This is a genomic window from Vibrio phycocola (assembly GCF_054404255.1).
This window is the reverse complement of record NZ_JBTAMQ010000001.1, coordinates 402,967-460,637: the sequence shown is the minus strand read 5'-3', so window position 1 is coordinate 460,637 and position 57,671 is coordinate 402,967. Positions and strand designations below refer to the sequence as shown.

Here is a 57,671-nt window from a genome sequence, read left to right as displayed (position 1 = left end):
GGATATATTCATTTGGTTTATGTCCCTGTTCCATATTTCCAGGTCCACATACAACCGTTGGCACGCCAAGCCTTTCACTAAACAAGCCCCCTTCGGTTCCAAAATTTATCTGTCCCTCTTCAGCGTCATCGACCAAGCTTTTTAAGTAACTCAAGATGTCTTGGTCTTCGGTTTTCGCCAATCCGGGGTATTCTGTGAGCATCTCTATTTCAATATTGGCTTCGGGAGAGACACCTTGAATATCTTCAATTAACTCTTGGACGTATTGGGTAAAGGCCTGAAAAAACACTTTCGGGTCATCAGCGGCAATATTTCGTATTTCAAAGTCAAATTGACAATGTTTCGGTACAATATTAAGCGCGGTACCACCATGCACAGTGCCAGTATGAATAGTGCTATAGGGAATTTCATAATCGTCGTTGAATGGACCATTGTGTTTCTTGTCGTTCGCGGCATCTTCTAACCAGTTAATCATTCGAGCAGCAATATTAACTGCATTAACCCCATAAGGTGCCATACCAGAATGACACTCTTTGCCCGTGACAATCACTCGTGCAGCTAACTTACCTTTATGAGACGTGACCAATTTCATATCGGTCGGTTCACCTACAATACACGCTGCAGGTTTAACGTCCATATGGCGAAATTGCTCAATAAGGCTACGCACCCCTAAACAACCGATTTCTTCGTCATAAGAAAAGGCTAAGTGGATTGGTTTTTTTAATGAAGCGTTGACCATAGAGGGAACGCTCGACAAAACGACAGCGACGAATGACTTCATATCTGTCGTTCCCCTGCCGTACGCTTTGTCATCTTTGAAGGTTAGCGTATAAGGATCTGTATCCCATTGTTGCCCAGTAACTGGAACCGTATCAGTATGACCAGACAGCATAACACCTGGTTTATCTATTGGGCCGATAACGGCATGTAAATTAGCCTTGGTTCGTTCATCATTGTAATCAAGACCTGACTCTACGCCATACTCTAGAAGAAACGCTTGAACAAACTCCATTAACGCTAAGTTAGATAATTTACTTGTCGTATCAAACCCTATCAGAGTTTCCAGTGTTTTCAATGTCAACTGACTAGCCATTTGTTTACCTGTTTACCTATTTGTTTTTTGGTTAACGCTTATACTGATAATTAAAGTTACTAATGATTCAAGTTACTAACGCTCTCAGTGGCTACAGAGTTTACGCTGCCACGGTCTGTGAAGGCGTTTTTATAAAATCCGCAGCTCGTTCGCCGATCATAATACAAACAGCATTGGTGTTACCGCTTACCAGTGTTGGCATTATCGCAGCATCAGCCACTCGTAATCCCGCTATACCATGAACTTTTAATTCAGGACAAACGACAGATTGAGCATCCGTTCCCATCTTACACGTTCCCACTGGGTGGAAGACTGTAGCGCCGTACTCTTTAACATACTCAAGTAACTGCTCATCAGTCGTGCAATCTTTACCAGGAAGCATTTCTGTCCCACGAGCGCCATCAAATTCCGAATCAGCGAGTATCTTACGAGCACAACGAATGCCTTCAATAAGCACTTTTGCATCGTCTTCATTTGATAGGAAATTATAATCTAACAACAGATCTTGTTCAGGCGTAATAGATACAAAGCCAATACTTTTAGGTCTCAACACACAAGTATGCACCGCATATCCATGTCCCCATTCAAATAAGCGGCCTCTGTGACTACGGTAGCCCGGCACGAAATGGAACTGAACATCTGGACGATCTTCACTTACCGTAGATGCAAATCCGCCAGCTTCAACGTAGTTTGTCGTCATCCATCCTTTTCGATTAAAGACATAACGAAAAGGAGAAGTTAAGATCTGCGGCAAAGCACCTAATGAGAAACCAAGTGTCTTACTTGAGTTCGATCGAACCGTCACCAAACCATCAAGATGATCTTGCAAGTTCTGACCGACACCAGGCAACTCGTGCTTTACATGAATTCCCGCTTTTTCTAATTCTTCTCGTGGACCAATCCCCGATTTCATCAGAATAAATGGGCTACCTAGAGCACCCGCACTTAATATTACTTCTTGAGAACAAAATAGTGTCGACTTTGCTTCTCCTTGAGTAATGACGATACCCTTAGCTTGATTTTCTTCGATCAGAACTTTTTCAACATCGACGTTAACCATCACATGTAAGTTTGGTCGTGCTTCAAGAACTGGGCTAACAAACGCTTTGTAGCTCGACTGACGCTTACCTTTAACTTGAGTCACGTTATAGATCCCAGCACCAAGCTGTGCTTCCCCATTAAAATCCGAGTTGTGCTCAAGGCCAAGAGACTTTTTCGCCGCACGCACAAATTGGTGTGAGAATGGGTTTGGATCTTTCGGTTTATCGACGAGTAACTCACCTTCAAAACCATGAAGATTTGATGACTGACCCAGCATGTTTTTTTCTGATTTCTTAAAGAATGGAAGTACGTCATCCCATCCCCAACCTTGCGCACCCGAGTCTTTCCATTGATTGTAATCCGTTTCGTCACCACGAATATAAATCATACTGTTCATAGAAGACGAACCACCTAGCGCTCTTCCTCTTGGACAATGCAACACTCGGTCGTTCATATTTTTCTGTGGTGCGGAATAATAGTTCCAACTGTACTTTTTGCTTTTATAGAGCGTAATGGTACCGGCTGGAATCTGAATTCTCGGAGAATTATCGCGGTCACCCGCTTCAATCAAGCAAACCGTAACATTCGGGTCTTCAGACAATCGACTTGCAATCACGCTTCCTGCGGAACCGGCCCCGACGACAATGTAATCAAATGTGTTCTTTTCCATAGAGCTTCCCTACTACTAAGACTCTGCTTTGTCCGCTATTTCAGTCATATCATTGTGAAGGAGTGATAGAATCTCTCTTTTCAACGAAATGAATTCAGGATCCATGACCATATCGAGAGTCCTAGGATGTGGAATATTGACATCTAGAATCTTCTGTATACGTCCTGGCTTCCCATCCATAACAAACACTCGATCACCCAACATAATTGCTTCATCGATATCATGAGTCACAAATACAACGGTTTTCTTACTGTGTTCCCACACTTGCAGCAGCAGTTGTTGCATTTGCATGCGAGTTTGGCTGTCCAATGCGCCAAATGGTTCATCCATCAACAGTATTTCTGGGTCATTGGCCAACGAGCGTGCAATGGCGACTCGCTGTTTCATGCCTCCAGAAAGTTGATTCGGATAGTTGTCAGCGAAGCTATCTAAACCTACTTCCGTTAAATATTTCTCAACGATTACTTTACGTTGCGCTGCAGGCATCTTCTTTTGCTTAAGACCAAATTCGATATTTTCAGCGACGGTTAACCAAGGAAACAAGGTGTAGCCTTGGAAGACCATGCCTCGATCGGCTCCTGGTCCGTCGACAATCTTATCAGCCACTCTGATCTTACCTTCAGTCGGATCATTCAACCCGGCTGTAAGATAAAGCAGGCTCGATTTACCACAGCCAGAAGGGCCAACGATTACTGCAAATTCATTCTTTTTCACTTCCATTGATACGTCTTTCAGAGCCGTAAAACTTCCGCCATTTGGCGTAGGAAATTTTAACGTGATGTTATCAATGTGCAGTTGAACTGTTTTCTTATCAGCTACTTCCTGAATATCAACAACGGAATTCTCAGAAGGTTGCGTTAAAGGCGTTGTCGACATTGGTTCGCTTAGTTGGCCCATGAGCTTATTCTCTCTCTTAGAATTTTGAAAAACTGATCCGTACCTAGGCCTAACAACCCGATCACAACAATCGCTAGGAAAATCACATCAACTTGGAAACCACGCATGGCTTTAAGACTGATGTATCCTAATCCGCTGGTCGCGGCGACAAGCTCAGCGACAACAAGGTAGGTCCAAGCCCAACCAATCGTGACACGTAACGTATCTAAAATACCCGGCAGTGACGCTGGTGCGATAACCTGAGAAACCACTTTAAATCGGCTGGTTCCTAGCGTATATGCCGCGTGTAAAAGGTCTTTTGAAACATTTCGAGACACATCGGATATCATCACAAGCTGCTGGAAAAAGACGCCAAAGAAAATAACCGTGACACGCTGCTCAATACCAATACCTATCCACAATATAAATAGCGGAACAAATGATGTTACTGGCAAATAGCGAATAAAGTTAACGAGTGGTTCTAGCAGTGACTGAACAATTTTAAAGCTTCCCATCAACATTCCCAGTGGAATAGCAATGATCGCAGAAACCCAAAAACCAATTAATACCACTTGCACACTTGCCCAAATATGTCCGATTAGACTGCCGTCCTCCACAAGACGTATTCCAGTTTGGAGTACGTCTAATGGAGAAGGTAGGAACATACTTGGCACTATATCGCTCATCGAAAGGATGAACCAACTGGACAACATTACGATCCAGCTGATTGCACCAGCACCTAACACTATCTTCCTAGGTAACGGTTCCTTAGGTGAAGTGAGCTGCTTAAAACTTATAGAGGCCATTGATGAATTCCTTTTTATTTGGCTGCGAATGAGCTATCAACTAACTCTTTGAATGTGACGCTGTACTCAATACCCAACAACTCGCTCCACGTTTCGTTTGCAAGCTTGATGATTGGAGATAAGTCACCTTCGGCGCCATCTTTGCCCAACAATTTGATGTTCATCTCTTTGTCATAAAAACGGACAGTCGCTGCAGCGGCAGCCAATTCTTTAGGATCAGATAAGTATCCACCAATGCCTTTTGCCATGATTGCGTAAGCATCTTCTGGGTTAGTTTTGGTGTATTCAACCGCACGATATAAACCATCAACAAGTGCTTGGACATCTTCAGGTTGTTTTTCGATCACATCACAATTAAGTGCAACAACATCAACGATTACGCCTGGAGTGCTACTACTATCAATGAGAACTTTGCCTGCATTGTTATTACGAACGTGAGTAAGGTTTGGTTCCCATGTAACAGCTGCTGGAACTCGACCCGCGATAAATGCGCTTGCGGCATCATCTGCTGTCATGTTTTGAACCGTGATATCAGACATAGACATGCCTTCATCTTTCAGTAAGTTCGACAACCAGAACTGAGATACTGACCCTTCATTTACCGCGACAGTTTTACCTTTCAAGTCCTGCATTGAGTCAATACCGTCTTGAACAACGATTCCATCACCACCAAAACTGTCATCAAGTACCGCAACAGCTTTGAAGCAAAATTTAGGGCGATATTTTAAAATTTCATCGATGGTTGATGCTGAGCCCGATAATTGACCAGATGCAGCAGCGGCCATGTACATTGAAGACTCTTCAATTGTAGTCAGTTCGAGATTTAATCCTTTCTCTTCAAAGTAACCCAATTCCTTAGCTAAATAGAGTGTTCCATACCCAACCCAAGTCGTATGACCTAACGAAATTGTTCCAGCATTTGCAGCACCTGCAGAGAGTGCCATTGCAGTCGCGGCTGCGATACTTACCTTAGCGGCTTTTTTCGTTACGTTTTTTATTAATGCCATTGTTATTCCTTCCTTTGGTTTCTGACTTTATTGATATTTAAATCGTTATGAACTTGATCCATATCATTTGTTTACAGTAGAAAACTTTCTGGAAGTTGATTCAATTATGTTTTTTTGTAACATTAAATTAATTTTATTAAAGCAAGTATTTTGCACCAAATTAGCATCTAACTAACATTAGAACGCACAAAAATAGGGCAGGAAATTAAATAAAGGAAGTTGGAGAGAATTAAAGCTGAGAGAATTAATTAAATAACTAACATATACATTTCAATGTTTTAAATTAAAAAACATTAATAATTAGATAATATTTAGAAGTGTAAAATTAGTAATTGGCACACTTGTTGGCAAAATAGACATGATATTAAAAAAATAAATTTAATTTCATGTCTACATTAGTTTTTCATTAAAACCGCCTAACTAGCACTTATAAACCTTGCTATATATTCACTTCTAGTCTATCACCTGAGTTTATTTCGTTTAACGTGTTGCTTCGAGCACGTTGAATACATGCGGCCCCGAATAGCACGACCACAGCCGCCATATATAACCCGGTTTGATAGTCTCCATTTCTCGCAATAATGACACTAACTACAAATGGGGAGAGTATCTGACCAATGCTATAACTGATTGTCATTCTACCCATCATTTGACAAGTATTACCTGGAGACAATCGACCTGCCACCGTCAATGTCATGCTCACAATACTAATAAAGGTACACCCATAGAGAACAGAGCCTAACAGCACTCCTTCTAAATTATTTAACAATACCGGTGCAGCAATACCCAGAGCATGTACTAAAAATGCAATCAACAGCGCGTTCAACATGCCTATTTTTCGAGCAATAAAATCCCAAATGATGCATGCTGGAATCGCGCAAATACCTATCAGCAAAAAGGCTAAGTTTCCTTTGCCCTCTGTTCCAGGCATCTGGTCAACAATTGCAACAATGAAAGTCGCACTTATTACAAAACCAACGCCTGCACAAAAATAGGCAGCCATTATTAAATTAATAAATCGTTGTCTTAATAGCGATACAGGGGAAAAGCTTGCCGTTTTTACGACTGTCTCATTGGCCGCACTCGGCATCCATAACCAAGCTGGAATAGAAAACAAGACAGCGAAGAAACACAGTAGCTCCCATTGCTCACTCCAATTGAGTTGAGGAAGTGATGCTTCGACCAGTAACGAACAAAAAACAATACCAATGCCTATCCCAGCGAAATGTATACCAAGCTCGCTTCTATATCCGTTGCGGGTTAACCAGTCCATGATCAATCCCGATCCCACTAAAAACCCAATCGCGCTTCCAAACCCAGCAATAAAGCGAAAAACGCCCCACAACAGACTGGATTCGGTTATTCCCATTCCGAATGTTGTCATAATCGCCATAAGTAAACTGACACGGTAAATAAGCTCTTTGATGTGAGCATCACCAATATAAGCGATAATAATGACACCAAATAAATAACCAATGTAATTAAAACTTGCCAGCCATCCACCAGCAGCGACTTCTAAACCCGCCTCGTTAATCATAATGGGTAACATTGGTGAATACGAAAAACGAGCGATGCCTAACAGTACTATTTGGCTTAAAATACCCGCGACCAATATTCGTATTCTTTGTTGATTCAGATTCATTATTTAATTTATTCGCCAATAGAGAGTTTAATTTTATGGTTCCTATTTTAACTAATTTTATTATTGGTAAATATCGCATAATATAGAATGAACCTATCTCTAAAATCGAATTGTCTGAAATTATGGAATTGCTAACTCTGAAAACGTTCATTGCGGTTATTGAAGAAGGGGGAGTGTTAGCTGCATCGAAACGTTTAAATACGGTTCAATCGAACGTCACGACTCGAATACATCGTCTAGAAGATGAATTAGGATCCCCACTTTTTCACCGCAGAGGTCGAGGGCTTGAGCTTTCCCCAGCGGGTCGAGTCTTGCATAACTATGCCAAGCAACTTTTACTGCTAGAAACCCAAACTCAAAACGCAATTCGTATGGTTGGTCAAAGCGAAGGTACGTTACGTATTGGAAGTATCGAAACATTTGCCGCCGTCCACCTGCCCCATGTTCTTAGAAAAGTCCGAAAACAACATCCTGATGTAGAGCTCAATGTTCAAGGTAGTACTAGCCAAGATTTGCTCCAGCAAGTGCTCGACTTTAAACTTGATTGCGCGTTTGTTGTTGGACCAATCGACAGTGATGAGTTGCGCTATCAAGAGGTAATGAAAGATGAACTGGCATTTGTTCGCTCAAAGAATGACTGCTCATCAGAAACGATACTGATTCAATTTAAGGATGGGTGCACCTATCGAGCAAATGCGATTTCCTGGATGAATGAACTCGGGCGTCCGGTGGATGAAATAATGGAAATTGGTACCTTAGAAGGGATTCTTGGTTGTGTCGCGGTGGGATTGGGTTCAACGCTAATGCCAAGAACAGCCGCGGAGTTATCACGCTATTCTGACGATCTCATCATAGAACAATTACCTGTTCATTTATCGTCAGTATCAACCAAGCTTGTTACCCATATCGAGACGCCACCAATGGCGTGTGTACAAACGTTAGCCGCCAGCACCATAGGGTTAACCGACCAAAGAGATTGGCCGACGGTATTTTAATCGGCGTTGCGCTCAAATACTAAGCTAAAGGCATTCTGTAATAGCTCAACCTTACGTGTCTCTCTGGGGATTTTCTTTTGCACCAAAGAGAGATCAAACTGATAGGTCAATATGCTGGGTTGAATGATTCTAAGTAATCCCAAGTTGAGCTCATTTTGAATGTAGCTTTGCGGCATGTAACCTAAGTATTTACCCGACAATATCATCGCTTTACGCATATCAAACTGATAAGAGCGAGCGTTAAGATTTAGCTTCGTTAACTGCTCCCGCCCCTCTTGGTGGATATCAATTCCTGGATGAATTGTCGATGCGGACGCAAGCTTATCCGAAGTAATTTGACTGTCAACGAGATTAAAAAATGGGTGTTTCTCGCCACAACACAGATATATCGGCTCGCTCGAAAGTGGACGATAACTCAACCCTTCGATCGGTTGGTATGCAGGAAAGATTCCGATATGGGCCTTATCTTTGAGTAACAGTTTTTCTATGTTCGAAATCGAATCTCCGTCGAGAACAATGTGCAGCCCGGGCGATTCTTGATGCACTATCTCAATAACGCTCGCAAGTCGCGTCTGCTTGGTCTCATCGAGTTGGTCCGCGCACAAGATAACAAGTTCGCCACTGAGTTCTTTACTTAATGTTCCCACCATCAATGAAAAATCATTCAGCGACTCAAATAAATCAATGATCGACCGATAGACGATTTGTCCTTCTTCAGTCAACGAAAATCCAGCCCTGCCTCGTAGACAAAGTTTGAGATTCATCCGCGTTTCCAGATTGGTCATATGAACACTGATCGTCGACCGTGTAATGCCGAGCGCTCCTTCCGCTGCCGCAAACCCTCCGTGCTCCACCACAGATACAAATATGCGTAACAAGCGTAAGTCATACTCGGTGATAGGTCTTGGGATAATCGAATCAGCGCGCATTAAAATCCTTAATGTTTTATATACTTCAAACATAACGTTAAAAGTTTAATATTTAACCGCGAATGTATTTACTATTCAATAGAAAAATACTCAGCATTGGAGGCACAGACAAAACATGGACAACAAACAACAACCCGATTTACACGACGCACAACTACTGAAGTGCTTTTCTTATATCAATGGAAGTTGGCATAGCAGTGCCTCGCAACTTGATGTTACGAACCCAGCAAATGGAAATATCGTAGCGACAGTAAGTAACGCGGGCATTGTTGAAACCGAACTCGCAGTGAAAGCCGCCAAAGAAGCTTTAGCATCATGGTCGGCGAAATCGGCCAATGAGCGCGCAATTCTATTGAGAAACTGGTTCAACTTGATGATGCAACACCAAGATGATCTGGGCAAAATCTTAACCTTAGAGCAAGGCAAGCCGCTCGCGGAAGCAAAAGGCGAGATCGCATATGGGGCCGCTTATATTGAATGGTTTGCTGAAGAAGGCAAGCGTGTTTACGGAGATACCATCCCTGCGCCATCTGGTGATAAACGTATCATTGTGATTAAACAACCTGTCGGTGTTGTCGCATCAATTACACCGTGGAATTTCCCCAACGCCATGATTGCTCGCAAAGCCGCTGCAGCCCTTGCTGCCGGTTGTACATTTGTTGTACGCCCAGCGACGCAAACTCCTTTATCTGCTTTAGCCATGGCAGAGTTAGCTGAGCGAGCTGGAATTCCAGCTGGTGTGTTTAATGTTGTCGTTGGTGATGATGCGAAAGGAATGGGGAAAGTCCTTACTCAGCATCCAGATATTGCTAAATTTACGTTCACCGGTTCTACCGCTGTCGGCAAACAACTCATCAGTCAGTGTGCAACAACCGTGAAAAAAGTCTCCATGGAACTCGGTGGTAATGCGCCATTTATTGTCTTTGACGACGCTGATATTGACGCAGCGGTTCAAGGCGCTATGACATCAAAATATCGCAACGCGGGACAAACATGTATCTGTAGCAATCGGATTTTTGTTCAGAAAGACGTACTCAACGAATTTACAGAAAAATTCACGGCAGCCGTTACTGAACTTAAGCTAGGCGATGGCTTGAATGAAAGTACACAAGTAGGGCCAATGGTCAGTAGCGCCGCCGTTCTTGATGTCGATACCCTAGTGAACGATTCCATCGCAGCAGGTGCCACGCTTATACTTGGTGGCAAGCAAGATGCTGCCGGTGATGCTTTTTATCAGCCAACCATCTTAACGAACGTCACTAACGAGATGCCTGTCGCTAAGAACGAAATATTCGGGCCAGTCTCCCCTATCATCGCATTTGAAGATGAAAGTGACGTTATCACTTTAGCCAATGATACCGAATATGGCTTGGCCGCCTATTTTTATGCTCGAGACATCGGCAGAATTTGGCGAGTGGCCGAACAGCTCGAATACGGCATGGTTGGTATCAATGAGGGGGCTATTTCAAATGCCGCTGCGCCTTTTGGTGGCGTCAAGCAATCGGGTAATGGGCGTGAAGGGTCCAAATATGGCTTGGATGATTACATGGAAATTAAATACTTATGTATGGGTGGCCTAGGTCGCTAATCGCCTTTTTAATTATCTGTTAATACGATTAATGAGAACAACATCATGAACAATTCTGAATTACAAACAAGAAAAAATGCCGTCTTCGCTCGCGGCCAAGGTAACGCCTATCCCGTCTTTGTTGAAAAAGCAGAGAACGCTGAAATCTGGGATGTCGATGGCAACCGCTATATCGATTTCGCCACTGGCATTGCCGTATGTAATACCGGGCATAGCCACCCAAAAGTGACCAATGCCGTAAAGAATCAAGTCGAAAAATTTAGCCACACTTGCCTGATGGTCAACCCTTATGAAGTTGCGGTTGAATTGGCAGAAAAGTTGGTCAAAATCGCTCCAGGAGACTCAGAGAAGAAAGCGGTCTTCTTAAACAGTGGCGCTGAAGCTGTTGAAAACTGTGTAAAAATTGCTCGAGCTCACACAGGTCGTCGAGGGATTGTTGCATTTAATGGCGCGTTTCATGGCCGCACCAATTTAACCATGGCGATGACCGGTAAAATCACTCCATACAAACATCTATTTGGACCTTTCGCCGGTGATGTATATCACGTGCCTTACCCGATTGAACTCCATGACGTATCAGTAAAAAGTGCACTGACCGCGCTAAAAAACCTATTCAAAGTCGATATTGATCCATCTGATGTAGCGGCAATCATTATCGAGCCGGTTCAAGGTGAAGGTGGCTTCTATTCTGCGCCTACAGAATTTTTAGTTGCTCTACGCAAGATATGTGATGAACACGGGATTGTATTGATCGCAGACGAAATCCAAAGTGGATTTGGTCGTACCGGTAAAATGTTCGCGATAGAATATTCCAATGTCGAACCAGATCTTGTTTCAATGGCAAAAGGTATCGCTGGTGGCTACCCATTATCGGCCGTGGTTGGTAAAAGCGACATCATGGACGCACCGTTACCTGGTGGTTTAGGCGGTACATACGGTGGTTCTCCGGTGGGTTGTGCCGCTGCCTTGGCCGTATTGGACGTGATTGAAGAAGAGAATCTAGTTCAACGTTCAAACGAGATTGGAATGATCTTTAATAAAAAGCTCAATGCGCTAAAAGACCAATTCCCAGATCAAATCCTAGAGGTTCGTAACCAGGGATCGATGATAGCCCTTGAACTGGTTTCCAATGGTGATGCCGATCAGCCGAATACCGAGCTTACCAAAGAGATTATTGCTAACGCACAACAATATGGTTTAGTGCTGTTAGCGTGTGGATTCTACGCCAATGTGATTCGTTTCTTGCCAGCATTAACAATGACAGATGAAATCGCAGAAGAAGGTCTAACCAAATTTACTGAGCTATTTAAAGCATTAGCTAAGTAACCTCAATCTCCAGTTATCAGGTTGTCACACTTGATAACTGGGTTTTCATTTCAAGCGAACTCACTCGATTAAACCGCTGTCACTCTCCGTATTGAATTCCATACTTTGCAAACGTTGCTTTGATATCCTCGGGCCCAAAGACACGTTCGGCATTGAGGCCTAATTCGCGGGCTACGAGAACATTTTTCTCGCCATCATCAAAAAACAGAATCTCTTGCGGTTGACAGTTCAACGCAGTAATCAGCTTTTGGTAAATCTCGACGTGAGGTTTCATAACACCAAACTCGATACTGGTGAAAGGGTTATCCAATAAAGGTAAAAAGGTATTGCGTTTAACCAGCATATCCAAATGGAGGACGTTGGTATTGCTAAGTAAGCTCAAGGTATAATTCGGTTTAAGCTTTTCTAACATCTCAACAATGCCAGGGAAGTCATCTTGGACAATATTGCGGTAACAATGCTCAAACTCCTCGGGTGTCACCACGAGGTTATTTTCGTCCATCAACTGCTTTCTAAACGTATCGAAGTCAATTTTACCCTCCTCAAACGCCGTTGCGGCAGGTGAATTAGCCCAACGCTGATGCATTTCTTCAAATGGAATATCTTCTCCCAGTAATTTTGACATTTGACCGTGCCAATCGATTTGTACCAGTACGCCACCCATATCAAATACGAGATGTTTAATTTCTGTTTTCATCAAGGTTCCTTTTGGCTGATTTCGATGTTTTTATAATATGAATAAAAGTGAAACAAAGATGGCGTTATTAGCAGATTTTATATATTTAAGTACACTACTAATGTTCAGTACTTTTAAGACATTAAAATCTTAATCAGTGTCGAAAAACTAAAAGTTACGTTTATATCGAACTACATTTTCGTCAGACGGATATTTTAATCCAATTAATAACGCTTACACCAATTATTTATAGACAGTAAAATTATAAGAAAGCCCCATGCCTAACCACAGAGTATCGACAATAACTCTTCATTTCGACTCCAACGACGTATCTGCATAAGTTTTTTTCAAGCAAATCTTCCTACACCTAACACTAGAAATGGCGCTAAACCCTGCTGTTCTAGCGACTTAGGGACAAGGTTCCATTTTAGAAAATTATCCTCTTACAGCGAACAACGCCCAATCGTGATGCACTTTCTAATTCCCAGCCAATATCTAAATATCAATCACTTTATTTACCTTGCGCTTAAATTCGTGCATGAATGAACTATTTTAGGGCAAAACAAATAAGCAATAAAATATAAAATTTCGATCATCTAAGAATATTTTCCGTTACTAAAAAATAACGATTGAATAGTTTTTTTTAAACCATGAGACAAAAAAAAATAATTGCTACCAATACAATTTAAACGACATAGTAATTACACAAATTTGAGATATTCATGATTAAAATCAATATTGTATTTTATTAAATATACTAGGGAAAGGTAGCAAATTTATGGTGTTTGATTGGAACTATATGTTCAGTTTATTTAGTTTGGCTGATTTCTGGTTAGCAAGTTGGACTGTTATAAAGTTAAGCTTGGCCACATGGATCCTCAGTATTATCTTGGGTTTTGTTCTCGCATTAGGAAAGCAATCACGATTTGCGATTCTATCAACACCATCAAGAATTTATATTTGGTTCTTTCGTAGTTTACCGCTGCTCGTTCTCTTAATTTTTGTTTACAACATACCCCAATTAATCCCAGCAACCAGTGTGATATTGGCTGACCCTTTCACCGCAGGTTTGATCGCAATGGTTTTATGTGAGAGCGCGTACGTCGCGGAAATTCACCGTGGTGGCTTGTTAGCGGTTCCTAAGGGACAAGGAGAAGCGGCCAAAGCATTGAGTATTCGCTTTGTCGGTATTCAATGGTTGATTGTCATTCCTCAAGCATTGCGTGTTGCACTACCCGCTTTAGCCAATGAATATATTTCAATCGTTAAGCTTACATCACTGGTATCAGTCATTTCTTTAACCGAAATTCTAATGGTGGGGCAACGTCTCTATAGTCAAAACTTTCTTGTTCTAGAAACCATGTTTGCCGTAGCAGTGTATTACGTGTTTATCGTGACAGTGTTCGATTTTCTACTCACTCGTTTAGAACAATACCTTGATGTGACCAAAGGGAACGATACAAAAAAACCATCAGAAAAATTCATTAAACAAATCCAGAGCACACCTGCTCCGTTAACAAACTCTCTTGAGAAATTTGATGGACCAGCGCTTAACGCGACTAAGCTACATAAAGCGTATAACAATGTCGAAGTATTGGGTTCGGTTAATTTAAGCATTAAGCCAGGTGAAGTGGTCTCGGTCATTGGGCCATCGGGATCAGGTAAGACAACATTAATTCGATTACTAAATGGACTTGAGCAACTAGATAATGGTGAAATTGATATCTACGACCAGCCTTTTTTAAAGCTCTCACGCCACGGCTCTGCCAAACCTCGCTTAATTGAACACCCTGAGCATCAAAAGAAAATAGGTATGGTGTTTCAGAGCTTCAATCTATTCCCTCATTTAACGGTTCTAAAAAACTTAATGCTGGCCCCAAGCTATAACAAAATCGCATCTAAGCAAGAACTAGAAACACAAGCCTACCAGCTATTAGATAAAGTCGGGATGTTGGATCACGCGTGGAAATACCCGCATCAACTTTCTGGTGGTCAACAACAGCGAGTGGCTATTGCGAGAGCACTGATGATGAGACCACAGATCATGCTTTTCGATGAGCCAACCTCGGCATTAGATCCAGAAAAAGTAAATGAAGTACTGCAAGTCATCGAAGACTTAGCAAAAGAAGGGATCACTATGGTGATTGTGACTCATGAAATGAACTTTGCCTTCAAAGTCTCAGACCGTGTCGTCTTCATGGAACAAGGTCGGATCGTTTGTGATGAGCCCCCTCAAACGCTACGTGAAGGCAATAACCCTCGCGTCCAAGCTTTCCTCAAGGATGTATCTTTTACCTAAATAAGGAGTGACTTATGATTGAACAATGGCAGATAGATCAATACAACGAACAAGGCTTTCTCGTCGTTGAAAATGTGTTAGACCAACAAGAAATTGCGGCCCTTCAACACGACTTCGATACATGGGTAGAAGAGAGCCGTCAACACATGGAACCTTGGGGCGAAACGCTGGATGGCCGTGCTCGGTTTGATATCGAAAGCGACCATACTGCCGATCACCCATCGTTGCGACGAATTACGTCACCCACTGAAATATCTGATGCATTCAAGCACGTAGCACTTGAATCCAAAGTTGCTCAAATAGCAGGCCAACTCGTAGGAAGTAAAGGGGCTCGATTACACCATAGCAAAGTAAATTCTAAGTTACCCCGCACTGCAACGGTTGTGAAATGGCATCAAGATTTCCCATTCACACCCCATAGTAACGACGACTTAGTAACATGTTTATTGATGCTAGGGGAAGTCAATGAAGCTAATGGGCCTTTACAAGTCGTTCCAGGGAGCCACAAAGGTCCTTTATTCTCCCACTGGGACGGCGATAAGTTCACCGGCACCGTAAACGAAGATGTACAAGAAACACGCTGTAAAACGCCGATCTCTTGTTATGGATCGCCCGGCACAGTTTGTTTCATGCACACCAGATTACTGCATGCTTCAAGTCCTAATGAATCCGATTTACCGCGCACTATTTTCATCAATGTTTATGCGGCAGAAGATGCGTTGCCATTTGGGTATAACCCTCTTCCTAGCAGTGATTCAGGCACCATAGTATGGGGCTCTGAAAGTGGTGAAATTCGTACTACAGAAAACACCATGAAGCTGCCCCCCAAGCCAGATGGCGCTTCATTTTTTGTTCAACAAGCGGACTAGTCCGTAACTTTTTTAACTCACATTAATTAAAGGAATAATTATGACAATCACTAATCGCACTCTACAGAAAGCTATTCGTTCTGCGACTATTGGCCTTATTGGCACAACCTTGGCAATAAGTTCTGGTAGCGCATTAGCGTTTAAAGAATCCGGTAAAATTATCGCCGGTTCTGATATGACATTCTTCCCGTATGAGTACATGGAGAACAATAAGCCAGCTGGATTCGACATTGAATTTCTTGACGGCCTTGCAAAAGTGATGGGGTTAGAAGCTCAAAACATCGATACACGTTGGGCAAATTTAATTCCTGGGCTACAAGGTGGCCGCTTCGATATTACTAACTCCTCGATGTACATTACCGAAGAGCGTATGAAGGTGATTGATATGATTCCATACTTAAAAAGTGGAGAGTCTATCATCGCTATCAAAGGTAACGAATATCAGCCTAAAGTACCTGAGGATTTCTGTGGACACAAAATTGGGTCAATGGCGGGTACCGCTTGGTTGAAACAATTGCAAAAACTTTCAGTAGAATACTGTGAAGCCAACAATTTAGAACCAATTATGATCAGCGAATATCCAACTGACCCTGAAACAACACAAGCAGTGCTTTCTCGAGCCGTAGAAGCTCAGATCACCGATGCCGCAGTTGCTAAAGGCATTATTGACAAAGTTGGCAACCGCGTTGTGATTTCATCTGAAACTCTGATTTACCCTGTCCTTAATGGTTACGGTGTAAAGAAAGGAAACGACGAAGTTAAAAATGCGCTTATTGAAGGATTGGAGAAGTTCAGCAAAACGCCTGAATACACCGCATTACTGGAAAAGTACAGCTTCCAAGCGCCAACCGCTGAAGACATTGAAGCTCTCGTCCCTAAATCATAATTATGATAGCTGTGCTCAGAGAAATCTGAGCACAGATTTTGGAGTCTATTGTGGCACTTTCAATTGAAGAAGAATTACGCATCGACCTCGCAGCATCACTACGCATTGTTGCGAGTTTAGGGATGCATGAAGCGGTCGCTAACCATTTCAGTGCTGCGGTTTCCGATGATGGCAAACAATTTCTAATCAATCCAAAATGGAAGCACTTTTCACGTGTACGCGCGAGTGACCTATTATTAGTTAACGCTGATGATGAATCGAGCGCCGAACAATTTGGTGTTGATAGAACCGCTTGGTCGATCCATGGTCAACTGCACAAACGATTACCGCATGTTCGCGTCGCAATGCACCTGCATCCTGTGTATACCACTGCTGTATCTACATTAAAAAATCCAAGTATTCCACCCATTGATCAAAACACTGCTCGTTATTTTAATAGAGTTTCGGTTGATACTATGTTTGGTGGTATGGCTGATACCGCTGAAGAAGGCGCGCGACTTGCCGGACTGCTCGCTAACAATCGTCGATTATTAATGGGCAACCATGGTGTGTTAGTTGCTGGAGATAATATCGGTGAAACCTTTGACGATATTTGGACACTTGAACGCGCCTGTCAGATTCTTATTACGGCGATGTCTTCCGGCCGCCCTTTGAATATTTTATCCGACGAAGTTGCTGAAAAGACGGCGAGAGATTGGGAGGGTATTACCGATTTTTCACGACAGCACTTTGAAGAAATGAAACAAATCATGATTGAACAAGATTCTTCTCTGTTAGACTGACCACAAGCATGAATTCAATTCGATACAGTAGCGTTAAAAAATTTACGCCTGACTTATCAATACAATCAATCTCTTACTATTTAGAATAATAAGAACGTAGAACACTTAATAAGGAGTTTAAATGACTGATCAATTCATCAAATCCAAAGCTGCAATTGCTTGGGGCCCGAATCAACCATTGTCTGTTGAAGAAGTTGATGTGATGTTACCACGCAAGGGCGAAGTGTTAGTCCGCATTGTTGCCAGTGGCGTGTGCCATACCGATGCTTTTACTTTATCAGGTGAAGATCCTGAAGGTATTTTTCCAGCGATATTAGGTCATGAAGGCGGCGGAATTGTCGAACAGATCGGTGAAGGTGTCACAAGTGTTTCAGTTGGCGACCATGTTATCCCACTTTACACGGCAGAATGTGGCGAATGTAAATTCTGTACATCGGGAAAAACCAACTTATGTAGTGCCGTACGTGAAACCCAAGGCAAAGGACTTATGCCAGATGGCACGACTCGTTTCTATAAAGATGGACAGCCAATCTATCACTATATGGGCTGCTCAACGTTTTCCGAATTTACCGTATTACCCGAAATTTCGTTAGCCAAAGTCAATAAAGATGCCCCACTCAAAGAAGTGTGCTTACTCGGCTGTGGCGTTACAACGGGCATGGGGGCGGTTCTCAATACAGCTAAAGTTGAAAAAGGCGACAATGTGGCGATTTTTGGTCTTGGTGGTATCGGGCTATCGGCGATCATTGGGGCGAAAATGGCGGGAGCAAATCGCATCATCGGAATTGATATCAATGAGAGCAAATACGAGCTTGCGAAAAAGCTTGGCGCGACAGACTGTATCAACCCACGCGATTATGACAAACCCATTCAAGATGTGATCGTCGAAATGACCGACGGTGGTGTTGAGTATTCATTCGAGTGTATCGGTAACGTCGACGTTATGCGTTCTGCACTAGAGTGTTGTCACAAAGGATGGGGAGAGTCAGTTATTATTGGTGTTGCGGGTGCAGGCCAAGAAATCTCAACTCGTCCGTTCCAATTAGTGACAGGTCGTGTATGGCGCGGTACGGCATTCGGTGGCGTAAAAGGTCGTTCTGAGTTGCCTGATATCGTAAACCGTTATATGGATGGCGAGTTTGCCTTGGATGACTTTATTACTCACACCATGGGGCTAGAAGGTATCAATGACGCCTTTGACCTAATGCACGAAGGAAAAAGTATCCGTAGTGTCGTTCATTTCGATAAGTAATTCTGACGAAAGAAAATTAAATAACGAAAGCGATTAACAATCACATTGAAACAGCCTTAACAACCTCATTAAGGCTGTTTTATTTTTGGCAAAAGCGGAGCAGCGATGAACCTCGAAAAGATAAGTCAAACTAAAGTGGCGAACGGTTGGCATAAACAATATCAACATGACTCTAGTGCGACAAACTGCACCATGCGGTTTGCCATTTTCTTGCCGCCCAACGCAAGCAAAGAAAACAAGGTACCCGTTTTGTATTGGTTGTCAGGATTGACCTGTGATGATCAAAATTTCATGCAAAAAGCAGGTGCATTTAAAAAAGCCGCCGAATTAGGCATCGCAATTGTCGCACCCGATACCAGCCCGCGCGGTGAAGGCGTACCCGATGACAACGATGGTGCCTATGACTTTGGCTTAGGAGCCGGCTTTTACGTCAATGCCACTGAATCACCGTGGAACACGCATTATCACATGTATGACTATGTGGTGAATGAATTGCCTAGTCTTATCGAAGCTCATTTTCCTGTTAGCGATAAACGGTCGATCTCTGGACACAGTATGGGTGGTCATGGCGCGCTAACCATCGCGTTAAAAAATCAACAGCGCTTTCATTCAGTCTCAGCATTTAGCCCAATCTGCAATCCGATCGATTGTCCTTGGGGGCAGAAAGCATTTTCTCATTATTTAGGGAACGATAAATCGACTTGGGCACAATTTGATGCCAGCGAGTTACTCAAAGAAGGATCGACACTGCCGATTCTGGTAGAACAAGGCGAAGCTGACCAATTTTTAGATGAGCAGCTAAAACCCCAACGACTGATCGAGGCCGCAAAGATAAGTGGCGCAGATTTGCAACTCCGAATGAGAGCCGATTATGACCATAGCTATTTTTTCATTAGCAGTTATATCGACAGTCATCTAGAGTTTCATTCGCAATATCTGAAGTAGTTTGACTAAAAACAAAAAGGAACGTGTCTATCTGTCTGACACGTTCCCATCAAAGTATCGATCGCTATTTATATTTTCTGAATATGGGAGCCAATAGTTTTCAACGCTTCCGCCAATGGGAGTATTTGCTCTGGCGGAAGGGGTATGGCGGTGCGGACTGGCGGTATTACCATGTAGGCCATTCCACCACCATAAGGCGTTAAAGTGCATTGAACTATACCGTCTTTTATATCGAAGACTAAGCTATCAAGATCGACCGAAAGCAAGGTCTTTTTTAGCATGTCATCAGCATCTAACGTTGATAAAAGCTGAGCACATTCCTCTCCATTGGCTTTGCCGGTAAAGACACCACCTCGTGACCCCTTGAATTCAATTCTGCCATGACATTGTTCAGCTATTGGATGAGAAAATACAATATTCATTGCGCATGTACCTCCCATCCAACGTTTCCTAAAGTCAGGCCTAATTCTCAAGTTGGCGAGTTCGTCAGGCAAGCGACTGAATTGAACAGTGCCCTCATCTGCTTGAGCCGCATCCCCCCAGTATTGAGAGAACGCTAACGAATGATTGTAAAGAGCGGACTGCGCCATTGTGAAAGCATTGGGTTTTACACTCATAAAGCTCTACCTAGGTTAATGAATCCACTACTCTTCGTCTTGCTCACCGGTACGGATGTTGTAGCTCTCCGCAACTGGGATGACAAACACTCGACCATCGCCCCGATTGCCGTCACCGGTACGCGCGGCTTTGATAATAGTCTGAACTGCGTCGTCTTTCAGATAGTCTTCAACCACCGTCAGAATCATTTCTTTAGGGAGATCTTTATAACTGATATCTCCCACTTTAAGCCCACTTTGTCGGCCGCGGCCAATGACAGGCACTTTAGTAAGCGCTTGAATATCAGATTCTGCAAGAGCATCTGTCACTTCGGCTAATTTTTCTGGGCGGATAATTGCTTGAACTAAAAACATAATAAAATCCTTTTTAAATTTGGGATACTGAAATCACACGGTCTTTGGGCGCGAGTCCGGTTGGATGCTAAATGTGGCCTGAATACCGGTCGGTGCCAGATCATCGTTAACTTTTTTCCACTCTGATTGCGCTTCTTTCATTTCTAACGGTTGGAACAGAGGCTGTTTAACCACAAACTTCAACCAGACCACCGCATACACTAACGCAAGCACAACCATTATTCCGACAAGGTTATAGATTGCATCCGCCATCTCAGGCACGGGTGCGATATTTAAGATGGTATAACCGATCCCTAATGAACCAAGAACTTGTGGCACGGGATAGAACCGAGTCTTGTATGGACGACGCACATTTGGATAACGGAACCTTAAAATAATGACATTGATATGCGCGATAATGTAACAGAACAACCAAGCGCAACATGCTGACAAGATGTAGACAATTAAATTAGGTGAGTTGGCAATGCCACCGAAGAAAAATGCGCCAATGCCGCCTGACATAAATAGGATACCGACCCATGGTGTGCGGAATCTAGGATGAATCTTTCTAAATACTTTAGGTAACTCATGACTCAACGCCATTCCATAAAGCATCCGCGGTACCACACCAATAACGGTATTAATCGTACTGGCACTAGCAAAAATAGATACGATTGAAATCCAAATCATTCCCGGTTTACCTAGCATCGCTAGAGCCATATCAACGTGAGGATGATTAGATGACGCAAGTTGTTCAGCGGGGACATATTTCAATAGTGCAAAACCATACACTAGGTTCACGCCAAAGATTACGATAAGACCGGCAACCATAGCTCGTGGAATATTTTTCTCAGCTCTCTTGGTTTCCTGAGCTAAGGGAGTCACAAACTCGATTCCTATGTATAGCCAAATGGCCAATGCCGTTAAACTAAACACTCCCGCTCCCATGGCGTTAAAAGGAATGTCAGCGAGTTCTGGAGCTGGCAAAGCACCTATCCCTGTAAGTCCAATAATACCTAGTAAAGCAATTGAAATAATCATCGTAAGCGTGAAGAGGATTTGCAAGCGAGCAAAAATATCGACACCAATAATATTCATCACCATAAGGAATCCGAGAATTAGCCCCCCAAGTAAAATGGGTGACAAACTTGGAAAAAAGGTTTCAGTCAGTACCGACCCTGCTACAGTGAGCTCAGCAGGTACCGCCAACAGGTTTGGTACTAAATATCCTAGTAAGGTTGCGACTACGGCGGGCAATGCTCCCATTGCCACACGTGTGTAGGTTCGAATGCCACCAGAAGCTGGCATCATACACGCAAGTTCTGCGTAGCTTTGCGCTGAAAAATGCTGTAGCACCCACGCCGCAATCATTGCAATAACAAAGCCACCGCCCGCTATTCCCATTCCTTGGCCAAGCGACACTAAGGTACTAGATGCCACTACACAGCCAACAGCAACGGCAAAACAAGACCAAAAGCCCAGTGTCTTTTTGAGGTTAGTCCCCATTGTTGTATCTCCTTTACATTTCGTTATGCTTAACATTCCTTCGAAATCTACGTGTTGCTCGTCACTGAGCCTGCGATCACTTCTATCCAATCATTAGCGCTATTTGGATTGTGCTCGAAGCTTTTTGAGTGACAAGTTACCCTTGATCCTATTCTTCAACGACATTTCTGTATTGCAATTTTGCGACATTCCTTTGAAGATAATGCCTATAAAGTTCGCCCTGAAAAGCGTTCATAACTCAGCCCACTAATATCGACAGACGGGGTTTCATCGCACGCTAATTCGGCTAATACGGTCCCGACCGAAGGCGCGATCCCAAAACCATGCCCTGAGAGTCCACACCCCAATATTAATCCTGGAACATCCTCAACTTTGCTTAGAACAGGGACTTTGTCTTCACACAAATCAACAATGCCAACCCAACTTCGCACCACTTTCGCGTGTTTCAGCGCAGGAATATAGCTAAGAATTCCACGACAGGTGTCTGCTGTTGCTTCTATTGGTGTATGGTCCGAACTCTGTTTAACAAGGCTTGAATCTAAAGGTGAACCGCCGCCGAAAACAAACGACCCATGACTCGTCTGATGCCCATAAAAATCGGCCATCGCAGTGCCGAGCATTTGATAAAACATTGGTGGTTGTGCGTCTGTTATGAGTGTATCCAAAGCAATGGGTTTCATTGGCACATCGACGCCAACGGTTCGAGAAATTGGCCGACTTTCAAGGCCTGCCGCTAAAACAACTCTGTCTGCTTCAAAGATACCACCAGCGGTCACAACCGTACGCAACTCACCGGCCACCATTTTCAAAGAGAGTACATCCTGTCCGGTTAAAAAGGTGACTCCGAGCTTTCGCGCAGCATTATGGAAAGCTAACGTCGTCTGTAGCGGATTAGCATGACCATCACTTGGGCACCAACTCGCTCCAATAACTTCATGTGACAAATGTGGGCAAATTTCTCTGACTTCTTCACCGCTGACCATCTTTACATCGAGCCCTTGACCGACCGCGATCTCAGTTAAGCCCTTAAGAATATCGATATGGTCATCGGTTTTACCTAAACGCAAATTACCATGTTGGTAGTATTCGACATTTGTCCCTAACTCTTCTGAGAGGTTCGGCCACAAGTTTTCAACGCCGTACATCGCCAATGGAAGTTCGCGTTTATCTCGCCCTGATTGGCGCACCCCACCCCCATTGCGGCTGGAACCGCCGTACCCCATAACCTGGCTTTTCTCCAAAACGACGACCGACTTTCCTTTTTTTGCCAAATAGTAGGCGGTCGAACAGCCGATGATTCCACCGCCAATGATGATGACATCTGCATTTGTCTTCATGTTGTCTCTCTTTTGCAATGATGTGAAAGAGCCGAAGCTCACTGCCACATACTCTAAGTCAGTCACTCTCGCCAAACGTCATGTTGGCAAACTGTTCTATGCTCAAAGGCTTCAATGGCGTGCGAACGCGCATCGTCCCAACGTCAGTGATGTCGATTGCGCTGTTATCGGCAATGATTTCTGAGATCGTTGCGGCACACATTCTTCCTTGGCAGGGGCCCATTCCAGCTCGGGTTCGAGCTTTGATTTGCGCTGGATGACTCGCTCCTTGAGCTATCGCTTGACGAATTTGCCCTGCGGTTATTTCTTCGCAGCGGCAGACGAGTGTCTCATCATTTTCAGGGACCAAAGCCTGCCGATTAGGTGGAAAAACATGATCAAGAAAAGGTCGAATGAATAGTTCCTTGTTAAGGTTAACTCTATGCTCTTCCGCTATATGATCACGTTTCAGTTGATTAATTTTTTCCAGCTTGTAAGCACTATCAATCGCAGCCAAATGACCTCTAGCCGCCGCCATTGGACCGCCACCAATTCCCGCAGAATCGCCAGCAATGGACACACCATCGACACTGGTTTGCCCCCATGAATCGAGTTTAGGTTTCCAATAGCGTTGTGGTTCGTACCATTCATGTTCGCAGTTAATTGAATGACTAAGACGCAAGTTAGGCACTACCCCTTCGTGCAGCAAAACAGTTTTTGCCGCGATATCCATCTGCTTACCACGACAGGTAAAGCGCAACCCTTGAGCACGTTCGTCACCGGTCACTTCGAGGTCACGACAACCCATATAGAGAGGCACACCAGCACGTTTTAGCTTTAATCGCATCAGCAAACCTTTTACGAGATAATCACTACGTAAAAGCGCTTTCGGCATAAAGGGAATGGCTTTGAAATAATCACGAAAACCTGCGGTCTCAACCATCGCTGAAATGTGCACACCATTGTCAACGAGGTGACAAGCGGCCAAGAGCAACAACGGCCCGCTACCTGCGATAACCACTGGCTCATCGGGAACCATATCTGCTGATTTAAATAAGATATCAGCGGCCGCAGCCCCCATAACACCAGGTAACGTCCAGTTTTTCATCGGAACCGGACGCTCTGCAGCACCAATGGCAAGAAGTAGTCGACGGCCTCTTACTCTTTGTGTCTTTCCAGCAGATAAGAGATCGACATCAAATTGATTAGCAATATTGAGTACCGTGGTATTTGGCATATAATCCACAGCCGAAAGTCGAAAAGCTTCGATAAGTGGTTTTCCGGCAAAATAATCTTTACCAAGTACATGTGTATTTTCGGTACGGCTGCGCTCCATTGAACGATAGATCTGCCCGCCGGGTTCGGGTTGTTCATCAACCACCAAGACGTTTAGCCCGAGATTGTCGGCAGTGACCGCAGCAGCGACGCCACCGGGCCCAGCACCAATGATGATAAGATCGTAGATTTTACCCATTCTCCAACACCTTCTTACCGTTCTGACGATTTACGACCATACCGTCGCACACTTGTATCGCACACGCTTGTTGATTAGGGATACCATCGATCTCCATTAAGCATTCAAAGCAAACCCCCATCTGACAATATCCAGCTCGAGGTGCTCCACTTATCGGCGAGGTTCGGTTGTAACCCGCCCCCGCCGCCATGACGGTAGCAAGAACCGTTTCACCGGCCGGAACTCGTAACGGCTCGCCTTCAAAAGTGATGGTCACACACTCTGTATCTGAGGGGCTGTCATGTAACCTTTTCAACATATTTCACTCCTTACCGACATGAAGAGGTATCCGTATCGCGGTCATTTATTACTCTTCGCACACTTCACAATCGAGCATGGCTTCAAGCTCAATCTCAACAAACTGAGTTGGACGATTGAGCTTTGGAGTTTCGACCATAGTGAACAACGGGCAAACTTCCTTGAAAAACTCACTGTAGGCGGTTGCGACATCTTTTGCTTGACCCATATCAGTTACATACACTTTCACTTTATAGACATCTTTCGCCTCGGCATCGGCGCGTTTGAGTAACTCAATAAATCGACCGAATATGTATTGAGCCTGTTCATAAGCCGTGCTGCCAAAGACTTCACCATCAGGCTGTACAGCGGTTGTGCCACCAATCATAATTCGGTTGCCGATTTTGACCATTCGCGAGTAACCAGCGTGTTTCTCAAGGGCTGAGCCAGTTGAATAATTGATACGTTGCATTCTATTTTTCCTTATTTAAGTACTGGTTCATCCCAGAGGTTCAGTGACACGCCAATTCCTTTTTCAACGGCGTTGCGATAAATCTTGGTCGCCCAAGCAACATCTTCCACTGGCATCCCACCAACGGATAACACCACTATTTCGTCATCACTTTTACGACCAGGGGTAACACCCGCAACAATGTTTCCAAGATCCTCGAGTTCATCGTTCTTCAATTTTCCTTCATGAATAGAGTCCATGAAACGCATGCCCACTAGGGGGATATGGTTGTGTGCAGGTTTCGGCACTTCTTCATACCAGGCCTCATATAAACCCGTGTTATCCAGCACTTTTCGGACATCGGAACCTTCCATGCCTTCATCCAGTCGACAGCTTGCCGGCATCGCTAAAAATGCACCTGGTTTGACCCATTCACGTTTAACTTCTGGGTAGGTCATTGGGTCTCCGGTTTCTCCGGAATTACAGTAAGTCACTAAGTCGGAATCGCGTACCACATCTTCAACGGAGTCCACTACTTTCACATTTGTGATTTGGGGGTATTCAACGGCAAGCCAAGTAATGAAGCTGTCCATACTCGCTTTACCACGCCCTTTGATTTTGATCGTATCGACCTCTGGGCAAGCTGCCATAAAGGCGGCCACTGTCGTTTTACCCATAACACCCGGTCCAAGTAGACCAATGACCTTCGAATCTTTGCGTGCTAAGTAACGAGCACCAACACCGGGTATCGCACCAGTACGGTAAGCAGAAAGTAAGTTCGCCGACATATAAGCCAATGGGGCACTGGTTTCAATATCGTTTAGAGTAAACATAAGAATGGATCGAGGCAGTCCTTTCTCTCGGTTAGCTATGTTCGAGCCATACCACTTAACACCGCACGTCTGAAAATCACCACCAAGATACGCGGGCATCGCCATTAAACGGCGGTCAGCGGTAGGTTTTGGCATGGTCGGGAACGGAGACTCTTCAGGGAACGTAACCATGGCTCCGTGTGAATCACTATTTGGGCCTGCCATGCGATAGTCCCCTTTTTGCAAAAGAACAAACATCTCTTCCATCGTATCAACGCAACTGGGCATATCGGTCACGCCAGCTTTAATCATGTCTGGCTCTGAAAGGTATATAAAATCTATCTTAGTGTTCGCTGACATATCATCACCTATATCCATATAGTTTGTTTTCGCCTGTTTCTTCACTCACCCCCTCACGTTTATCTGGACGTTATCGAACTGATTATGGAGAGGTTCAATGAGTCGTTGCTTTTGATACTATTGCCAGAATTAAAGCCCGTATTGTATTTTTGCGACATTGCTTTTCCGTGCATTTCTGATGAAATTGGCACCTACTTTGCTAGATGTATTTGTCACTCAAGGATAAGAGAGTTAGATATGTCTGCTTCGTCATTGCTATCACGTGTTTCTAGTATTCATTCAAAACAACCTTTTTTTGTGTTGGACTCAGAGCGTTTTTTGACTCAGTTGGCTCCCAACAACCCTGAAGTGTCTCACTTCTACAGCTTTAAAGCCGGCAGCAGTCAAGAGCCAACAAGTGTGATTCCGGATGGCTGTATAGACATGATATTTGACTGTGATGCAAATTCACCAACCGGGCGGGTCTGTGGAACAAAATTGGAGGCAGGTGCGGCGTCGTTTACACCTGGACATCAGTACTTTGGCGTGCGTTTTGTACCTGGTGTATTTCCTGATTTTCTAAGGGTTTCAGCTCAAGATCTCATCGAACATGAGCTTGATTTAAATGATGTTATTGCAGGTTACGAACCACTACTTGAACAAGTAATAAACAGTGGCGACTTTTCACAACAAGTCGGTGTGGTAAATCAATTTTTAGGTAAGAATAAACGGCAAGAATCGTCAAGAGTAACCAGCAAGATTATCGAAAAAATTTGCCATCACAAAGGCAACATTCAAGTTCAGGATCTAGAAAAATTCTCTGGTTATACAACTCGAACACTCCAACGCATGTTTAAGAATGATATCGGTTTAACACCAAAAGGATTTAGCCGAGCAATCCGTTGTCAATCAGCTATTTACAGTATTAATCATAATAGCGATCTTATTTTTTCTGATTGCGCGGTTGAACTTGGATTCAGTGATCAGTCACACTTTCTCAATGAATTTAAAAAGCTCGTGAATGTAACGCCTCTGGAATATCAAAATAGAGTAAAAGAACGAGCCTATCTTGAACGCATTCGCTGTTACTAAACATTCAATATTGGTGCAGATCGCACCAATAATGAATGTTTTTAGTCATAATGGAGCGGTGTGTTGAGAGAATATTTCGATTAAGGCGTCGTAGTTATGTGATGTATTTTTACCCATTAGAATTGTTGTTGCTCTTCTGGGGTATTCATTAATTCATTTTCCCCATAAACTCTTTCACCCGTTCCAAGCCTTCTATCTGCAACTTAAAACCCACCAGCTTTCAACTGCTGTGATAGGTCTTTTTTGTCAAACGTAAGTTTTTGACTGATTATCCTTGGTTTATTTACCTATAGCTGAGACACTTACGCCTCAATTTTATTAGGTAAACAATATGAAAATTTTAGTCCGCAACCTTGCTCGAACAACCACTGAACATGAAATTCGAGTTTTATTTTCTGATCATGGCTCTGTTTCTGAGTGTAACTTAGTTTTAGATCAGAACACCGGACAATCAAAAGGTTTTGCTTTTGTTGAAATGCCGGATGTTGATGAAGCAGCAACGGCTATAAGCAAGTTGAATCTATCTAAAGTGGCGAATAGTACGATCAGAGTGAAATTGGCACAAAATTAATCAAAATGAAGGCTAGTAGCGACTGCTAGCTTTCAGTCTTACTGTTTCAGCCGTGACTTCTACCCCTATCTATTAGATGTTAAATCCATTCTTGATGTTCTGACGATACGGTTACTTCACTATCAAGTTCGCCTGTATGAGCTGTAGAGGATGGCTCTACCATCATGAAATGCGTACCAGGCTCAGCTTTAGGGCAATGCTCTACGCCTTTTGGTACTACATACATTTCACCTGGATTTAGAACAATATTTCCACTTCTTAACTGCAAAGTAAGCTGTCCTTTAAACACAATAAATAACTCATCTTCATTATCATGTGTATGCCATACAAGCTCACCAGTACCTTTCGCTATTTTGACTAATTGGCCATTTGATTCAGCTAAAATCTTGGGAGTCCATTCATCTGAAAACAACCCAAATTTCTCACTAATATTAATTTTATTCAACGAACTATCCTTAGCATACAGCCGCCCTGTTAAGGGGCAATTATGTGGAAAGCGCCAAAAGATCAACATTAATTATTGGCACCATAGCTTCTTTTTATATACGACCTGCTCTAAGTGCTTGCCTAATGCAGTATTTGGCAACCAGCTTATGAAATGGTTTTATAAAAGCCATATACACCTTTCCTGATTTTGTTTTTAAATTCACTAGTGTAGAAACTGAAAACTCTTGTTCCGATAACTTTAAGACTGATAACCACATATCCATATTTGGCTCGTATGCACCACATATAACCTCTGACGGCTCTACTGATTCAATGGTTAAAAAGCCCGCTTTCTTTCCTGTTTCAATATCCTCAAGAGGCAAAGACATTTCTGTATTACTTGATGAAAAACCGAAGTATTTAACAACCGAATTCCGAAAGGATAAAGCAAGTTGAACTGGCTTTGGCAAAAAACCAAAGATGCTGTGATATACATTTTTAGCTTCAAGGTTTTGTTTCTTCACCGTAACTTTAAATGAATCACGGTAATATGAATTTGACTCTTTACCATTTATTTTTGTTTCTGATGGAAAATCCATTTCTGAAACCATATTACCCTCTACTAGATCATATCGTGATAATAACTCTCCATGATCTCTAATCAATCGTGGATTAGCTGAACGCTAGAGCCATCATAGTTTTGTTAACGAAACTAAAAAGTGGATACCAGCATGTAAAAACATAATATACTTTTCATAGGCCTTAATACTCACAAAAAAAGCTTGTTGAAACGGACATCCACTGAATTGCTGAGGTGTCAGTTCCTTATTGGATTGCACCTTTTTATTTGTGTAAATACACACCGAATCGCTTTAGTGCCTAAATCCACGCCGATAAGATTGGCTTTGCATTAGAGCGGGAGCCCAATTATCTTGTTGGCAGTAGATTAACGCACTGCTGTGACTGTTATTTCTATTAAAACATCACCTTCCAGATCGACGCCTAAGCAAGCTCTTTGTGGCCAATCTTGTGGATTTTCACCAAACCATTCACACCAAACTAGATCCATTGATGCTTTAGAATTCATATCAGCGATATAAACTTGAGCTGATACTATTCGAGCTTTATCGCTACCCAGTTCAATTAAATTGCGTTGAATAGTATCTAAGGTTGCTCTAGTTTGTCCTTTGATATCTAAAGATGTATCTGATGATGTAGCGACAGTCCATACTAAATCTTTATATGCGGAGGACTTATTACGTCCATTATAAATACCGCGCTTACGTTCTATCATCGAATGCTCCTGTATTGTTAACGCCTTGCTCAGCGACAAAATGCGAGTGCGGGTGAGTAGTTTTTGCGATACAGCAATTTGTTATCAATTTAACCTGCGGTAAATCCAAGCTTTGACACATCATTAATCCATTTTTTTCTAGACTCTTTAGTCGAGCTTATAATAGGGCCAATCATTTTACTTTTCACCGGGCGAAAACCAACGAATTCGAGTGTTAGTGCCTTTAACTGTTTGATAGCTGGAGCCCTTTGAATTAAATAGTAATACCATGGAGGTGTATCCATTGTCATTACGATTCGAGCCGTTTTCCCTTTCAATAACTTTTTGGGAAAAGATTTACCTTTTTCATATTGGAATGCAAAATCAGGTAAAAATGTCCGATCAATGAGTCCTTTTAATTTTGCAGGTAACGTTCCCCACCAAATAGGTGTAAAAATAACTAGGTGTTCGCACCACTCAAGTGAAGTCTGAAATGACTTTAGCGAATCTTCCATAGAAGATTCCTCATCATACCCTCCCAAAAGATTCATATTAAATTCCATATCCGATATTTTTAGCAACTGGACATCATGGTTTTTTTCAGCTGACTTTGCATACGCCTCAGCTAAAGCACTTATAAAACTGTCTTGTTTGGGGTTTGCATCCAAAACTAATACTCGTTTACTCATCTCGTTATCCAACAATTAATTAATTGAGATGCAGTTTACTGTCTTCCCTATAGGGGAGAGTCAAATATTTATTTATGGATCTATCTGGTTATAACATGTATCAAGACTATCGATTTTCTTATTGATATCGTCAATTTGGTTAATCAACTGCTCCCTGATTTCTCCCAAAAATATTTTTATATTTCCCCAATCAACCATGCCATTGTCGTAAATAATAACGCCTTTAAGCTTGGACAAAGTTATACCTAAATCTTTTGCTTCTTTAATTAAGATGAGAAGCTCTATATCCGTTTCATCATATACTCTATATCGGCCTTTTCTTTTAGGCTTCTTGGTTAATCCTATTTCTTCGTAGAATCGAATAGCCTTAATAGATAGACCCGTTTGTTTTGATGCTTCACCGATGTACATATTTTACCAATTTATAACTAGTCAGCCGATTGACCTGCGGAAAGTTGCAGTAGGTAATACTCAAGCTCCGAGTCAGTGACAATTTCAAAGTCTGTAAATAAAGCGACTGGTTTAACAGATTTACCATGACCTTGTTCTAGGCGAACAAAACCTTTTTCACTTAACGATTTTAGTGTTTTCGACAAGTTGGATTTAGCTCTCCCAGTTAGTTCAGCTAACTGAGTTAAGCTTTCTGGCCTCTCAGAGTCGATAAGCCTCAGCAGATCTATGTTTTCCGGACACAGAATTTGTGAAATCGCATTAATCGACGTATACCAAACTTTAGGCTCATTTAGTTGGGCTTTATATTTACCTTGTGCAATAGCTAATAGCCTCATACGAATAAGCTTCTCAGACATAATTCCAATTCTTGCTTTCATGCTATTCACCCTCTATTGCAGCAATAGTTTTATCTATACCCTCAAAGAAATTCTGAAGTAGTGTGTAGCAGTCAGAAAACTCATATGGTGTGCCTTGGTCAATTACAGACTTATGCAAATGATCATATTCATAACGCTTCCCACTAAACCTTTTACCTTTCAATGGCTTTACTGCATGAGTATTATCATGCCCAAATACACGTTTGTTATACTTGTTGTGAAGCGTTAAATTATAGCGAATACCGTGTGGTCGCTCTTTTGTTGGAGGTACAGTCCAAGCCTCAATTTTCCACCAGTAACCATCATCACGATGAACTTGTTCACCATGCATACTGAGTAGAACTTCAAGTCCATCCACAGCGATAACTCCCAATTAAAGTTATGACCAGAGTATAACGCCCATTTTCAAGACTGCGAAATTTAAGCGGTTTATAGACATAATAACTCCCCACTCCGACTACTGATCACCAATCAATTGTGGATTAACTTCGTGTGAGAGCGGGAGTCCAATTATCTTGTGATATTTTCGTTATTTACAGTTAGTTGACTCAACGGCATAACTAACCGTGTGACCAATTAAATACTGATTATCAATATAAGTATTTACTTGCCTTTCGCACCACTGCATAGCATCACCTTGACTTTCGTAACCATCGCCACTCGCATCCCAGCATTGCTTTAAGTCATTGTCACGATCATCAGCAAATAAAGCTTGAGAGCTAGTAATTTTACAAGATGAATATGTAGATTTAGATGAGCCATCATCATTACTGTCATCACATGCAGCTAGTGCAAAGATAGTTAAAAATATTAATAATTTTTTCATATTATTCCCCTTGCGCATATTGATTAGTAAATGATTCAGTGATTACTACTCGAGACTTGCAAGGTACTTCAAAGTAATCGTGGTCGTTATTCTTAATTTGAAGTTCTAGACTTTCGTAACCAGAACATTCAAATTTAATACCAGACGCAGGAGTTAAATTAAAAGTTTCACCATAAAGGTCAATCTCAATTTTTTCATTTGAAAGGTTTTGTATTGATAAAGTTGATAATTTAGTTTTATAAACTTCAACATTGTCTACTGGGGAGTTGTATTCGCTTGCGATTACAGTTGAGGATAATAGACCTAATGTTAGGGCTAATTTACTACTAAGTTTCATTGTAATTCCTGTTGATAGTGAAACCCAAAAACTGCACAAAGAGTGCAGAAAAATGTTATGCCTTTCTAGGTGGATACAAATAGTTAATTAAAATCGCGTAGCGATAACCAATAGTTTTTGCGTTTAAACAACTTATTATAAATTTTGCTTCAAACGCTCTGCGGCCAAATAACCATATTGTGATGATTTGTGCTCAACGCTAAGATATTTATACAAACTTTTTGCCTTCTTATATTCCCCCATTTTTTCATATGTTTGAGCCTTCAAATACGTTAATTCTGCTTTTAATTCTGGATTCGTTTCCCTCGCCTGTTCGGCTTGACTTATGTACATTAGAGTGTCTTCATAATCTCTGTCTTCAAAGTTTGAGTACGCCAGTTTTACAGATCCAGTTTGAACTTGAGATGAGCAGCCAATAATCGAAGCGGTTAATGCTATTAATATTATTTTTTTCATATTTATACCTTTACATAATTGTGATTTATAAGCTCAACTGTGAGTGACCGTGTGCCAAAATGAAGCAAACCGAAATCTGCACGCGTTCACGAATCAGACTTGAGCGCCTTGTTAGTTTTATAGCTCTACCACAGTCAACTTTTTCAGTTTTCCCGTACGTTCTTTCCATTGCGATAATCAGCCTAGTTTTAATATTTATTATATGAATGTTGTCCATACAAATGATAATACTATCAGCCACAAACTCTATAACTAATTGATAATAGTAGTATAAAATAATTAATTCCACATTAACCTATAAAAAACATGGATATTATCGTTATAATTCAATCGAATCATTTTTTGATAAAATTATGTATTTTTACACAGTATAAGTTCTATTATGATCTCACTATTTTTAACCAAGGTTTACGAGAATTCATCGTTGCTCGACACCGCGCAAATAGATATTAGCTAATGGCACCAAGCATAATATCTAGTTCGAGACACATTAAGCCAAGCGCGAACATATTTGACGCCGAAGGCTGTTCCGAACGTTTGGATTAATTTCAAAAACGAGAGCTACATCCTTAGATTTATCATCCTAGCTTGAGCTTAATTCAACGTATTGAATATTGCAGTTAACAGGAGAGAAGCAGGTGTTTCTTGATTGGGTATATTTGGGCATTGACTGGGTTTCGGATTGGTGTCGAGAGCTTAATATTGACTTTATTCTTGGTCATGCTCTGTATATGAGAGCAACTCGCGATTTGCTTCGTATTCTCGCCTTGAGAAAAAGAATCAAGGCTAAGCACCCATCAAATCGTACAATTTACTATGAAGTGTGGCTTCAGGCTTGTTCAACACCCAGATCAGATGCCGGCTGCGCGACATCTATCCTTATTTGTTATAAATCAAGCTGCCGATTGACCCGCGGAAAGTTGCAGTAGGCAATACTCAAGCTCCGAGTCAGTGACAATTTCAAAGTCTGTAAATAAAGCGACTGGTTTAAATACACACCGAATCGCTTTAGTGCCTAAATCAACACCGATAAGGTTAGCTTTGTATTAGCGCGAGAGTCCAATTATCTTGTTAGTTGCCCTTGCCTAACTCCAGTGATAACATTTGTACACACAATTGTTTAGGAGTTACTCATGGACGCTAGAATTCAATTTCGTGTTGATGACGAAGTTAAACGCTTAGCTCAGCAAATGGCTGAAAGCCAAGGACGCACACTTAGCGATGCTTGCCGTGAGCTTACCGAGCAAATGGCTGAACAACAACGTAGAGCATTATCTCACGACGCTTGGTTAACTGAACAAGTAAACCTAGCATTTGAGAAGTTTGACTCAGGAGAAGCCTCATTTGTTGATCATGACTCAGCAAAATCGCGAATGGCTGAACGAAAAGCTAAGATTCGCAGCCGGGGTCAACAGTGATTTTATGGGAAGAAGAATCGCTAAATGATCGTGAGAAGATCTTTGAGTTTCTTTATGACTTCAACCCTAACACGGCGGAAAAAACTGACGAAATCATCGAAGTTAAAGTAGAAAGTTTACTTGAGCAACCACTTATAGGTGTTCAACGTGATGGTATTCGTGGACGATTACTAATTATCCCAGAAATCTCAATACTCGTTTCCTACTGGGTTGAAGGCTCAGAAATTCGTGTAATGCGAGTTCTACACCAGAAGCAAAAATTCCCTATTGACTGATTGTCGTCGGTGCGCAAACTAGACAGAATGAATCCCCACTAAGACTGCTGTTTTCCAATCAATCTTAATGCTCTACAAAACTCAAACACAACGGTACTCGGCAGGAGTTAAAGTAGGACTTCACTGAATTACTGAGGTGTCAGTTCTATTTATTCGATTGATCTTTTTTTACTTGTGTAGATACACACTTGAATAGCTTTAGTGCCTAAATCAACGCCGATAAGGTTAGCTTTGTATTAGAGCGGGAGTCCAATTCTCTTGTTCGGAAGCTACGCGCTCTCTTTGCCGTGATAGAAATATACAAATTTCTCAGTATCGTGAACGCCTGTTCCCCACATAGGTGAGTTTATTGAAATAACAGAGCCATCCTTTGCTACTTTTATCCTTTTTCTGACATAGGTTTCAAACTCTGAAAAGTTCTCAATTTTTATCTTTTTTAATTCTTCAACAAAGTGAGCGGCTTTGTATTTAACCGCTTCTCGATCATAATATTTCGCGCAGTTTTCAGGAATAAGAAAAAACTCCTCATCCTCATCCCAATCAAAGGCTTCCACATAGTCAATTTCTATGCATCCAGACCCATCTTCTGAGTAACAAGCAAAAGCAACATCATAGTTTTTTGTTTCAGGCTGTTTGCTAAAGACAGACTGTAAATCGTCGATTATATGCTGAACCTTCATTTAACTTCCTAGCGAGGCTGTAGGGTTTCTACCTAGCCTCATTCTCGATTTTGATCTTACCTCTATTTCACCACGATATGAGCTTGAATGCATTAACTCCTTGTGATCTAATCACCATTATTCACATATTTAGATGCGGTTATGCCAAACTTCAAAACCGACTTTTCAAATAAAAATATGTTTGTTCCTGTTAGTATCGATGAGCAATTGACTATAAAGAGTGACTTCAGGCTTGTTCAACACCCAGATAAGATGCCTGCTGTGCGACATCTATCTACAATAGTTAAGAAGGAACCCATTTCTCATTATTATATTCATAGTCCCAAAAATCGGGTTCATCTGTTTCAAATAGATACTCGATTCTAAGCTCCGCTTTTTGAGAGATATACTGTATCGCAGCTTCCTTTGCATCAGTAATGCTTGAATGTAAATATTGTTCAGAATTAACATATAAGCGACAGTACTTGCGATTCAAAATTAACTCCTTATTACAGATACACATAGACGTAATGACTCCCCGCTAAGACTGCTGTTCTCCATCAATCTTAGTGCTCTACAAAACTCAAACACAACAGTACTCGGCAGGAATTAAAGTAGGACTTCACTGAATTACTGAGGTGTCAGTTCTGTATTGGTGGAAAAATATAACCTACTGTTTTTATGTAACTTAAATGCCTTTATAAATTTCTGGATAGTGCTGTATCCACCAATCACCGCAATCTTTTTCTTTGTATAGAAAAATCGTTTTTTCAATATATTCAAACGCTAGTTGAGACAAAACATTAGAACTGCCAGCTCTGTTTTTCGACTCGTAAAGGTATCTAGACGATGCAAACGTATCTCGTCTTCTTTTTAATATTTCAAAGTCTGAATCGTTAAATAATAAAAGCTGTATTTCTTCTGGTAAAGATTTGGCTAAAAGAAACAAATCATGGAAAGCAGAAATATCGGGTGATTTATATTCATTATTTAACAGTTTTGAATCAAACTTGTAAGTAACACCTTTGTTGACTCGTATTTCTTTACATAGGTAACTTTTAAATAGTATTTCAATTGAGAGTGCAGCGTTCACATCTGAAACATAACCTAAGTCGCTCACTTTTACTGAAGCAAGGTAATATTTATAAGACTCTTCCACTACCCACGGCGCAAATAGGCCACTCCACATACCAACTCTCCCCAAAAAAATTTTACCGCTAAGTTAACGTGCCAAGCGTTTTTGGTCACTGTTAAACGCCTTGACATAACACTACTCTGACGGTTTCGCTTTCTCTCCAAGGTGCTGGGTAAACCTTAGTAAATAACCATCTAGATCTTGTATCAGAAACTCTCGTTCACCTGATAGCTTTTCACCAACGTCATACCATGTTTCTTTTAAATCACGGAAAAAACGTACATTAGCTTTCTTCAGTCTTTCAACTAGCGGCTCTAAGTCTGAAAGCTCTATTTGAAAGTTTACTCCACGTCCTAATGGAGTAACTAACTCACCAGTAATCCACCCTGAATCCGTGATTTGTTCGAGCATGATCTGAACCTGTTCTTGTTCAAGATATACAAAATCAGGATTTTCTCGCTTAATACGTACAGAGAAACCAAGCACATCGACGTAAAATGATAACGACTCTTCAAAATTACTCACTGATAATTCAGGAACCATCGGGTTCCAGTATTCTTCCATAATCTATCCTTGCTATATGCTTGTTATAACATCTTCAATAACCAGCCAGCTCGTTTCTACCATCAAAACCAACTCATTGAAAAACCAACAATATGTAACATAGTTCTTATTTCACTTCTAGAACATCATGCCAATATAAGCGACAAAGATACCCGTTACTCATTACGTATCGCATCAATATTGAACAAGCGGGTATAAGCAGAAGGAAATAGGTACTTTAGTTTCCCTCGCCGCTGCTTTAAGATTCAGTGATTCATCAGTAATCGACCATTTTAAAGTTTATAAGGGATTAGACATGCGCAAGTTACCTTCCACTCAGGCGTTGAGAGCGATAGAAAGCTTTGCTCGCCATGGAAAAGTTTGGCAAGTCGCTGATGAACTCAACCTAACCCGAAGCGCGGTCAGTCACCAGCTCCGACTCTTGGAAAGTGACTTAGGGTTTCAAATATTGAATCGAGTGGGAACCGGTGTGGAGCTTACGCAGCGTGGTCATGCATACGCGAAAGATATTCGTAAAGCGCTTAACATCATTACTTCCTCTGCGGTTCGCAATGCCTCTGCTGGTATCGGAGGGAAAATCAATATAAGTTGCGCGCCGGGGTTTGCCAGCAGTTGGCTCTGTTTAAATATTGGGAAGTTCAAAGAGGCGTATTCTGATGTCACCATTTCACTAACCACACCACAAAAAGTTTCTGATATCAGCGACCAAAATGTCGATATATTTATTACGTTTGGGCGAGACTTTTCTGCTGATGCCGAGATCGAGCTTCTTAAACGCATTGAATCCACCCCACTTTGCAGCCCCGCTTACCTTAATAAGTTTGATGGTTTTTCGAATCATGCCGACTTACAGCAGGCAACGCTATTACACCTCAGCGACTATCAAGATTGGGAAGATTGGAATCGAGCCATTGGTCAACCGATAGAGTTCGCCCAAAAAGGCATCATATTTAACGATCTAAACTTGGTTTACTCAGCCGCATTGGCTTCTCAGGGCATCGCGATAGGTGACGAATTTTTATGCAGCGATGCGATCAAGAAAGGGCAACTCGTCGCGCCCTTTGACCGGACTCTTCCTTGCGAAGGAGCTTATTATATTGCGATCCCCTATGGGAAATCCCTCACACCCGCTCACACTGCTTTCCTTGAATGGCTAAAAGACGAACTGGCGAGAAATAGCTAAAACCTTATATTTCAGATTGGTGAATTATTTTATCACTTGATGTGAAAAGAATTAGTTTGTTTTTACGCTCACAATCCCTCAAAGTTATCGTGTTTATATGTCTTACTTTGAAGGGAAATCAAAATGTTACCAGAAACTGTCACCTTAGGATCTCGCCTGCCTGCTCTGCTAGCGTCTCGTGGGATTGAGATCGTCTTTGGTATCCCAGGTGTTCATACTGTCGAATTGTACCGAAATTTTCCTGAAAGTGGATTACGACACATCACGCCAAGACACGAACAAGGTGCCGGGTTTATGGCCGATGGCTATGCGCGCGTAACGGGTAAACCTGCAGCATGTTTTATTATATCGGGTCCCGGAATGACCAACATTGTCACCGCAATGGGGCAAGCCTATGGCGATTCAATTCCGATGCTTGTGATATCAACGGTTAATGCTCACGGTCAGATGGGGTCAGGTGAAGGTTGGTTACATGAAATGCCGAACCAAAGCTCTGTCGTCGAGGGCGTGTCAGCATTCAGCCGCACCATACATAATGTCGGTGAATTGGACAAAGCGCTAGACGATGCTTTTGCTGTATTCCAGTGCTCTCGCCCTCGCCCTGTACATATTGAGATCCCATTAAATATACTGGTCTCTCCTGTGGTCAATGATGCGATTTCTCCAGCACTGAATTTACTGCCACCGGCTCCAGCGAAACAGGCGCTATCTCCAGCAATTGACGCATTAAACAGCGCTAAATCGCCCGTTATTTTAGTAGGGGGCGGCGCAAAAAACACACCTATTTGTGCACTTGCGGAACAGCTCGATGCGCCGGTTGTAATGACAACAAACGCTCGCGGTGCCATGCCGGTTAACCACCCATTAGCGGTTCCCCTATCGGCATCACTCCCCAAAACTCGTCAGCTTATTGCACAAGCAGATGTGGTGCTCGCCCTCGGCACAGAACTGGGTTCAACCGATTATGATTTTAATGAAGATGGCGGCTTTCAAGTTCCCGGCACTTTGATTCGAGTCGACATCGATCCAACACAGATCCATCGAAACTTAAAAGCCGATATTGGTATTGCCGCCGATGCTAACGAAACCGTCACGGCTTTGGCTACGCAATTATCACCGCATTCAGCAAGCCAAGGAGAAACACGAGCAGCACAGGCTCGTGAGGATAAGAATCAACTTTCTAAGGCCATTACTTCGGATATCAACATCCTCAACCTTATCCGCGATAACTTGCCGAATACCCCGATAATTGGGGATTCCACCCAGATAGTTTATTCGGGCATCATGGCATTTGAAGCTCAGCGTACAGGAGGCTTTTTCTCGTCAGCATCCGGTTTTGGCACCCTTGGGTACGGTTTGCCTGCTGCGATTGGGGCAAGTTTGGCCACGAACAAGCATGTGATTTCCATTACCGGAGACGGCGGTCTTCAGTTCTGTCTTGGTGAATTAGCATCGGCTACCGAAGCCGCTGCAAAAGTCATATTAATTCTTCACGACAACAGCGGCTATGGCGAAATAAAGACCTATATGCAGAACCGAGATATTCCGCTTACCGGGGTTGAGATCTATACTCCAGATCTCGTTAAGATAGCCGAAGCCTGTGGCTGGAAAGTTTATCAGCCGAGCTCAACTTCGTTTGCTGAATGTCTGAAAAGTGCTGCCGAACTTAACGGCCCTTCTGTAGTGTATTTATCGGAATCCACACGTCTCGACTTTTAACACCGTCTTTTTGGCTAAACCCAGCCGACTGACTCGTTTATAAACAAAAAAAGATAGGGCCATAACGTCCTATCTTTTTTATTGCCTTTATGGCGAATCGTGTGACTTCAAAATAGATGCAGAAGTTTAGGCGAACTTTGAGGCCAGATCATCGACCCGTTCCATCGCACTAATCAAATCCTGACTGGTCACCGTGAAAGGCATATCTTGAATATCGGGCGTATCAATTGCGGCGTCGACCACTTGCTGCAATTCGCTCTTGGTCAGTTCAGCAATGCTGGATAACGACGTTGGCACACCACACGCTTTGGCTAATTCAATCGCCGACACAATCTCATCATCGCTCCGATTTTCTAACACCAACAAGCAAAGATTGCCATAACCCACTAACAAACCATGACCAAAGTGGCGCGTTTTATCGATCACTGTAAAGCCATTATAGAGACCATGTGCCGCCGCCACGTGATTGCCCACTCCCATAATTGAGGTAAATCCAGCATAAATGAAGATGGCATCCATCACTTGCTCAAGAGCAAAAGAGGGCTGTTCATTGTCCAAGGACTGAATGGCTTCTCCACCATATTTAGCAATCACATCAAAACACAGCTGACTATTATGAGACGCCGACATGTTAAGGCTGCAATCGGGATTAGATTTTTCTACAACTCGATATTCATAAAGCTTGGCGAGTGTATCTCCCAGCCCTGCGGACAGCCAACGAGCAGGCGCTTTCGCAATGATTTGTGGGTCCAAAATCACCACATCTGGCGCTTGTTTCAGATCGTGAAAATCAAGGTAGTGTCCCTGATCGTCATATATAACTGACAAAGCAGCAACAGCGGCACATGTCGCAGCTATCGTGGGAATCACCACCAAAGGTAGCCCTACTTTTTCGGCGACCAGCTTGCACGTATCCATCGACTTTCCACCACCCACTCCGATAATGAAGCTCACGCTGTGGCCTCGAATCACCGAGGTTAGCTGATCCACATTTTTGTAGGTACACTCCCCCCCAAACCACATCGTATCAACGACATCTAGCCCGAGGTCTCTACTATCGATAAGTGGCATTGTTGCTTCAAGAGCACGTTGACCGCCGATAACAAATGCGCGACTACCAAATTTCGCAACAACATCCTTGAGGCGCTCTATTGAACCATTGCCGCGATAAAATGTGGCTGGGAAAGATAATACTGGGCAATTAACGTTCATCGTGCTTCCTTAAACAATTATTAAATTTACAATTCATCGGGTTCAATTATTACTCAGGATAATGAAGCGTCTTGATCTCTAAAAAATCCTCAAGCCCGATCAAACCCCCTTCACGTCCATTACCTGAACGCTTGTATCCACCAAATGGGCTTCCATACTGCAAATAGCCGCCGTTAATATGAACCATACCAGCACGTAGTCGAGCAGCCACTCGTTTTGCTTGAGCCTGATCGTTTGTTTCTATATAAGCAGCAAGGCCATAATCGGTATCGTTCGCGATTTCGATAGCCTGAGGTTCATCATCAAATGGAATCATAACCAGGACAGGACCAAAGACTTCTTCTCGAGCGATGCGCATGGTATTTGTCACATCAGCAAAGACAGTGGGTTTCACAAAATATCCCGTTTCAAATCCGACAGGCTTCCCCAAGCCACCAATAACAAGACGCGCCCCTTCCACAATGCCAACCTCTATCATCGATTGGACTCGATCAAACTGCAATTGGCTGACCAATGGGCCAAGATGACGCCCCTCTTTTGTTGGGTCACCGACTTCGATGCGTTCAGCGACAGATTGCGCAATATCGACAGCCTGTGCGTAAACGGATTGTTGAACCAACATACGAGTGGGCGCATCGCAAGATTGACCAGAATTGAGAAAACAACTTTCAATTCCACGTGTAACGCTGGTTTCAAGGTCAGTATCTTCGAAAATAATATTGGGTGACTTTCCTCCAAGCTCCAACGTCACCCGTTTAATGGTGTCAGCCGCACTTTTACTGATCGCAATCCCAGCATTGGTTGAGCCCGTAAACGAGACCATTTCTACATCTTTGTGCGACGTAAGCGCAGACCCAACATCAGTTCCATCGCCATTAACTAAATTGAAGCTACCGGCTGGGAATCCGGCTTCTGCGATCATTTCGGCATATAACATCGCATTTAGTGGCGTGATCTCACTGGGTTTTAAGACACATGCACATCCGGTCGCTAAAGCAGGTAGTACTTTTAGAGCAATCTGATTAATCGGCCAGTTCCAAGGCGTAATCAGTCCGCAAACACCAATAGGTTCACGACACAGCACATCACCATTGGGCAGTGTTTCACGATGTTTTAATCGGCGCAGTCCTTCAATAAATCCTTCTAAATGACCAATCCCGGTATGAGCTTGTTCTTCAGCGCACATTGTCGTGGGCGCGCCGAGTTCCAACGTTATGATTTCCACCATCTCATTGTAACGACGTTGATAGATTGTCAGTAAACGCTCAAGCAGCGCTAAACGCTCCTCAACACTGGTTTCGCGATAACTAGCAAAAGCCCTTTTCGCAGCAGATACGGCGCGTTCTACATCATCAGCACTTCCCAGTGAGATGGTTGCAATCGCTTGTTCAGTTGTCGGGTTTAGTACATCAAAGTCATTACTTTTATTTGGTTCAACCCATTCACCATCAATAAAAAACTTGCGCCTATCTAACATCATTCCCTCTCATGTTCTTTCTGTCGCAAACCGTGTCAAGAATTTACTGACTCTGCTTAACGTTATTTTTCAACGTAAGTATCTCTTTTTATGAGCAATATTAAAGTGAATTATTTTTTCTTATATGAATCAAGGAATTCAACAGTCGTTTTATCGTCTCGCACCCTACCAGACTCTTAGCGTTCAGGGCGCTCACAATCCATCATTTCTATCCAAATCGGCAAAGTGATAAATATCGGAACAAAACAAAACATAGAGATTAGCGAGATGTTTTAGAGTTTTATTTTCGTTAAATCACTATTTGGCTTGGATTATGCAATATTTATGATTATCTAAGAAAACAGCAATATTTTCCGGAAATCTGCACCACCAAGATAGCAAGATGAATAGTTTTGGTGCTTATTTTCAGTGATTCGGACTTTCTAATTCGCTCTCTTCTTGGGCAGGGACGATGATTATTCAGTGAGGAATGGATGAGCGATACGGGCAACGAAAAATACGTACAGTTTAAGATGGTTAAAAAAAGTTATGACCAAAGTAATTTAGTCGTAAAAGAGTTTAATCTGGATATTAAAAAAGGAGAGTTTGTGACGCTTCTCGGCCCCTCAGGTTCGGGAAAAACAACTTGCCTTATGATGCTAGCGGGATTTGAAGATGTCACAAGCGGCGAGATCCTAGTCGACGGAAAACCGATTACTGACGTTGCGCCGTATGACCGAAATATCGGTATGGTATTTCAACATTATGCGTTATTCCCACATATGACCGTGGCTGAAAACCTAGCCTATCCCTTAAAGGTCAGAAAACTCCCGGACAATGAAGTCAAACGACGGGTTGCTGATTCACTTGCACTGGTTGAGCTAGAAGAGTTTGGCACACGCTATCCCGGGCAACTCTCCGGTGGTCAAAAACAACGGGTCGCATTAGCGCGCTCACTGATTTTCGAACCTTCGATAGTGTTAATGGATGAACCTTTAGGCGCCTTAGATAAAAATTTACGTGAGCAGATGCAGTTTGAAATAAAGCGGCTTCACGAGAAAATTGGCTTCACAGCGATCTACGTGACTCACGACCAAACCGAAGCACTCACGATGTCAGATCGAATCGCGGTGTTCAACAATGGTATCGTGCAACAATGCGCCAGCCCAGACACTCTCTATGAGGAACCTGCCAACGCTTTTGTTGCTGATTTCATTGGTGAAAACAACAAAATTCCCGCCCGTGTTGTTGAGATGAATGGCAACTACTATGAGCTTATTCTCGATGACGAGTCGAGAGTGCGAGGTATTTCAACCAACCGACTTGTACCAGGGCAAGAATGCCTTTTGACCATACGTCCAGAGAACCTCTTTATTGGCGTTCCGAGTTCAGATAACGATAACAGCATTGATGCCACGTTCATCACCCGCCTGTATGTCGGTGACTTTATTCGCTACCTATTCCAGTTACGCGATAAAACCGAAGTGATGGTTAAAGTGCTTAATGATCATGAAGCACCTAACTTCACCTCTGGAGATGTCACGAAACTAACCTGGTCCGCAACCGTCGGATTGGCATTAGAAAAACCGTAATTTTCGTATTACATAACAACCTATCAACTTGAAAGGAATCAATATGATTAGTAAAACCACGATTGCACTGTTGTTAACAGGGCTCCTAAGCACAAATGCCATTGCAGAGCAATTTACCGCCGTTTCTTTTGGCGGCTCTTATGGTGATACTCAGAAAAAACACATGCTTGACCCATTTACGGCTGAAACCGGACATAAAATTTTATCTGAAAACTACTCAGGTGGCGTTGCAGAACTGAAAGCTCAGGTCGAGAGTGGCAATGTGCTTTGGGATGTGATCGATATGGAAGTAATTGACTTAGAACGTGCCTGTTCTGAAGGATTACTGGAACCTTTCCCGATGGACACGTTACCGCCCGGCGATGATGGCACGCCAGCCGCGGAAGATTTCGCAAGTGAAGCATTGGCAAACGAATGTGGTGTGGGGAATATAGTATGGACGGTACTGTATGCCTATAACAATGACACCATTCAAGGTGGCAAACCAACAACCGTTGCGGATTTATTTGATACCAAAACCTTCCCAGGAAAACGCGCACTACGCAAACGCCCACAGGTAAATATGGAATGGGCACTGTTGGCTGACGGAGTTCCAAAAGAAGAGGTCTACGAACTATTGGAAACAGACGAAGGCCAACAACGCGCGTTTACCAAGTTAGCGTCTATCAAAGATGACATTGTTTGGTTTGACTCTTGGTCTCAAGCGCCACAACTCCTCAATGATGGTGGAGCCGTTATGGTTCAAGCCGCGAACGGACGTATTTTTAACGCTATCCAAGCAGAAGGAAAGCCATTCGAAATGGTTTGGAACGCGCATTTATATGACTTAGATGTATGGGCAATTGTGAAAGGGACAAAACATAAAAAAGTGGCTGAAGAGTTTATCCGATTTGCCACAGGCTCAAAGCCTTTAGCGGGAATGCCAGATATCGCATATGGCCCAACTCGTGAGTCCTCTTACAAATATGTCGATAAAGCCGTTATTCCAATGCTTCCATCATCGCATCTTGATGAAGGTTTAAAAGCATCAAGCCTATTCTGGGCTGATTATGGCGAATCTCTTGGTGAGAAATTCAACGAGTGGTTATTGAAGTAATCTAGGAGAAAGATTGGATGTCAGCACATTTAAGTATTGAAGAAATAGCTCAAAGCCAGAGACAACTCAGGCGAAAAAAAGTCCGGTTACTGGCGTTTACGTTACCTTTATTATGCTTTGTGTTGCTGGCATTTCTCGCCCCTATCGCAACCATGCTATATCGCAGTGTTTATCACCCCACGGTTTCGCAACTAATTCCTCAAACGTTGGAGGAAATGCAACAGTGGGAAGCAAGTCCCGACACTTTGCCTCCTGCACAAGTACTAGCCACGTTTAGCTTAGAGCTGCAAACCTTGGCCAACGAACGCAAATCGGGAAAACTAGCCGAAGAGCTCAACCGTTCGGTACCCGGAACATCTAGCCTGATAAAGTCGACGGCACGAAAACTCAAGCGAGTTGAGCCAGAAGTTTTAATCAATGGGCAGGGCCAAGAGTTATTAGCCTCCCATAAAAAGTGGAGCAACCCACAACTTTGGTCTGCAATGAAAGGCTTAGGTAACGTGTGGACTGACCGCTATTACTTAACCGCTTTGGATCTAAAGCGGGATCAAGCAGGTGAAGTAAAGGCACGTGACACACAAATATACTTAAAACTGTACTGGCGTAGTTTACGCATCGCGTTAACGATCACACTGCTGACAGCATTGCTCGCCTTCCCTTTGGCCTATTTTCTTGCCAACACAAGCAACAAGAAAGCCAATACACTTATGGTGTTTGTTTTACTTCCTTTTTGGACTTCACTGTTAGTAAGAACCACATCTTGGATTGCACTACTGCAAACCAATGGGGTAATAAATAGCACGATGCAGAGTATAGGAATAATAAATGAGCCACTTGAAATGCTCTATACCGAGTTCGCAACGGTTATATCCATGACTCATATTCTTCTGCCTTTTATGGTTCTCCCACTATACAGTGTTATGAAGAATATCGACCCAAGCTACTTTAGAGCTGCATTATCGTTGGGCTCAAAGCCCATGCCTGCATTCTTCAAAATCTACTTCCCCATGACCCTACCCGGTTTAAGTGCAGGCGCGTTGCTTGTGTTTATTATCTCAATTGGCTACTACATTACGCCAGCATTGGTAGGAGGCACCGACGGCCAGATGATCAGTAATATTATTGCGTTCCATATGCAGTCATCTAATAACTGGGAATTAGCGGCGGCTCTGGGAAGTTTGTTGCTGGTTCTCATCGTCCTGCTGTATTGGATCTACGACCGTCTTGTCGGCGTCAATAACATTAAATTGGGGTAAACAATGTTTAAATTTCCTCGTTACTATTCACCGCTACAAAAGCTAGGCACTATCAGTTTGTCTGCGTCTGCATACTTAGTATTACTGTTTCTGATGCTGCCAATATTAATCATCATTCCGCTTTCCTTTAATGCAGAACCCTTTTTCACATTTACCGAGGGCATGTTATCGCTCGACGCTGAAGCCTATTCAGTAAAGTGGTACCAACAGATATTTTCTGATGACCAGTGGATTCTCGCGATTAAAAATAGTTTCTTCATTGGTATATGCGCGACAGCAATCGCAACAATTTTGGGGACATTAGCGGCCATCGGCATGAGCAACTCTGACATGCCTTTCCAACGTGCAATCATGGCAATGTTGCTGTCTCCGATGATTGTCCCGCTTATTATTACCGCAGCAGGTATGTTCTTCTTCTATACCCAGCTCAACCTCGCCGGTAGCTACCTAGGTGTCATTATTGCCCATGCCGCTCTTGGTACGCCATTTGTGATTATTACGGTGAACGCTGCGCTCGCGGGCTTTGACTACTCGTTAGTGAATGCATCGATGGGAATGGGGGCAAAACCGACCTACACCTTTTTCAAAGTTATCATGCCGTTGATACGACCAGGTGTCATCTCTGGTGCGTTGTTTGCGTTCGTGACGTCGTTTGATGAAGTAGTTGTTGTACTCTTCCTTGCTGGACCAGAACAGCGAACCATACCACGACAAATGTTCTCAGGACTGCGAGAGGAAATTAGCCCCACAATCTTAGCAGTCGCAACTCTACTGGTCGTGGTTTCATTAATGCTGCTCCTCACTCTCGAATACTTAAGAGCACGCTCTGAACGTATTCGTATGGGTACGCTCTAGTCGACTAACGATTCCACCGATGAAAAAAGCCACAAAGATAACTTTGTGGCTTGATATAAAACATTTCTAATTTAACCGCTACATAAGCTGACGTGAACTACAGCTTTCCTGTGTAGTATTGCGCTTCACCAAAGCCAAAACTCCAATCATGTCGAGTGTTGGTAAAGAAAGACATCATCAAGTCGTTGCCTTTAATGCCGCACTCGGCTTCAAGCTTTTCAGCTAAGGTTTTCATAAACTCAATCTTGGTCTCTTCAGGACGAGGGCTGGTAAAAATACGCAACATAATCAAATTGTCAGAACGTGAAAAACCAAGTCCTGTATCTTCAAAAATCATGTTAGCGGGTTTGTGTTCGTACACAATCTGATAACGGTCTCGCTCTGGCACTTTAAACACGTCTAGAACAACTTGGTGTGTTACATCTAGAATGGCCTTCATCTCTGATTCACTTCGACCTTCAATCACGTCAAATTGCATTAATGGCATAATCTTCCCTTAAAAAATAGTTATGTCTGTATTGATGAGTAAAACTCTGTTTGATTCGAGACACCCACAACTGAAGGTGTCTCATGTTACTTGTAACGATTGGCTAAATGTTCGTTCAACGTTAACCCATGATCAGTCAATACGGCTAAACGATTCACCTATCGCATTCACTAAGCTATCGATCTCATGTCTTTCGGTAATAAACGGTAACGCAAGCTGAAGTGTGTCTCCGCCATAGCGAACATAAAACCCCTTCTGCCAAAGATCCATGGCGATTTGATAAGGCCTAATACCTGGGTCACCGTCTTTGTGAGCGACGCTAATACCTGCCGCAAACCCGTAATTACGAATATCTAGAACGTTTGGGACGCCTTTGAGGCTATGAATCGCGGACTCGAAAATCGGAGACATTTCCGCCACTCTCGGAATTAAATGATCTCTTTCGAGCACATCTAATGTCGCAAGTGAAGCAGCACAAGCCACCGGGTGCCCCGAATATGTGTAACCGTGAGGCAGTTCAATATTATGTTCGGCTCCTCCCGCTTCCATGAATGCTCGATATATTTCATCTTTCGCAATCACAGCTCCCATAGGAATCACCCCATTGGTAATTTGCTTAGCACAGCAAATCATATCGGGAACGACACCAAACGCATTGGCACCAAACATCTCGCCAGTACGGCCAAATCCAGTAATCACTTCATCGAGAATCAGTAATATATTATTTGCAGTACAAATCTCTCTTAAACGCTTGAGATAACCAACTGGTGGGATGATGACACCGGCAGAGCCAGAAAATGGCTCAACAATAACCGCCGCTATATTCGATGCATCGTGAAGGGCGATTCGGTCGAGTAATTCATCCGCGCGATCAGCGCCATCCAAAGGACACCCCTGAGTGAATGCTTCTTCTGCACGCCAAGTATGACCAATATGATCGGCCTCCACACCTTGACCCCAGAGTTTACGGTTGGCTCCAATACCACCGAAACTGATGCCACCCCAACTTGCGCCGTGATACCCCTTAGTTCGACCGATAATGCGGGTCTTATTAGGTTGACCACTTTGACGCCAATAAGCACGAGCAATCTTGGTTGCAGTATCGACGGACTCAGAACCGGAGTTGGTAAAAAAGACTCGATTAAGATCGGCAGGCGCGAGCGCTGCGATTCGCTCAGCAAGTTCAAATGCTTTAGGGTGACCAAATTGGAACGCGGGAACATAATCAACTTGAGAAAGCTGTTGAGCAATCGCCTGGCTGATTTCAGGTCGATTATGGCCAGCTCCACAAGTCCAAAGACCCGAAAGCCCATCAAAAATACGTCGACCACGGTCGTCAATGTAGTACGCACCATCGGCCCCGGTGATCATCCGTGGGTTCTGTTTAAATTCACGGTTACTTGTGTAGGGCATCCAATACGCGTCAAGCCCTGCCTGTGTTGGTTGAGTTTCCATCCTATATCCTTATTCCAATCTACACTTGATGTAAGTGCTGGCTCCCAAACTGCTAACTGAAATTTACTTTAAGATGAAATGATTGTTTGGTAAATTACAACTTATCAAACTAAACATGCAGGTTTATGAAACATAATGAGAGCATTACTTGGGCAATTATCGGACGCTGACATTCGCCTGCTGCGGGTATTCATGGCGGTTGTGGAATGTGGTGGATTAAGCGCGGCTGAAATGGAATTAAATATCGGCCGCTCAACCATTAGTCGTCACCTCAAGGATCTCGAGCTGCGACTAGGTCTGGTACTTTGCAGACGCGGTCGAGGCGGGTTTTCTCTTACCAATGAGGGAGAGCAAATTTATGCCAGCGCAGAACGACTAACAAAGTCGATTGAAGACTTTCGCCACGAAGTTAACGATATGCATCGTTCGCTACAGGGCCAGCTAGTTATTGCAATGTTCGATAAAACAGTTTCCAACCCAGAGTGTCGAGTCCCTGAAGCGATTGCTCGCTACTGTGAAGACTCTCCCGATGTGGTGCTAGATATCCATGTCGTCCCAGTCAATGAGATCGAGAAAGGCGTACTAGAAGGACAATATCATGTCGGTATTATTCCACCTCACCGCCGCTCCACCAGCTTAGTGTACCTACCCTTATTTGGTGAACACATGTCTATGTATTGTGGCATTGGCCATCCATTTTACGACAATCATCGCCCCGTAACCAACGAGCAAATACGCGCTGAAAATTATGCCGGATTGAGCTTTTCTAGCCCCAATATGGAAGTAGGCAGAGGGCTCGGATTACAGAAACACGCGGCGGCCAATGACCAAGAAGGTGTGGCGACACTGATTCGGTCTGGGCGTTACATCGGTTTTTTACCGGATCATTACGCGCACCCATTGGCAGAAGCAGGTTATGTGAAACGCATCAATAACCAAACCTTTACATACCATTGTGAATTTACCGCTATCTATCGAAAGTCCCCAAAACCATCGAGACTGGTGCAGCATTTCTTAGATGCACTGGAAGATGTCCACAACGATAATCCTTCATAACTTAGCCCATGGGTAAGCGTTTCGTAAATCGTATCGAGCTAGAATAAGCCAAGGCGTTTGGTCATTTTATGCCAACGCTTTATTCGTTCTTCACTATCGGAACTTCGATTTGCAACACAGTGTACTAACATGTTTGTGGCCATTACGATTGCCCAAGTCGATTCAAGGAACAGCCCTGTTTTCGACTTTGAATAAAACACATGCGGTGTAATGTCGACAGCCCAATGACAAAATTCGTCGGTAATTATCACGACCTGAATACCTTGCCGCACCGCCTCCTCGCATAAGAGTTGGCTCTCGGGTGCATAGGGAACAATATCAAGAACGATCAGAACATCGTATTCTTGGCGTCGGTAAGATTGACCTTCGAGCCACTCGGCCATCATGCCATCATAAGGAGAAAGATATTGAACTCGGTCTCTGGCTAATGACATCCGTCTGGTTAAGTCTTGTGCGGTTCCGCTAATGGATTGAAATCCCGTAATGTACACTCGCTTAGCCGCATCAACACAACTGACAATTCCATCCCATCTTCCATTTTCAAACTGTTCAAATAAATTCATCAAGACTTGTAATTCATTCTTGAAATTTTCTTTATAGAAGGCATCGATAGGCAGTCGGTTCGTGTCCGTTCCATCTGGAAGAAGCAGCTCCTTTTTTAGTGCGTCTTTTAACGATGAAATTCCCTGATAACCCGCTCGCTTTAAAAAACGGCTCACGGTAATTTGGCTAACTGCTGCCTTCTCTGCAATAGAAGCCCCTGTTTCAAAACTAATTTGATCTAGATTTAGCAAGATAAACTGAGCAACTCGTGCTTCTGAAACCGACACATCGGGTATCAAGGCTTTTAGCTTCTGAGCTATCGACGTCGCAATATATTCAGGCCGGGATGAAAAAGTGTGTTCCATAGTTCCTCACTGTTGATAACTCGCATTATGGTGGTGCATTGCCATTATTAAATTACCCATAAGAGTGCAAAAATCAACCACCTTTAAAGTCCAAAAACCCAAAAAACAATATAAGACAATGATTTTTAGTTAAAAGTAATTATGTTAGAGGTGTAACATATTATGATATTGAAATAATAACACCAAGGAATACAATAATTTTAAGGTGAAATTTTCAGTATTGATTCAGATTCCATCTACACATTTACTCTTGTCACAAGGAAAGGTGCCTATATGAACATCAATTTTTTTGGAAAAAAGCCAGCAAAGCTATTAAAAGTTTGCAGCCTAGCGGTCGCAGTATCATCTGTATTAATGTCTGCACATTCACAAGCTGAAGAAACACTCAACCTGTATAACTGGAGTGAGTATATAAACCCGGAAATAATCACAAAATTTACTGAAGAAACAGGCATCAAAGTAGTTTTAGATACCTATTCTTCGAATGAAGAGATGCTTGCGAAACTTCAAGCAGGAGCAAAAGGGTATGACCTTGTCTTCCCATCCGTTCATATGCAAGACATCATGACCAAGCTTGACCTACTCGAGAAAACCAATATCAACGAATACTCGGGCTTCAGCCATATTGATAAAAGCTTTCTTAAAGCGAAACTCGACCCGAACGGCGAATATTGCTTACCTTATGCTTGGGGTACGGTAGGAATTGTTTATAACAAAAAGCTCGTTCCTAGCCTCGATTCATGGGAAGAGTTCTTTGCTCTACCAGAACAAGGCAATAAAATTGCCATGCTGAATGATATGCGTGAAGTCATCGGAGTAGGGTTAATCACACATGACAAAAGCGTTAACTCCACCGATCGCGACGACTTAACACTCGCAAAAGACTACATCATTAAACAGAAACCAAACGTTTCATCCTTTACTTACGACAGTATCCCTCTTGTTAAATCTGGCGATCTCGCGGCTGCTCAATGGTATGTGGGCGCAATGTTGTATGTCCAAGAAAGTCCTGAAGAACTTGCTTACGTCATTCCTAAAGAAGGCGCGACTATGTATCAGGAAAACATGTGTGTTCTAAAATCTGCACCTAATAAAGCCAATGCGGTTAAGTTCTTAGAGTTCTTCACTCAGCCAGAAATTGCTGCAATGAATGCTATCCAGCAAACCAATGGTACTGCGAATAAAGACGCCATTGCCCTACTACCTGATGAACTGCGCAACAACAAAATGATAAACCCACCAGAAGACGTTCGTGCAAAATTACAGATATTTGAAGAGCTTGGGAAAGGAACCAAGCTTTATGATCGAATCTGGACTCAAATCCGTACGAACTAAACACTCTGTTTTGGAGCGGGATTTTTCCCGCTCTATCTACCGAAATTCGCTGTATAGAAGGTAACTCAATGACTTCCCCACAATTTAGTGAGTATATTCGCATCCGACGCGCACATAGGCAGTTTGCTACTCCCGAAGGAAGTATCATCAAAGCGCTCGATAATATTGATTTACGCATAGCGCAAAACGAATTTATTACGCTACTTGGGCCATCAGGTTGCGGTAAAACCACGCTCTTGAAAACCATCGCTGGATTTGAACGCATTGATTCAGGCGACATACGCGTTGACGGTGAATCGATTGTTAATCAGCCACCGCACAAACGCCAGGTCAATACGGTTTTCCAGTCTTACGCACTTTTCCCTCATATGGCAGTGGAAGACAATATTGGCTATAGTTTAGACATACGAAAAGTGGACAAAACCGAACGAAACCAACGCGTCAATGAGATGTTAGAAATGGTTGGCCTAGCCGGAATGGGGAAACGATTTCCTTCACAATTATCCGGCGGACAACAACAGCGAGTTGCTCTAGCACGCGCTGTCATCAACCGACCAAAGTTACTGCTGTTGGACGAACCTTTATCGGCTTTGGATAAAAACCTGCGACTGAAAATGCAGCTTGAATTAAAACGCTTACAGACCGAGCTAGGCATTTGCTTTATTTTCGTGACACACGATCAAGAAGAAGCCCTCACAATGTCTGACCGCATTATTGTGCTCAATGGCGGCAAAGTAGAACAAATCGGAACGCCAAACGAAATTTATCACCGCCCGCAAAATGCATTTGTCGCTCGCTTCATCGGAGAGAGCAATTTATTTACCGGAGCCATCACTGAAAAATACGATGATCATACGGTTGTCGATTGCAACGGCATCACATTATGTGCGCCCCCAACCACAAAAGAAATCGGTACTGAGCAACAAATTCTTATTCGCCCTGAGCAATTGTCTTTGAAACAAGTCGAACAAAGTTCTGACTCGCACTACCTAACAATGACAATCCAACAAGTGGTGTTCGTTGGCACGGATTATCAACTTCACGGCACATTATCCAATGGGCAAACGATTTCGGCACTGGTGCGCAAAGAAAACGACCACTATTCGGTCGGACAAGACATTCAACTTTATTACCGCACTTCAGCGATGCACATCCTTTCCTCAGTTCAATCAGAAGAAGTGGAACTCGCATGAAAACACTATCACGTAAGCAGCTAACCATATTAGGTTTACTCAGTCCCACATCGTTGTTTCTATTTGTATTTTTCATTATCCCTCTACTAACAATGCTAACGTTTAGCTTTCTCGAAGCTGGACTGTATGGCGGAGTAGAATGGAATTTCTATCATTGGAATTACGGTAGAATATTTGGCTGGGCTGACGGCTTTTATGAAGAGTTCGACAGTGTCTATTTAGAAATATTTTTACGCTCAGTTGGGTTGGCACTGGTTACGGTTGTCTGTACGTTTGTTATTTGTTATCCGGTCGCATTCTGGATGACGACACTTTCCCCGAAAGCAAAAGCGATGTTCGTACTGTTAATCACACTGCCATTTTTTGTCAGTATGATCGTCAGGCTGTACGCGTGGATTTTAATCCTAAGAGACTCTGGATTTGCCAATCAATTTTTGCAATGGTTAGGCGTAATAGAGCAACCAATAAGCCTTATGTTTACCGGAACGGCGGTCATCATTGGCATGGTGTATATATTTATTCCATTTATGTTCCTGCCCATTTATTCGAGCGTAGAAAAGCTTGATAAGACACTCATCCAAGCCTCTCAAGACTTGGGCGCTTCCCCCATTACAACATTTCGACGCGTCATTTTTCCGATGACCTTACCCGGCGTCGCGGCAGGATCTCTATTGGTCTTTATTCCAAGTTTGGGCAACTTCGTTGTACCCAATCTACTTGGAGGCTCAAAAGTTATCATGATCGGGAACATGGTTGAGCAGCAATTTCTTTATGCTAGGAATTGGCCATTTGGTGCGGCGCTATCGATGGTTATCACCTTCTTTATGCTCATTCTTCTTGCTTTATATGTGTATCGTTCAAGACCGAACAATACGGACAAAAACTAGGGACAGCACATGAAAAAATCAACGCCTTTACATAAATTATTGTCCATATATAGCATTTTGTTTTTTGTATTCCTTTATGCTCCGGTTATCTTAATTGTCGTTTATTCATTTAACGCAAACCCCATTAACATTATGATTTGGGAAGGATTTACGTTCGACTGGTACAAAACTATATTTGGAATGCAGACAGAATTCACGTCGGATTCAAGATATGTCGATTCGACCAGCCAACTGCTCCATGCACTAACGAATAGCCTTATCGTTGCGTTATGTGCAACGTGTATTTCTACAGTATTAGGGACGAGTACGGCATTGGCCATCGCTAGATATCGGTTTAAATTTCAATCTTTTTATCGACTATTAATGTTTACCCCAATGGTGATGCCTGACATCGTACTAGGCATTGCGCTTCTTATCTTCTTTGTCAGTATTGGGTTTTCCCTCGGCACTACCACGATCATAATCGGCCATTGTACGTTCCTAACCAGTTATGTATTTGTCGTTGTTAGTGCTCGCTTGGCAAACATGAATCCAATGCTAGAAGACGCTTCATCCGATCTTGGTGCAAATGAATGGGAAACCTTTAAACGCGTTACGTTACCGTTAATTTTACCCGGCATCATTGGCGGCGCACTTCTCAGTTTCATTATTTCAATGGATGACTTGGTGATCACCTATTTCATTAGCGGCGTCGATTCAACCACTCTACCCGTGTTTATTCTCGGGATGATCCGACGCGGAATTAAACCCGAAATAAATGCAATAGCGACTTTGATGCTGATATTTTCCATCATCGTGGCAACCGCTGGAATTTATTTCAAAGCAAAAAATGGCCCCACACAAAAATAAGAAAAATGGAATTTTGGTATGAAACACACGTTACGAGCTAGAGAGCTAGGCCTCCCTTTTCCGGGAAAAACAGGGAAATATAATTCGATTACCGACGTGCCTGGAGTCCTTGTGGGCTATAAGACACTCATCAATGACGACCCAATATCGCCCGCTAGAACCGGCGTCACGGCGATTCTACCTCGAGGGTATGAAGATACCCCTAAACCTGTTTGGGCGGGAACCTTTGCCCTAAACGGGAATGGTGAAATGACCGGAACTCACTGGATTCAAGACGGCGGTTATTTTACTGGGCCAATCATGCTCACCAATTCTCATGGTGTCGGCATCACTCATCATGCAACGGTTAAATGGATGATAAATAAATATCGAAAAGAGTGGACCGAGAATCACCTTTGGTCGATGCCAGTAGTCGCAGAAACTTACGATGGTGTTTTAAATGACATAAACGCAATGCATGTCACCGAAAGCGATGCCACAGATGCACTAAATACGGCAAAAACAGGCGTGATTGCCGAGGGCAACGTAGGCGGTGGTACGGGTATGATTGCTTATGACTTCAAAGGAGGAACGGGCACCTCTTCACGATTGATCGACATTGATAACGAAACATATACCGTGGCGACGTTGGTTCAAGCCAATCATGGGATTCGACCTTGGCTCAATGTGTTAGGTGCGCCTGTTGGGAAATGCCTAGTTGAAGACCGCATCCATCAAAAATCGGAAAAGGGATCGATTATCGTAATCATTGCAACGGATGCGCCAATGGAACCTCACCAGCTACGACGCATGGCCAAACGAGCAGCAATTGGTATCGGCCGAAATGGATCTCCAGGAGGGAACAACTCGGGCGATATTTTCTTAGCGTTTAGTACTGCCAATGAACAGTCATTACCTCAACTATCGGGCGCCTACCGCAACATGGTTAGTTTAAATGATGAGTTGTTTGATGAGTTTTATCAAGCAACCGTTGAATGTGTCGAAGAATCGGTAATCAATGCCATGGTGGCAGCTGAAGATATGACAACCTTCAAACACCCTGAAGAAGCGGTTTGTCGAGCCATTGACCACCAAGAGTTAGCCAATATCGTTAACTCATTTCATCAAAATACCTATACGTCGTTCTAATCGACCTTAGCATTAAAATAAGGGGATACTTGAATTACTTCAGTACCCCTTCTTCCAATAACAAATCAAATACCGCTTGAGCTTTCTCGGTGATTGTTCAACACTAATGCAAGTTTTACTCTGGCGTAGTATCTCTTTGCTTTTCTTCCCAGTTCTGAGCAATCCAAACTGGAGCATCTATTGCGTCCAATAAAGGACGTTGTAAGATGTGATCAGCGGCTTTTTCTGCGACCATAATCGTTGGCGCATTTAAGTTACCGTTAGTTATTGATGGAAAAATAGAAGAATCAACAACCCTCAATTTATCAATACCTATCACACGACATTCTGAATCAACCACAGCCATTGGGTCGGATGTATCTCCCATTTTACACGTACACGACGGGTGATATGCACTTTCTACATTTGAACGTACCCATTGATCAATTTCACTGTCCGTTTGCACATTTTGGCCAGGTTGGATTTCTTCATCTCGATAGTTATCAAGCGCTGGCTGACTTAATATCTCACGAGTTAATCGGATGCAGTCGCGCCAATCTTGAATGTCTTCTTCTGTCGATAAATAATTGAATTTTATTGATGGTTGGTCATAAGGATCGTTTGATGTCACCCAGACCTTACCACGGCTCGTGGGTTTATTCGGCCCA

General features: G+C 42.9%; 61 protein-coding genes and 1 pseudogene (2 of these 62 only partly in view). 26 read left to right on the top strand and 36 right to left on the bottom strand.

The window, feature by feature from the left end; genetic code table 11:
• From argE to ACXJY6_RS02200, 6 genes are all read right to left on the bottom strand, one after another.
• Positions 1–1,093: the 5' portion of an acetylornithine deacetylase gene (argE, locus tag ACXJY6_RS02225; RefSeq protein ID WP_458767197.1), read on the bottom strand. The gene continues 65 nt to the left of window position 1, outside the view; 1,093 of the gene's 1,158 nt are visible here — the first part of the coding sequence; it begins with the start codon at positions 1,091–1,093; the stop codon falls past the left edge of the window.
• Between the two features lie 100 nt (positions 1,094–1,193).
• Positions 1,194–2,804, bottom strand: a complete 1,611-nt coding sequence (locus tag ACXJY6_RS02220) for a GMC family oxidoreductase (protein WP_458767195.1) — start codon at positions 2,802–2,804, stop codon at positions 1,194–1,196.
• 15 nt (positions 2,805–2,819) lie between these two features.
• Positions 2,820–3,701, bottom strand: coding sequence for an ABC transporter ATP-binding protein (locus ACXJY6_RS02215; RefSeq protein ID WP_458767193.1), 882 nt, complete (start codon positions 3,699–3,701; stop codon positions 2,820–2,822).
• Positions 3,689–4,486, bottom strand: coding sequence for an ABC transporter permease (locus ACXJY6_RS02210; protein WP_456051507.1), 798 nt, complete (start codon positions 4,484–4,486; stop codon positions 3,689–3,691). The genes ACXJY6_RS02215 and ACXJY6_RS02210 overlap by 13 nt, the downstream gene beginning before the upstream one ends.
• 14 nt (positions 4,487–4,500) lie before the next feature.
• Positions 4,501–5,493, bottom strand: coding sequence for an ABC transporter substrate-binding protein (locus ACXJY6_RS02205; protein ID WP_458767191.1), 993 nt, complete (start codon positions 5,491–5,493; stop codon positions 4,501–4,503).
• Between the two features lie 439 nt (positions 5,494–5,932).
• Positions 5,933–7,135: a YbfB/YjiJ family MFS transporter gene (locus ACXJY6_RS02200; RefSeq protein WP_458767189.1), complete on the bottom strand. Its 1,203-nt coding sequence runs from the start codon at positions 7,133–7,135 to the stop codon at positions 5,933–5,935.
• A 122-nt stretch (positions 7,136–7,257) separates the two neighbouring features.
• Between ACXJY6_RS02200 and ACXJY6_RS02195 the strand changes: the two genes are divergently transcribed.
• Positions 7,258–8,130: a LysR family transcriptional regulator gene (locus ACXJY6_RS02195; protein ID WP_458767187.1), complete on the top strand. Its 873-nt coding sequence runs from the start codon at positions 7,258–7,260 to the stop codon at positions 8,128–8,130.
• Here ACXJY6_RS02195 and ACXJY6_RS02190 read toward each other — a convergent pair.
• On the bottom strand, positions 8,127–9,059 hold the full coding sequence (locus ACXJY6_RS02190; RefSeq protein ID WP_458767185.1) for a LysR family transcriptional regulator: 933 nt from the start codon (positions 9,057–9,059) through the stop codon (positions 8,127–8,129). The two genes, ACXJY6_RS02195 and ACXJY6_RS02190, sit on opposite strands and share 4 nt — an antisense overlap.
• A gap of 115 nt (positions 9,060–9,174) precedes the next feature.
• Between ACXJY6_RS02190 and ACXJY6_RS02185 the strand changes: the two genes are divergently transcribed.
• Together ACXJY6_RS02185 and gabT are read left to right on the top strand one after the other, a co-directional pair.
• On the top strand, positions 9,175–10,647 hold the full coding sequence (locus tag ACXJY6_RS02185) for an NAD-dependent succinate-semialdehyde dehydrogenase (RefSeq protein ID WP_458767183.1): 1,473 nt from the start codon (positions 9,175–9,177) through the stop codon (positions 10,645–10,647).
• A gap of 45 nt (positions 10,648–10,692) precedes the next feature.
• Positions 10,693–11,973, top strand: coding sequence for a 4-aminobutyrate--2-oxoglutarate transaminase (gene gabT, locus ACXJY6_RS02180; RefSeq protein ID WP_458767182.1), 1,281 nt, complete (start codon positions 10,693–10,695; stop codon positions 11,971–11,973).
• Between the two features lie 79 nt (positions 11,974–12,052).
• Here gabT and ACXJY6_RS02175 read toward each other — a convergent pair whose 3' ends face one another.
• Positions 12,053–12,670 carry an HAD family hydrolase gene (locus ACXJY6_RS02175; RefSeq protein WP_458767180.1) on the bottom strand — a complete coding sequence of 206 codons (618 nt, stop codon included), beginning with the start codon at positions 12,668–12,670 and terminating at the stop codon, positions 12,053–12,055.
• 757 nt (positions 12,671–13,427) lie between these two features.
• Here ACXJY6_RS02175 and ACXJY6_RS02170 point away from each other — a divergent pair.
• The 7 genes and pseudogenes from ACXJY6_RS02170 to fghA all read left to right on the top strand — a co-directional run.
• A pseudogene (locus ACXJY6_RS02170) lies at positions 13,428–14,069 on the top strand (amino acid ABC transporter permease); the annotation flags it as partial.
• A 174-nt stretch (positions 14,070–14,243) separates the two neighbouring features.
• On the top strand, positions 14,244–14,948 hold the full coding sequence (locus ACXJY6_RS02165) for an amino acid ABC transporter ATP-binding protein (protein ID WP_458767420.1): 705 nt from the start codon (positions 14,244–14,246) through the stop codon (positions 14,946–14,948).
• 14 nt (positions 14,949–14,962) lie between these two features.
• Complete coding sequence (locus ACXJY6_RS02160; protein WP_458767178.1) at positions 14,963–15,817, top strand: phytanoyl-CoA dioxygenase family protein; 855 nt, start codon at positions 14,963–14,965, stop codon at positions 15,815–15,817.
• A gap of 40 nt (positions 15,818–15,857) precedes the next feature.
• Positions 15,858–16,703: an ABC transporter substrate-binding protein gene (locus ACXJY6_RS02155; RefSeq protein WP_456051498.1), complete on the top strand. Its 846-nt coding sequence runs from the start codon at positions 15,858–15,860 to the stop codon at positions 16,701–16,703.
• 50 nt (positions 16,704–16,753) lie between these two features.
• Positions 16,754–17,485, top strand: coding sequence for a class II aldolase and adducin N-terminal domain-containing protein (locus ACXJY6_RS02150; RefSeq protein ID WP_458767176.1), 732 nt, complete (start codon positions 16,754–16,756; stop codon positions 17,483–17,485).
• Between the two features lie 121 nt (positions 17,486–17,606).
• Positions 17,607–18,737: an S-(hydroxymethyl)glutathione dehydrogenase/class III alcohol dehydrogenase gene (locus ACXJY6_RS02145; RefSeq protein ID WP_456051496.1), complete on the top strand. Its 1,131-nt coding sequence runs from the start codon at positions 17,607–17,609 to the stop codon at positions 18,735–18,737.
• 105 nt (positions 18,738–18,842) lie between these two features.
• Complete coding sequence (gene fghA / locus ACXJY6_RS02140) at positions 18,843–19,682, top strand: S-formylglutathione hydrolase (protein ID WP_458767174.1); 840 nt, start codon at positions 18,843–18,845, stop codon at positions 19,680–19,682.
• 68 nt (positions 19,683–19,750) lie between these two features.
• Here fghA and ACXJY6_RS02135 read toward each other — a convergent pair whose 3' ends face one another.
• The 8 genes from ACXJY6_RS02135 to ACXJY6_RS02100 form a co-directional block, all read right to left on the bottom strand.
• Complete coding sequence (locus ACXJY6_RS02135; protein ID WP_458767172.1) at positions 19,751–20,299, bottom strand: DUF3156 family protein; 549 nt, start codon at positions 20,297–20,299, stop codon at positions 19,751–19,753.
• 27 nt (positions 20,300–20,326) lie between these two features.
• Positions 20,327–20,653: a P-II family nitrogen regulator gene (locus tag ACXJY6_RS02130; RefSeq protein ID WP_458767171.1), complete on the bottom strand. Its 327-nt coding sequence runs from the start codon at positions 20,651–20,653 to the stop codon at positions 20,327–20,329.
• A 33-nt stretch (positions 20,654–20,686) separates the two neighbouring features.
• Positions 20,687–22,138, bottom strand: a complete 1,452-nt coding sequence (locus tag ACXJY6_RS02125; RefSeq protein WP_458767169.1) for an APC family permease — start codon at positions 22,136–22,138, stop codon at positions 20,687–20,689.
• 206 nt (positions 22,139–22,344) lie between these two features.
• Positions 22,345–23,475, bottom strand: a complete 1,131-nt coding sequence (locus tag ACXJY6_RS02120; protein WP_458767167.1) for an NAD(P)/FAD-dependent oxidoreductase — start codon at positions 23,473–23,475, stop codon at positions 22,345–22,347.
• Between the two features lie 58 nt (positions 23,476–23,533).
• Positions 23,534–24,928: an FAD-dependent oxidoreductase gene (locus ACXJY6_RS02115; protein WP_458767165.1), complete on the bottom strand. Its 1,395-nt coding sequence runs from the start codon at positions 24,926–24,928 to the stop codon at positions 23,534–23,536.
• Positions 24,921–25,226: a (2Fe-2S)-binding protein gene (locus tag ACXJY6_RS02110; protein ID WP_458767163.1), complete on the bottom strand. Its 306-nt coding sequence runs from the start codon at positions 25,224–25,226 to the stop codon at positions 24,921–24,923. The genes ACXJY6_RS02115 and ACXJY6_RS02110 overlap by 8 nt, the downstream gene beginning before the upstream one ends.
• 48 nt (positions 25,227–25,274) lie before the next feature.
• Complete coding sequence (locus ACXJY6_RS02105) at positions 25,275–25,676, bottom strand: Rid family hydrolase (protein WP_458767161.1); 402 nt, start codon at positions 25,674–25,676, stop codon at positions 25,275–25,277.
• An 11-nt stretch (positions 25,677–25,687) separates the two neighbouring features.
• Positions 25,688–26,827, bottom strand: a complete 1,140-nt coding sequence (locus tag ACXJY6_RS02100; protein ID WP_458767159.1) for an ornithine cyclodeaminase family protein — start codon at positions 26,825–26,827, stop codon at positions 25,688–25,690.
• Positions 26,828–27,064: 237 nt separating this feature from the next.
• On the opposite strand from ACXJY6_RS02100, the gene ACXJY6_RS02095 reads away from it, so the two are divergent.
• Positions 27,065–27,898 (top strand): helix-turn-helix domain-containing protein, encoded by an 834-nt coding sequence (locus ACXJY6_RS02095; RefSeq protein ID WP_458767157.1) that lies wholly within the window; start codon positions 27,065–27,067, stop codon positions 27,896–27,898.
• Positions 27,899–28,229: 331 nt separating this feature from the next.
• Positions 28,230–28,469, top strand: coding sequence for an RNA recognition motif domain-containing protein (locus ACXJY6_RS02090; RefSeq protein ID WP_456051485.1), 240 nt, complete (start codon positions 28,230–28,232; stop codon positions 28,467–28,469).
• A 79-nt stretch (positions 28,470–28,548) separates the two neighbouring features.
• Here ACXJY6_RS02090 and ACXJY6_RS02085 read toward each other — a convergent pair whose 3' ends face one another.
• From ACXJY6_RS02085 to ACXJY6_RS02040, 10 genes are all read right to left on the bottom strand, one after another.
• A complete protein-coding gene (locus tag ACXJY6_RS02085) occupies positions 28,549–28,914 on the bottom strand; it encodes a cupin domain-containing protein (RefSeq protein WP_458767155.1) in 366 nt (121 codons plus the stop codon).
• Positions 28,915–29,008: 94 nt separating this feature from the next.
• Complete coding sequence (locus tag ACXJY6_RS02080) at positions 29,009–29,506, bottom strand: DUF2867 domain-containing protein (protein ID WP_458767154.1); 498 nt, start codon at positions 29,504–29,506, stop codon at positions 29,009–29,011.
• Between the two features lie 335 nt (positions 29,507–29,841).
• Complete coding sequence (locus ACXJY6_RS02075) at positions 29,842–30,189, bottom strand: RidA family protein (RefSeq protein ID WP_458767153.1); 348 nt, start codon at positions 30,187–30,189, stop codon at positions 29,842–29,844.
• 89 nt (positions 30,190–30,278) lie between these two features.
• Positions 30,279–30,857 carry an NAD(P)H-dependent oxidoreductase gene (locus ACXJY6_RS02070; protein ID WP_458767151.1) on the bottom strand — a complete coding sequence of 193 codons (579 nt, stop codon included), beginning with the start codon at positions 30,855–30,857 and terminating at the stop codon, positions 30,279–30,281.
• Positions 30,858–30,929: 72 nt separating this feature from the next.
• The gene (locus tag ACXJY6_RS02065; RefSeq protein WP_458767149.1) at positions 30,930–31,268 is read right to left on the bottom strand and encodes a MerR family transcriptional regulator; all 339 of its coding nucleotides are present in this window, start codon (positions 31,266–31,268) and stop codon (positions 30,930–30,932) included.
• Positions 31,269–31,285: 17 nt separating this feature from the next.
• Complete coding sequence (locus ACXJY6_RS02060) at positions 31,286–31,687, bottom strand: HVO_A0114 family putative DNA-binding protein (RefSeq protein WP_458767147.1); 402 nt, start codon at positions 31,685–31,687, stop codon at positions 31,286–31,288.
• A gap of 1 nt (position 31,688) precedes the next feature.
• The gene (locus tag ACXJY6_RS02055; RefSeq protein WP_458767145.1) at positions 31,689–32,045 is read right to left on the bottom strand and encodes a toxin-antitoxin system TumE family protein; all 357 of its coding nucleotides are present in this window, start codon (positions 32,043–32,045) and stop codon (positions 31,689–31,691) included.
• Positions 32,046–32,216: 171 nt separating this feature from the next.
• The gene (locus ACXJY6_RS02050; protein ID WP_458767143.1) at positions 32,217–32,513 is read right to left on the bottom strand and encodes a hypothetical protein; all 297 of its coding nucleotides are present in this window, start codon (positions 32,511–32,513) and stop codon (positions 32,217–32,219) included.
• A gap of 1 nt (position 32,514) precedes the next feature.
• Positions 32,515–32,850: a hypothetical protein gene (locus tag ACXJY6_RS02045; RefSeq protein WP_458767142.1), complete on the bottom strand. Its 336-nt coding sequence runs from the start codon at positions 32,848–32,850 to the stop codon at positions 32,515–32,517.
• Positions 32,851–32,985: 135 nt separating this feature from the next.
• Positions 32,986–33,306: a tetratricopeptide repeat protein gene (locus tag ACXJY6_RS02040; protein WP_458767140.1), complete on the bottom strand. Its 321-nt coding sequence runs from the start codon at positions 33,304–33,306 to the stop codon at positions 32,986–32,988.
• A gap of 1,133 nt (positions 33,307–34,439) precedes the next feature.
• On the opposite strand from ACXJY6_RS02040, the gene ACXJY6_RS02035 reads away from it, so the two are divergent.
• Positions 34,440–34,724 (top strand): damage-inducible protein J, encoded by a 285-nt coding sequence (locus ACXJY6_RS02035; protein WP_458767138.1) that lies wholly within the window; start codon positions 34,440–34,442, stop codon positions 34,722–34,724.
• Positions 34,721–34,999: a type II toxin-antitoxin system RelE/ParE family toxin gene (locus tag ACXJY6_RS02030; protein WP_458767136.1), complete on the top strand. Its 279-nt coding sequence runs from the start codon at positions 34,721–34,723 to the stop codon at positions 34,997–34,999. The genes ACXJY6_RS02035 and ACXJY6_RS02030 overlap by 4 nt, the downstream gene beginning before the upstream one ends.
• 269 nt (positions 35,000–35,268) lie before the next feature.
• Here ACXJY6_RS02030 and ACXJY6_RS02025 read toward each other — a convergent pair whose 3' ends face one another.
• The 4 genes from ACXJY6_RS02025 to ACXJY6_RS02010 form a co-directional block, all read right to left on the bottom strand.
• Positions 35,269–35,679, bottom strand: a complete 411-nt coding sequence (locus tag ACXJY6_RS02025; protein WP_456051482.1) for a hypothetical protein — start codon at positions 35,677–35,679, stop codon at positions 35,269–35,271.
• Positions 35,680–35,962: 283 nt separating this feature from the next.
• Positions 35,963–36,154, bottom strand: a complete 192-nt coding sequence (locus ACXJY6_RS02020) for a hypothetical protein (protein WP_458767135.1) — start codon at positions 36,152–36,154, stop codon at positions 35,963–35,965.
• A gap of 192 nt (positions 36,155–36,346) precedes the next feature.
• A complete protein-coding gene (locus ACXJY6_RS02015; protein WP_458767133.1) occupies positions 36,347–36,847 on the bottom strand; it encodes a hypothetical protein in 501 nt (166 codons plus the stop codon).
• A gap of 81 nt (positions 36,848–36,928) precedes the next feature.
• Positions 36,929–37,357 carry a bleomycin resistance protein gene (locus ACXJY6_RS02010; RefSeq protein ID WP_458767132.1) on the bottom strand — a complete coding sequence of 143 codons (429 nt, stop codon included), beginning with the start codon at positions 37,355–37,357 and terminating at the stop codon, positions 36,929–36,931.
• A 295-nt stretch (positions 37,358–37,652) separates the two neighbouring features.
• Between ACXJY6_RS02010 and ACXJY6_RS02005 the strand changes: the two genes are divergently transcribed.
• Entirely contained in the window at positions 37,653–38,540 is an 888-nt protein-coding gene (locus tag ACXJY6_RS02005; protein ID WP_458767131.1) for a LysR substrate-binding domain-containing protein, read from the top strand.
• Between the two features lie 123 nt (positions 38,541–38,663).
• On the top strand, positions 38,664–40,259 hold the full coding sequence (locus ACXJY6_RS02000; protein WP_458767130.1) for a 5-guanidino-2-oxopentanoate decarboxylase: 1,596 nt from the start codon (positions 38,664–38,666) through the stop codon (positions 40,257–40,259).
• Positions 40,260–40,385: 126 nt separating this feature from the next.
• On the opposite strand, the gene ACXJY6_RS01995 is transcribed toward ACXJY6_RS02000, so the two are convergent.
• Together ACXJY6_RS01995 and ACXJY6_RS01990 are read right to left on the bottom strand one after the other, a co-directional pair.
• Positions 40,386–41,471, bottom strand: coding sequence for an iron-containing alcohol dehydrogenase family protein (locus tag ACXJY6_RS01995; protein WP_458767128.1), 1,086 nt, complete (start codon positions 41,469–41,471; stop codon positions 40,386–40,388).
• Positions 41,472–41,520: 49 nt separating this feature from the next.
• Positions 41,521–42,951 carry an aldehyde dehydrogenase family protein gene (locus tag ACXJY6_RS01990; RefSeq protein WP_458767126.1) on the bottom strand — a complete coding sequence of 477 codons (1,431 nt, stop codon included), beginning with the start codon at positions 42,949–42,951 and terminating at the stop codon, positions 41,521–41,523.
• Between the two features lie 470 nt (positions 42,952–43,421).
• Between ACXJY6_RS01990 and ACXJY6_RS01985 the strand changes: the two genes are divergently transcribed.
• From ACXJY6_RS01985 to ACXJY6_RS01970, 4 genes are read left to right on the top strand one after another with little or no spacing between them, the layout of a single operon-like run.
• Complete coding sequence (locus ACXJY6_RS01985; RefSeq protein ID WP_458767124.1) at positions 43,422–44,519, top strand: ABC transporter ATP-binding protein; 1,098 nt, start codon at positions 43,422–43,424, stop codon at positions 44,517–44,519.
• A 43-nt stretch (positions 44,520–44,562) separates the two neighbouring features.
• Positions 44,563–45,615: an ABC transporter substrate-binding protein gene (locus tag ACXJY6_RS01980; RefSeq protein WP_458767122.1), complete on the top strand. Its 1,053-nt coding sequence runs from the start codon at positions 44,563–44,565 to the stop codon at positions 45,613–45,615.
• A gap of 17 nt (positions 45,616–45,632) precedes the next feature.
• Positions 45,633–46,871 (top strand): ABC transporter permease, encoded by a 1,239-nt coding sequence (locus ACXJY6_RS01975; RefSeq protein WP_456051474.1) that lies wholly within the window; start codon positions 45,633–45,635, stop codon positions 46,869–46,871.
• Positions 46,872–46,874: 3 nt separating this feature from the next.
• Complete coding sequence (locus tag ACXJY6_RS01970; protein WP_458767121.1) at positions 46,875–47,726, top strand: ABC transporter permease; 852 nt, start codon at positions 46,875–46,877, stop codon at positions 47,724–47,726.
• A gap of 97 nt (positions 47,727–47,823) precedes the next feature.
• Here ACXJY6_RS01970 and ACXJY6_RS01965 read toward each other — a convergent pair whose 3' ends face one another.
• Together ACXJY6_RS01965 and aptA are read right to left on the bottom strand one after the other, a co-directional pair.
• A complete protein-coding gene (locus ACXJY6_RS01965; protein WP_458767119.1) occupies positions 47,824–48,213 on the bottom strand; it encodes a tautomerase family protein in 390 nt (129 codons plus the stop codon).
• Positions 48,214–48,345: 132 nt separating this feature from the next.
• Positions 48,346–49,668, bottom strand: coding sequence for an omega-aminotransferase AptA (gene aptA, locus ACXJY6_RS01960; protein WP_458767117.1), 1,323 nt, complete (start codon positions 49,666–49,668; stop codon positions 48,346–48,348).
• 135 nt (positions 49,669–49,803) lie between these two features.
• Between aptA and ACXJY6_RS01955 the strand changes: the two genes are divergently transcribed.
• Positions 49,804–50,724, top strand: coding sequence for a LysR family transcriptional regulator (locus ACXJY6_RS01955; protein ID WP_458767115.1), 921 nt, complete (start codon positions 49,804–49,806; stop codon positions 50,722–50,724).
• Between the two features lie 38 nt (positions 50,725–50,762).
• Here the strand turns inward: ACXJY6_RS01955 and ACXJY6_RS01950 are convergent, their stop codons facing one another.
• Positions 50,763–51,632, bottom strand: a complete 870-nt coding sequence (locus ACXJY6_RS01950; protein WP_456051469.1) for a MurR/RpiR family transcriptional regulator — start codon at positions 51,630–51,632, stop codon at positions 50,763–50,765.
• A 273-nt stretch (positions 51,633–51,905) separates the two neighbouring features.
• Between ACXJY6_RS01950 and ACXJY6_RS01945 the strand changes: the two genes are divergently transcribed.
• The 5 genes from ACXJY6_RS01945 to ACXJY6_RS01925 all read left to right on the top strand — a co-directional run bounded on the left by ACXJY6_RS01945 (position 51,906) and on the right by ACXJY6_RS01925 (position 57,024).
• Entirely contained in the window at positions 51,906–52,967 is a 1,062-nt protein-coding gene (locus ACXJY6_RS01945) for a polyamine ABC transporter substrate-binding protein (protein ID WP_458767112.1), read from the top strand.
• 68 nt (positions 52,968–53,035) lie between these two features.
• The gene (locus ACXJY6_RS01940) at positions 53,036–54,160 is read left to right on the top strand and encodes an ABC transporter ATP-binding protein (RefSeq protein WP_458767110.1); all 1,125 of its coding nucleotides are present in this window, start codon (positions 53,036–53,038) and stop codon (positions 54,158–54,160) included.
• The gene (locus ACXJY6_RS01935) at positions 54,157–55,047 is read left to right on the top strand and encodes an ABC transporter permease (RefSeq protein WP_456051466.1); all 891 of its coding nucleotides are present in this window, start codon (positions 54,157–54,159) and stop codon (positions 55,045–55,047) included. The genes ACXJY6_RS01940 and ACXJY6_RS01935 overlap by 4 nt, the downstream gene beginning before the upstream one ends.
• Positions 55,048–55,056: 9 nt before the next feature.
• Complete coding sequence (locus tag ACXJY6_RS01930; protein WP_456051465.1) at positions 55,057–55,896, top strand: ABC transporter permease; 840 nt, start codon at positions 55,057–55,059, stop codon at positions 55,894–55,896.
• 18 nt (positions 55,897–55,914) lie between these two features.
• On the top strand, positions 55,915–57,024 hold the full coding sequence (locus ACXJY6_RS01925; RefSeq protein WP_458767109.1) for a DmpA family aminopeptidase: 1,110 nt from the start codon (positions 55,915–55,917) through the stop codon (positions 57,022–57,024).
• Between the two features lie 115 nt (positions 57,025–57,139).
• On the opposite strand, the gene betA is transcribed toward ACXJY6_RS01925, so the two are convergent.
• A protein-coding gene (gene betA, locus ACXJY6_RS01920; protein WP_458767107.1) for a choline dehydrogenase crosses the window boundary here: on the bottom strand, positions 57,140–57,671 show its 3' end. The gene runs 1,148 nt beyond the window's last position; the window shows 532 of its 1,680 coding nt (coding positions 1,149–1,680); its start codon lies off the right edge, out of view — the gene reads right to left on this strand; its stop codon occupies positions 57,140–57,142.

Bases quoted from the DNA above. Each gene is read 5' to 3' on its own strand.
- ACXJY6_RS02155 (WP_456051498.1), top strand. From the start codon at position 15,858: ATGACAATCACTAATCGCACTCTACAGAAAGCTATTCGTTCTGCGACT.
- ACXJY6_RS01950 (WP_456051469.1), bottom strand. From the start codon at position 51,632: ATGGAACACACTTTTTCATCCCGGCCTGAATATATTGCGACGTCGATA.
- ACXJY6_RS02090 (WP_456051485.1), top strand. From the start codon at position 28,230: ATGAAAATTTTAGTCCGCAACCTTGCTCGAACAACCACTGAACATGAA.
- ACXJY6_RS01990 (WP_458767126.1), bottom strand. From the start codon at position 42,951: ATGATGTTAGATAGGCGCAAGTTTTTTATTGATGGTGAATGGGTTGAA.
- ACXJY6_RS02045 (WP_458767142.1), bottom strand. From the start codon at position 32,850: ATGAAACTTAGTAGTAAATTAGCCCTAACATTAGGTCTATTATCCTCA.
- ACXJY6_RS02175 (WP_458767180.1), bottom strand. From the start codon at position 12,670: ATGAAAACAGAAATTAAACATCTCGTATTTGATATGGGTGGCGTACTG.
- ACXJY6_RS02125 (WP_458767169.1), bottom strand. From the start codon at position 22,138: ATGGGGACTAACCTCAAAAAGACACTGGGCTTTTGGTCTTGTTTTGCC.
- ACXJY6_RS02005 (WP_458767131.1), top strand. From the start codon at position 37,653: ATGCGCAAGTTACCTTCCACTCAGGCGTTGAGAGCGATAGAAAGCTTT.
- ACXJY6_RS01965 (WP_458767119.1), bottom strand. From the start codon at position 48,213: ATGCCATTAATGCAATTTGACGTGATTGAAGGTCGAAGTGAATCAGAG.
- ACXJY6_RS01985 (WP_458767124.1), top strand. From the start codon at position 43,422: ATGAGCGATACGGGCAACGAAAAATACGTACAGTTTAAGATGGTTAAA.
- fghA (WP_458767174.1), top strand. From the start codon at position 18,843: ATGAACCTCGAAAAGATAAGTCAAACTAAAGTGGCGAACGGTTGGCAT.
- ACXJY6_RS02115 (WP_458767165.1), bottom strand. From the start codon at position 24,928: ATGGGTAAAATCTACGATCTTATCATCATTGGTGCTGGGCCCGGTGGC.
- ACXJY6_RS02120 (WP_458767167.1), bottom strand. From the start codon at position 23,475: ATGAAGACAAATGCAGATGTCATCATCATTGGCGGTGGAATCATCGGC.
- ACXJY6_RS02010 (WP_458767132.1), bottom strand. From the start codon at position 37,357: ATGGAAGAATACTGGAACCCGATGGTTCCTGAATTATCAGTGAGTAAT.
- ACXJY6_RS02070 (WP_458767151.1), bottom strand. From the start codon at position 30,857: ATGAGTAAACGAGTATTAGTTTTGGATGCAAACCCCAAACAAGACAGT.
- ACXJY6_RS02080 (WP_458767154.1), bottom strand. From the start codon at position 29,506: ATGGTTTCAGAAATGGATTTTCCATCAGAAACAAAAATAAATGGTAAA.
- ACXJY6_RS02135 (WP_458767172.1), bottom strand. From the start codon at position 20,299: ATGAGTGTAAAACCCAATGCTTTCACAATGGCGCAGTCCGCTCTTTAC.
- ACXJY6_RS02200 (WP_458767189.1), bottom strand. From the start codon at position 7,135: ATGAATCTGAATCAACAAAGAATACGAATATTGGTCGCGGGTATTTTA.
- ACXJY6_RS02060 (WP_458767147.1), bottom strand. From the start codon at position 31,687: ATGAAAGCAAGAATTGGAATTATGTCTGAGAAGCTTATTCGTATGAGG.
- ACXJY6_RS01980 (WP_458767122.1), top strand. From the start codon at position 44,563: ATGATTAGTAAAACCACGATTGCACTGTTGTTAACAGGGCTCCTAAGC.
- ACXJY6_RS01995 (WP_458767128.1), bottom strand. From the start codon at position 41,471: ATGAACGTTAATTGCCCAGTATTATCTTTCCCAGCCACATTTTATCGC.
- ACXJY6_RS02000 (WP_458767130.1), top strand. From the start codon at position 38,664: ATGTTACCAGAAACTGTCACCTTAGGATCTCGCCTGCCTGCTCTGCTA.
- ACXJY6_RS02065 (WP_458767149.1), bottom strand. From the start codon at position 31,268: ATGTACATCGGTGAAGCATCAAAACAAACGGGTCTATCTATTAAGGCT.
- gabT (WP_458767182.1), top strand. From the start codon at position 10,693: ATGAACAATTCTGAATTACAAACAAGAAAAAATGCCGTCTTCGCTCGC.
- ACXJY6_RS01955 (WP_458767115.1), top strand. From the start codon at position 49,804: ATGAGAGCATTACTTGGGCAATTATCGGACGCTGACATTCGCCTGCTG.
- ACXJY6_RS02100 (WP_458767159.1), bottom strand. From the start codon at position 26,827: ATGTCAGCGAACACTAAGATAGATTTTATATACCTTTCAGAGCCAGAC.
- ACXJY6_RS01940 (WP_458767110.1), top strand. From the start codon at position 53,036: ATGACTTCCCCACAATTTAGTGAGTATATTCGCATCCGACGCGCACAT.
- ACXJY6_RS02220 (WP_458767195.1), bottom strand. From the start codon at position 2,804: ATGGAAAAGAACACATTTGATTACATTGTCGTCGGGGCCGGTTCCGCA.
- ACXJY6_RS02210 (WP_456051507.1), bottom strand. From the start codon at position 4,486: ATGGCCTCTATAAGTTTTAAGCAGCTCACTTCACCTAAGGAACCGTTA.
- ACXJY6_RS02195 (WP_458767187.1), top strand. From the start codon at position 7,258: ATGGAATTGCTAACTCTGAAAACGTTCATTGCGGTTATTGAAGAAGGG.
- ACXJY6_RS02185 (WP_458767183.1), top strand. From the start codon at position 9,175: ATGGACAACAAACAACAACCCGATTTACACGACGCACAACTACTGAAG.
- ACXJY6_RS01970 (WP_458767121.1), top strand. From the start codon at position 46,875: ATGTTTAAATTTCCTCGTTACTATTCACCGCTACAAAAGCTAGGCACT.
- ACXJY6_RS02110 (WP_458767163.1), bottom strand. From the start codon at position 25,226: ATGTTGAAAAGGTTACATGACAGCCCCTCAGATACAGAGTGTGTGACC.
- ACXJY6_RS02015 (WP_458767133.1), bottom strand. From the start codon at position 36,847: ATGTGGAGTGGCCTATTTGCGCCGTGGGTAGTGGAAGAGTCTTATAAA.
- ACXJY6_RS01930 (WP_456051465.1), top strand. From the start codon at position 55,057: ATGAAAAAATCAACGCCTTTACATAAATTATTGTCCATATATAGCATT.
- ACXJY6_RS02145 (WP_456051496.1), top strand. From the start codon at position 17,607: ATGACTGATCAATTCATCAAATCCAAAGCTGCAATTGCTTGGGGCCCG.
- ACXJY6_RS02095 (WP_458767157.1), top strand. From the start codon at position 27,065: ATGTCTGCTTCGTCATTGCTATCACGTGTTTCTAGTATTCATTCAAAA.
- ACXJY6_RS02050 (WP_458767143.1), bottom strand. From the start codon at position 32,513: ATGAAAAAATTATTAATATTTTTAACTATCTTTGCACTAGCTGCATGT.
- ACXJY6_RS01975 (WP_456051474.1), top strand. From the start codon at position 45,633: ATGTCAGCACATTTAAGTATTGAAGAAATAGCTCAAAGCCAGAGACAA.
- ACXJY6_RS01945 (WP_458767112.1), top strand. From the start codon at position 51,906: ATGAACATCAATTTTTTTGGAAAAAAGCCAGCAAAGCTATTAAAAGTT.
- ACXJY6_RS02075 (WP_458767153.1), bottom strand. From the start codon at position 30,189: ATGATAGAACGTAAGCGCGGTATTTATAATGGACGTAATAAGTCCTCC.
- ACXJY6_RS02035 (WP_458767138.1), top strand. From the start codon at position 34,440: ATGGACGCTAGAATTCAATTTCGTGTTGATGACGAAGTTAAACGCTTA.
- ACXJY6_RS02105 (WP_458767161.1), bottom strand. From the start codon at position 25,676: ATGCAACGTATCAATTATTCAACTGGCTCAGCCCTTGAGAAACACGCT.
- ACXJY6_RS02025 (WP_456051482.1), bottom strand. From the start codon at position 35,679: ATGAAGGTTCAGCATATAATCGACGATTTACAGTCTGTCTTTAGCAAA.
- ACXJY6_RS02190 (WP_458767185.1), bottom strand. From the start codon at position 9,059: ATGCGCGCTGATTCGATTATCCCAAGACCTATCACCGAGTATGACTTA.
- ACXJY6_RS01935 (WP_456051466.1), top strand. From the start codon at position 54,157: ATGAAAACACTATCACGTAAGCAGCTAACCATATTAGGTTTACTCAGT.
- ACXJY6_RS02160 (WP_458767178.1), top strand. From the start codon at position 14,963: ATGATTGAACAATGGCAGATAGATCAATACAACGAACAAGGCTTTCTC.
- ACXJY6_RS02205 (WP_458767191.1), bottom strand. From the start codon at position 5,493: ATGGCATTAATAAAAAACGTAACGAAAAAAGCCGCTAAGGTAAGTATC.
- ACXJY6_RS02130 (WP_458767171.1), bottom strand. From the start codon at position 20,653: ATGTTTTTAGTTCAAGCAATTATCCGCCCAGAAAAATTAGCCGAAGTG.
- ACXJY6_RS02215 (WP_458767193.1), bottom strand. From the start codon at position 3,701: ATGGGCCAACTAAGCGAACCAATGTCGACAACGCCTTTAACGCAACCT.
- ACXJY6_RS02040 (WP_458767140.1), bottom strand. From the start codon at position 33,306: ATGAAAAAAATAATATTAATAGCATTAACCGCTTCGATTATTGGCTGC.
- aptA (WP_458767117.1), bottom strand. From the start codon at position 49,668: ATGGAAACTCAACCAACACAGGCAGGGCTTGACGCGTATTGGATGCCC.
- ACXJY6_RS01925 (WP_458767109.1), top strand. From the start codon at position 55,915: ATGAAACACACGTTACGAGCTAGAGAGCTAGGCCTCCCTTTTCCGGGA.